Here is a 57,671-nt window from a genome sequence, read left to right as displayed (position 1 = left end):
TGGACGCGTTTCGTGTCGAGTTCGAGGGACGCGGCGAGGGCGCGTACGAGGAGTGTCTTGGCGACGCCGGGGACGCCTTCGAGGAGGACGTGGCCGCGGCAGAGGAGCGCCACGACGAGGCCCGTGACCGCGGGGTCCTGGCCGACGACGGCCTTGGCGATCTCCGCGCGCAGAGCCTCCAGAGACGCCCGTGAGCTGCGGGGATCTCCGGTGGGCCCGCCGTTGTCAGTGGTCGGGTCCATCATGAATGGCGTACCTCTCTTTCGAGGGCGTCGAGTTGGTCGGCGAGGGCGATCAGGGCCGCGTCGTCGGCCGGTGGCGGGCCGAAGAGGAGGGGGCGGGGGTCCTGGCCGGGGGTGCGGAGTGCGGCGGTCAGGGCGGGGAGCAGGGTCTCGGGCGAGTGGGCCTGGGACGGGGGGACGCCGATGAGGGGGGCGAGGCGGGTGCGGGTGGCGGTGCGCAGAGCTGAGGCGGCGCGGTCGCGGGCGTTTGCCTTGCGGTAGAGGCGGGCGCGGCCTTCGACGGCTTCGGAGGCGCGGATCGAGACGGGGAGGCGTTCGGGTACGAGGCGGCCGAGGCGGCGGCCGCGCCAGAACGCGGCGAGGACGGCCGCGACGAAGAGCTGCAGGGTGCCCCAGAGCCAGCCGGAGGGGAGCAGGTCGAAGAGGCCGCGGCGGTCGGAGCCGGTGGCCGCGGCGTCGTCGGAGAGCGAGGGGAGGTACCAGACCAAGTGGGGGCGGGAACCGAGGAGTTGCAGGGCCAGCGAGGCGTTGCCCTGCTGGTCGAGACGGTCGTTGAGGAAGATGTCGGGGGCGCCGATGAGGAGGGTGTCGCCGCCGTGTGCCTCCGGCAGGCGGAGCAGGGTGGGGAGGCTTTCGCTGCGGTAGCAGGCGTCCGCGTCCGGGGGGTACGTGGCGTAGCGGCGGCCGCCGGTCTCGGCGTCGCCGGCGCGGCGGGCGACGGGCAGGGAGCAGCCGGGCTGCGCGAGGGCGTCGAGGCTGGGGGCCGGGTCCGCGGTGACGTCGGGGGCGAGCGTGCTGAGGGCATGGGCGCCGGGGGCGATCAGGACGGTGCGGCCGCCGGAGTCGGCGGTGACGGAGCGCAGTTGGGTGCCCTGGTGGTCGGTGAGCAGGTCGGGGGACGCGACGAGGACGGTCGTGTCGGGGCCGGCTGCGGCGCGGGCCTCGGCGGTGGTGGTGACCACGCGAGTGGAGACGCCGCGGGCGGCCAGGAGCTGGGCGACGGCGCGGCTGCCGTTCGGGTCGGCGGAGCGCGGGTCGAGTCGGCCGTGGGCGGCGTCGGAGCGGACGAGCGCGATGGCGACGGCGGCGATCAGGAGGATCAGGGCGGAGATGAGCAGTCCCCGCGTGCGGGTCCAGAGCTGACGCGGGGTGCGGGCCGTGGACGTGGGCGTGGGCGGTGTGGGGGGCTGCTCGGTGGGGTGCGTCGTCGGGTTGGCGTCGGTGGTCGCCGGCTCGGGCTCGGTGGCGGCGGGGGCGGTGAGCCGCGGGTGTGGGGGCCGGCCGGTCACTCGGCGGCTCCTCGGGTGCTGCCGGTGAGGGTCGGGGTCGTGCGGCCCAGGTCGGTGTCGAGCGTGGTGAGGCGTTCGTACGTCTGTCGGGTGGCGGTGCGGCCGCCGTATGTGACGTCGTCGAAGTCGCGGGCGGCGGTGCGCAGTCCGTCGGTGTGGGCGGGCAGGGTGCGGCCGGCCTCGGTGGCCGCCTCGTCGGCGGTGCGGCCGGGGCGCGGGTCGAGGAGCGCGCGTTCCTCCAGGGAGCGGACGATGGCGCGCATCCGTTCCTGGACGGCCTGGGTCCAGTGGCCCTGGGCGGCGTGTGCCTCGGCGGCCGCGCGGTGTTCGGCGGCGCTGTGGGGGCGGTCGTCGAAGAGGGCGGCGGTGGAGTGGGGTGCGCGGTGCGGCGTGCCGAGGCGCCACCACAGGGCGACGGCCAGGGCGATCACCGCGAGCGCGATGACGAGCAGGCCGAATCCGCCGCCGGGGGTGGCCCCGGAGGCGGCGGAGAACAGTTTGTCGACCCATTCCCAGAAGCGGTCGAGGCCCCGGTGGAGGAGGCTCGGGTCGTCCTGGTGGTACGCGGGCTTGGACAGCTCGCGTCGGGCGGCCTCCCGCGCGGGGTCGCGCGGGATCGTCACCGGTGGTGTGTCGCCGCCGCGCGAGCGCGGCGCGGCGGCCCAGAGCACTCCCCCCGCCAGGCTCACTCCATCAGCTCCCCGGCGCGGGGCGGGCGGTGTCGCCGTATTCCTGGATGCCTGCGGCGCGGCCGAGTTCCAGGTCGAGGGCTTCGCGGCGGATGCGCTGGTCGATGTAGAGGAGCACGGTGACGCCCGCCGAGATCGGGAACGTGATCATGGAGCCGATCACCGCGCCGATGCCGGTGACGATGAGGAATGTCCAGCCGACGTCGCCGGTGCTGCCGTCGAGGTAGCTGTTGACGCCCTCGCCGCTCAGTGCGGCGGCGAGGAAGGTGAAGGGGATGGCGATGATCGCCGAGACGAGTGCAGCGATGATCCCGGCCAGCAGCTGGATGCCGAAGACCCGCCACCAGGAGCCGCGTACCAGCTTGGTGGAGCGGCTCATCGACTTCAGGATGCTCTGCTTCTCCAGCATCAGGGCCGGCGAGGCGAGCGAGAAGCGGATCATCAGCCAGATCGCCAGTACGGCGCCGGCGAGGGCGCCGAAGGCGATGAGCGGGTCGCTGGAGTCCGAGGAGCCTATGACGCCGACCAGGATGCCCGGCAGCATGCAGACGAGCAGGACGGCGGCGGCGATGAGCGGCAGGAGGATCGTCAGGCCGAACAGCCTCAGGAGCTGGGGCTTGGCGTCCTTCCAGGCCTCGGCGGTCGTCACGGACCTGCCGAGTACGGCGCGGCTGGTCACGGTCGTGAGCAGGGCCGTCGCGACGATGGTGCCGAGCAGGTAGACGATCTGGACGATGCCGGAGCCGAGCAGGGTGTCGCCGAGCGCGCGGGTCAGCTCGCCGGGTGTGGCGCTCGGGTCGCCGAGTGCGTCGGTGTTCGCCGTGTCGGTCAGGACGAGGCCCTGAAGGAGGACGACCCCGATCTCGATGAGGACCGCGACGGACAGGGAGATGCCGAGGACGGTGCGCCAGTGCGTACGCATGGTCGACACGGCGCCGTCGAGGATCTCGCCGACGCCGAGCGGGCGCAGAGGGATGACGCCGGGCTTGGCCGCCGCGGGCCTGCCCTGCCAGGAACCCCAGCCGCCGCCGTAGCCACCACCGGGGCCGCCGTAGCCACCACCGTCGCTGTAGCCCCCGCCGCCCTGGCCGCCGCCCCAGCCCTGGGCCGGAGGTGTCGGAGGGGGTGGGGCCTGGCCGGAGGCGGACGGGGCGGACCACTGCGCGGGCGGTGGCTGCTCCTTGGACCACTTCGGGTCGGGAGCGCCGCCCTTGCCGTCGCCGGCCGGGCCGTCGTGGCCGTCCTGCGCGGGCTGGTCGTCCTGGCCGTCGGAGGGGGCGGATCCGGGCGAGGCCCAGCCCGGAGTGTCGTTCATCGTCGCTCCTTCACGGTGCCCGTCCGCGGTCGCGGCGGCAGCTTGGCGCCCATCGTGCCACGGTGTGGCCCGGAGGTGACCGGGTGCCGTATGGGCTGCACGCCTTCAATTGTCTGCTGGGTAAGGGGCAGACTGGGCGGATGGCTGACCAGTACGCGCAAACCGGCGACGACAAGCGGCCCACCGACCTACCCGTTCTCCGCTGGGAGGAGCCGGCCGAGGGGCCCGTGCTCGTCCTGCTCGACCAGACCCGGCTGCCCCGGGAGGAGGTCGAGCTCGTGTGTACGGATGCGCGCGGGCTCGTCGACGCGATCAGGACCCTCGCGGTGCGGGGGGCGCCACTCCTGGGCATCGCGGGGGCGTACGGCGTCGCCCTGGCGGCGGCGCGGGGGTTCGACGTGGACGAGGCCGCCGACGCGCTGGCCGGCGCGCGGCCCACCGCGGTGAATCTGGCCCGGGGTGTGCGCCGCGCCCACGACGCGTACCGAGCCGGGCTCGGGCAGGAGGGCGACCTGGAGCGGGCCGCACGGGACGCGCTGGCCGCCGCGCGGGCGCTGCACCGGGAGGACGCCGAGGCCAGCGCCGCCATGGCTGGGCACGGCCTCGCGCTGCTCGACGAGCTGGTCCCGGGCGGCCGGTACCGGATCCTCACGCACTGCAACTCGGGGGCGTTGGTCTCCGGGGGCGAGGGCACGGCGTTCGCGGTCGCGCTCGCCGCGCACCGGGCGGGGCAGCTGCGCCGGCTGTGGGTGGGCGAGACGCGTCCGCTGCTCCAGGGCGCCCGGCTGACGGCGTACGAGGCGGCGCGGACGGGGATGGCGTACACGCTGCTCACGGATAATGCGGCAGGGTCGCTGTTCGCGGCCGGTGAGGTCGACGCGGTGCTGGTCGGGGCCGACCGGATCGTGGCGGACGGTTCGGTCGCCAACAAGGTGGGGACCTATCCGCTCGCGGTGCTCGCCAAGTACCACCACGTGCCGTTCATCGTGGTGGCGCCGGGGACGACGGTGGACCCGGACGCGCCCGACGGAGCGTCCGTCGAGGTGGAGCAGCGGGCCGGACAGGAAGTGACGGAGGCCATGGCGCCGCAGGGGACGGTGGCCGGGTTCGAGGCGGGGGGCGGGTATCCGGTGGCCCCCTTGGGAACGCAGGCGTACAACCCCGCGTTCGACGTGACGCCGCCCGAGTTGGTGACGGCGATCGTCACGGAGTGGGGAGTGGTTTCCCCTGTGACAGCAGAAGGACTGGGCGAGCTGTGTGCCAGGTCACGCCAGGTAACGATTAAGTAATGGGATGATGTGGCCTATGAAGGGACGAGTCCTTGTCGTCGACGACGACACCGCACTGGCCGAGATGCTCGGCATTGTGCTGCGTGGTGAAGGTTTTGAGCCGTCGTTCGTAGCTGACGGCGACAAGGCGCTGGCCGCTTTCCGTGAGTCCAAGCCGGATCTGGTGCTCCTGGACCTGATGCTTCCCGGGCGGGACGGTATCGAGGTGTGCCGCCTGATCAGGGCGGAGTCCGGGGTGCCGATCGTGATGCTGACGGCGAAGAGCGACACGGTGGACGTCGTGGTGGGCCTCGAGTCGGGGGCCGACGACTACATCGTGAAGCCGTTCAAGCCGAAGGAGCTCGTGGCCCGTATCCGGGCGCGGCTGCGGAGGTCGGAGGAGCCTGCGCCGGAGCAGCTGGCCATCGGTGACCTGGTCATCGACGTGGCGGGGCACTCCGTGAAGCGGGAGGGCCAGTCGATCGCGCTGACGCCGCTGGAGTTCGATCTCCTGGTGGCGCTCGCCCGCAAGCCCTGGCAGGTGTTCACGCGTGAGGTCCTGCTCGAGCAGGTATGGGGCTATCGGCACGCGGCCGACACCCGCCTGGTGAACGTGCATGTGCAGCGGCTGCGCTCGAAGGTCGAGAAGGACCCCGAGCGTCCGGAGATCGTCGTGACCGTCCGTGGCGTCGGTTACAAGGCCGGACCGAGCTGACGTGTCCCGGGACAGTGCCGCTCCGGCCCCCGGGAGGCCGGGAATCCGGTCGGGGCGGCCTGTGGGACCGCAGGCCCGGCGCGGCTCCGTGCTGCGCCGGTTCCTCGACGGCGGTCTGCTGCTCCAGGGCGGGGTGAAGGGCAGCCCCGTGCTGCGCCTGTTCGCGCGCTGGGTGCGGCGGCCGCTGCTGCCCGCCATGCGTCTGTGGCGGCGCAACATCCAGCTCAAGATCGTCGTGACGACGCTGCTGATGTCGCTCGGTGTCGTGCTGCTGCTCGGCATCGTCGTCATCGGTTCCGTGCGCAACGGCCTGCTCGACGCGAAGGTGAAGGCGTCGCAGAGCCAGGCCGAGGGCGGCTTCCGGGCCGCCAAGGACAAGGCCGACACGGCGGCGGCCGGGGCGCGCGACGGGGCGACGGCGGACAGCCGGGCCCCGCTGAACACGAACAACTGGATGAGTGAGCTGGTCACCCAGCTCTCGTCCGGCGGCCAGAGCGCCTTCGACGTCGTGACGCTCAGTCCGCCGGGGGCCGACAGCAGCGACAGCGTGCGCGGGCCGCGGGCCTCGGGCGGTGTCCTCGACCCGAGCGTGCCCGACGACCTGCGTGAGCGCGTCGACCAGATGACGGGCGCGTCCCAGGAGTACACGCGGATCGTCTACGAGGACGGCAAGGGTTCGCAGCCGGGCCTCGTCATCGGCAAGCAGCTGACCGACCCCAAGGGCAACGCCTACCAGCTGTACTACCTCTTCCCGCTCACGCAGGAGGAGAAGTCGCTCGGCCTGGTGAAGGGCACGCTGGCCACGGCGGGGCTGTTCGTCGTGGTGCTGCTCGGCGCCATCGCCTGGCTGGTCGTACGGCAGGTGGTCACGCCCGTGCGGATGGCGGCCGGGGTCGCCGAGCGGCTGTCCGCGGGGCGCCTCCAGGAACGTATGAAGGTCACCGGTGAGGACGACATCGCCCGGCTCGGTGAGGCCTTCAACAAGATGGCGCAGAACCTGCATACGAAGATCCAGCAGCTGGAGGATCTGTCGCGGATGCAGCGGCGGTTCGTGTCCGACGTGTCGCACGAGCTGCGGACGCCGCTGACGACGGTACGGATGGCCGCCGATGTCATCCATGACGCGCGCGTGGACTTCGATCCGGTGACGGCGAGGTCGGCGGAGCTGCTCGCCGACCAGTTGGACCGGTTCGAGTCGCTCCTCTCGGATCTTCTGGAGATCAGCCGCTTCGACGCGGGCGCGGCCGCCCTGGAGGCGGAGCCGATAGACCTGCGCGAGGTCGTACGGCGTGTGGTGGGCGGCGCCGCGCCGCTGGCCGAGCACAAGGGCACGCATGTGCGGATCATCGGGGACCAGCAGCCGGTGGTCGCCGAGGCGGACGCGCGGCGCGTGGAGCGCGTCCTGCGCAATCTCGTGGTCAACGCCGTGGAGCACGGTGAGGGCAAGGACGTCGTCGTGCGGCTCGCCGCGGCGGGCGGCGCGGTCGCCGTCGCCGTACGGGACTACGGCGTCGGGCTGAAGCCCGGCGAGGCCACGCGCGTGTTCAGCCGCTTCTGGCGCGCCGACCCGGCACGCGCGCGTACGACCGGTGGTACGGGCCTCGGCCTGTCCATCGCCCTGGAGGACGCGCGGCTGCACGGCGGCTGGCTGCAGGCGTGGGGCGAGCCCGGCGGCGGGTCGCAGTTCCGGCTCACGCTGCCACGTACGGCGGACGAGCCGCTGCGCGGGTCGCCGATACCGCTGGAGCCGGAGGACTCGCGGCGCAACCGTGGCCTGAGCGAGGCCGGGCTTCCGCTTGGCGGGGGCGCGGGCAAGCTGGCGACGGTCCCGGCGCAGACGGCGGGCACGTCGCGCGTGCCGTCGCCCGTACCGGCGAAGGAGCCGGCCGCGTCCCGGTACGCGGTCGATCCCGCGGCGCTGCCCGGGAGCGGCGCGCGGGTCGTGGCGCGGGGCGAGGCGGCGGCGTCGGCTGCGGCTTCGGCGGCACGCGGGGAGGACGCCGGGGCCATGGACGCCCCGGACGAGCGGTCCGGACCGGCCGACGCGGCCGGCGGGAGGGGCGAGGGAAGTGGTGGCGGGCGTGCGCGATGAGCGGGGGCGGCCTCCGTCGGCCGGACAGCGGCACGGGCGGGGCCAAGGACCAGGGCACGGACGAGGGCAAGGGCGAACGCGCGGACTGCGCGCGGGTGTGCTGCTCGGCTGCGGCACGCTGGTGCTCAGCGGCTGCGCGTCCATGCCGGACAACGGCGGTCTGCAGGCCGTCGAGGCGTCGCAGCGGCCCGACTCGCAGGTGCGTGTCTTCGCAATGCCGCCGCGCGAGCACGCCGGGCCCGTCAGCATCGTCGACGGCTTCCTCGAGGCGCTGACCAGCGACGACCCGCAGTACACGATGGCGCGCAAGTACCTCACGGACAGGGCGGCCAGGGACTGGCACCCGGAGGAGAGCACCACCGTTCTCACGGACGGGCCGAACACGGGCCCGGCGAGCAGGCCGAGCGCCGGTGACGAGGGACGCACGTTCCGGCTGAGCGGCCGTCAGGTCGCCCTGGTCGACCAGGAGCACGCGTACCGGCCCGAGGGCCGCGCGTACAGCACGACGCTGCACCTCGTCGAGGAGGACGGGCCCAAGGGCAAGCAGTGGCGCATCGACGGGCTGCCGCAGGGCGTCGTCCTCGGACAGTCCGACTTCCAGCGCATCTACCAGTCCGTCAACAAGTACTACTACGCGCTGGATGAGGAGTCGTCAGGCGGCGCGGGCACGAGCGGGGAGTCGGGCGCGGGTTCGGGTTCCGGCTCGAGTGACCGTCAGAAGCGGCTGGTCGCCGACCCCGTGTACGTACGTCAGTGGATCGACCCCCTCACGCAGACGGTACGGGCTCTGCTGGCCGGGCCCACGCGCTGGCTGGACCCCGTGGTGACCACGACGTTCCCCTCCGGGACGCGGCTGCGGAAGGACGTGATGACCCTCGCGCCGGACGACGACAACAACCTGAAGGTGCCGCTGAACGCGAAGGCCGACCATGTCGGGCAGGCTCACTGCAAGGAGATGGCCACTCAACTCCTGTTCTCCCTGCAGGATGTGACGTCGGCCAACGTGTCGCAGATCGAGCTCCAGCGGTCGAACGGTTCGCAGTTGTGCGTCCTGAACGAGAGTGGCGCCGAGGCGCTCGTGGCGCAGCGCACCTCCGGGCCCTCCGACGACCAGTACTTCCTGGACGCCAAGGGGCGGCTCGTACAGATGTCGGGCGCCTCTCGCACGACGAAGGAACCGGAGCGGGTGCCGGGGCCGCTCGGCGACGGTGAGCAGCGGATGCGTTCGGTCGCGGTCTCGCGCGACGAGACGCAGGCGGCCGCGGTGTCGAACAACGGGAGCGCGCTGTTCGTCGGCTCGTTCGTGTCCGGCGCCTCGCTCGGCGACCCGGTCGTACGGAGTCACGCGAAGTCCGAGAAGGACCGTCTGACGACGCCCAGTTGGGACGGGCTCGGCGGCCTGTGGGTGGCCGACCGGGACCCGGGGAAGCCGCGCCTGCTGATGTTCGGCCGGGGCCTTGCGGACGAGGTCCACGAGGTCGACGTGTCCGGTCTGGAGGGCGGGCGCATCGAAGCGGTGAAGGTGTCGGCCGACGGCGCCCGGATCGCGCTCCTCGTGCAGGCGAAGGGCCGCACCACGCTGCGGATCGGACGGGTCGAGCGTGACCTGGGGCCGGACGGGCGGCTGACGGTGTCGGTCGACGGACTGAGCGCCGCGGCACCGCAGATGGAGGAGGTCACGGCCATGTCGTGGGCCGGCCCGAGCCGGCTCGTCGTGGTCGGCCGCGAGTCCGGCGGTGTGCAGCAGCTGAGTTACGTGCAGTGCGACGGCTCGGTGCCGCCGGGGCAGGCGCTGCCCGGCCTGACGGGCGTGAAGGAGATCGCGGCGTCCGAGGACGACCGCCTCCCGCTCGTCGCCCACTCGGACGACGGCATCGTGAGACTGCCACCGGGCCTGCCCTGGCAGACGGTCCGCAAGGACGGGACGGCACCGGTCTATCCGGGGTAGGGCGGCGGGCTGTCCGGGGTAGGGCGGTGGCCTGTTCGGGGGAGGGCCGTGGTCTGTCCGGGGTAGGGCGGCTGTCAGAACCGGGGGCGTCGGGCTGTCCGGGGTAGGCGGCGGTCTGCCCGGGGTAGGGCGGCGGGCAGTACCGGGGACGTCGGTCTGTCCGGGGTAGGCGGCGGTCTGCCCGGGGTAGGGCGGCGGTCAGTACGGGGGGCGTCGGGCTGTCCTGGGGAGGATGCCGGTCAGTTCGGGGCTGGGGTGCTGGCTGTCCAGGGGAGGGCGCCGGTATGTCCGGGGTGGGACGTCGGTTGATCCGGGTGAGGATGCTGGTCTCTCCGGGCTGGGATGCCGGTTGATCCGGAGAGGATGCCGGTCCGTCCGGAGTGGGGCGGCGTCTGTCCGGGTGGGATGCCGGTCCGTCCGGGGTGGGCGGTTTTCCTCCAGGTGGTGCGGGTGGCGGCCGGTCACGGGCGGCGGAGTTGGGCCGTCCGATTGCAACGGAGTGTGTCCGTCCGGGAGTTGTCCACAGGCGGTTGTCCACAGGGGTGGCAGCGGGACGCGCACGTTGGCACAGTGGTGGGTATGCGGGGGTGGTGGCAGGGCCTCGGAGATCTGGTGCTGCCGGCCGAGTGCGGAGGTTGCGGCCGGCCGCGTACGGCGCTCTGCGCGCGATGCGGGGACGCCTTGTGCGGGGGCGTGCCGGGGAGGGTGCGGCCGAGTCCTGAGCCGGCCGGGCTTCCGGTGGTGCATGCGGCGGCGCCGTACCGGGACGCGGTGCGGGCCGTGCTGCTGGCCCACAAGGAGCGGGGGGCGTTGGGGCTCGCGGAGCCCTTGGGCGTGGCGCTCGCGGGGGCGGTGTGCGCGGGGATGGTGTACGCGGGGCTGGGCGGCGTCGCGGGCTTCACCGGCCCCACTGGTCCAGGCGGCGTCGCGGGCTTCACCGGCCCCGCCGGTCGGGGCAGCGTCGCGGGTCTCGCCGACCCCACCGGTCCGGGCGGCGTCGTGGGTCTCGCCGGCCCCATCGGCCCCACCGGCTCCACCGGGCTCGCCGGTATGGGTGGTCCCGCCCAGGCCCCCGCCCGAGCAGAAGCCCGTACACATCGGCGGCGTGCGCCTCTGTTGCTCGTGCCCGTGCCCTCCGCGCGGAAGGCCGTCCGGGCGCGAGGGCATGACCCGGCGCGACGGATCGCGTACGCCGCGGCGGCGGAGCTGCGCCGTGCAGGCGTCCCCACCAGGGTGCTCGCCGCGCTGCGCCAGCGGCGCCCCGTCGAGGACCAGGCCGGGCTCAACTCACGCAGGCGACTGGCCAATCTCGCCGGCGCCCTCGAGGTGCCTGCGGGAGCCCACCGGCTGCTGGCTCAAAATGGCCGGATCGTGCTGGTCGACGACCTCATGACGACGGGCGCCTCACTGGCGGAGGCGGCCCGCGCAATACGTGCCGCGAGACCCCGGACGGGGGAAGACGAGGGCGGTCGGAGCACACCGGGATGGATGGAAACTGCACGGGAATTGCCCCCGCGCAACTTGATCATCGCGGCCGTCGTCGCCGCCTCACCGGGTTCTTTCGAAATAAACCGGAACTGAGAGTAAACCTGCGTCGTTGCAGGTAGCGAGAGGGTCTATTCACCTGAATGGAGGTACGCGTCAGTAGAGGGTGACGACATCCGTCCGGGCGAGATATGTTCGGTTGTACGGAATGGCGGACGCCATCCCCCGCATATCCGAATGCTGTGTCGTGGGCGCCGCAGGTTTTTTCGGCAATCACCCGCGATGATGGGGTGTAGATCTTGTCCTTGGGGGAGGAGGAGGTGGAAGTCACCGAGTCAGAGGCTCCGGAAGTGGCCGGAGTCTGGTGCAAGAGGGAGATGCTCCGCTGACGGAGCGGAGCGATCCGGGAACGGAGTTCTGCGTGGACATCGTCGTCAAGGGCCGCAAGACCGAGGTGCCCGAGCGGTTCCGCAAGCACGTGGCCGAGAAGCTGAAGCTGGAGAAGATCCAGAAGCTGGACGGCAAGGTGATCAGCCTCGACGTGGAGGTGTCCAAGGAGCCCAACCCCCGACAGGCCGACCGCTGCGACCGCGTGGAGATCACGCTCCGCACGCGCGGCCCGGTCATCAGGGCGGAAGCCGCGGCCAACGACCCGTACGCGGCGCTCGACCTGGCAACGGACAAGCTCGAGGCGCGGCTGCGCAGGGAGCACAGCAAGCGCTCCACCCGCCGAGGGAACGGCAGGCTGACTGCCGCCGAGGTCCCCGAGGTCGTCAACACGGCGACACTGAACGGAGACGGTTCGCTCGCCGAGAGCGAGGAGTCCGGCGGCGTACCGACCACGAGGATGGGATCCCTCGAGGTCCAGGGCGAAGGGCCGCTCATCGTTCGCGAGAAGACGCACGTCGCTGCGCCCATGTCGCTCGACCAGGCGCTCTACGAGATGGAGCTGGTCGGGCACGACTTCTACCTCTTCGTCGACTCCGAGACCAAGGAGCCCAGCGTCGTCTACCGGCGCCACGCCTACGACTACGGCGTGATCCACCTCAACACCGACCCGATGGTCACCCAGGCGCAGTCGTCCGACGCGGGCGGCGCCCTCGGCGGCTGAGCGACAGCGCCGCCGAGCCAGCGGGAGACAGCCGAAGGGTGCCCCTGGGGAGCGTGTGCGCCCCCGGGGGCACCCTCGTGCGACCCCCCTGCACACCGCTCTGTCACCGCACCGACGTCAAGGCATGAAATCATGGCCGGGCCGGGTCAACCGGTGTGCCGCAGCCCTGGGTTGGCGTGGCACAGGAAGACGGGGCCATGGCCTTCAGGGGGAGGAACGATGGCGGACAGCTTCGGACCGATGCGGGACGACGTCGCCGGCGCGGCCGACGACGGAGTCCCGGGCATGGGCCCGGACGAGAGCTCGCCGCGCAAGGAACCGATCAGGGTTCTCGTGGTGGACGACCACGCGCTGTTCCGGCGCGGGCTCGAGATCGTCCTCGCGGCGGAGGAGGACATCCAGGTCGTCGGCGAGGCGGGTGACGGCGCCGAGGCAGTGGACAAGGCGGCCGACCTGCTGCCCGACATCATCCTGATGGATGTACGGATGCCCAAGCGCGGCGGGATCGAGGCGTGCACCTCCATCAAGGAGGTGGCCCCCAGCGCCAAGATCATCATGCTGACCATCAGCGACGAGGAAGCGGATCTCTACGACGCGATCAAGGCCGGCGCGACGGGATATCTGCTCAAGGAGATCTCCACGGACGAGGTGGCCACGGCCATTCGCGCCGTGGCCGACGGGCAGTCGCAGATCAGCCCCTCGATGGCCTCGAAGCTCCTCACCGAATTCAAGTCCATGATCCAGCGCACGGACGAGCGCCGCCTCGTGCCCGCGCCCCGGCTGACCGACCGGGAGCTGGAAGTCCTCAAGCTCGTCGCCACGGGGATGAACAACCGCGATATCGCGAAGGAACTGTTCATCTCCGAGAACACCGTGAAGAACCATGTGCGCAACATCCTGGAGAAGCTGCAGCTGCACTCCCGGATGGAGGCCGTGGTGTACGCGATGCGGGAGAAGATCCTCGAGATCAGGTGAGGGTGGCGGCCGGCACCCTCACACGAACCGAACCGAACCGAACCGAACCGAACCGGGCCAGATCCAGGTTCAGGCGACCGCGGCGACCAGGGCGGGTCTGAGCTCGGCCGCGTCGACGCGCTCGACCCGGACCGCGTCGCAGCCCACCCACTCCGCTGCCTCCCGAAGTGCCTGCGCCACGGCCGGGACCGCCTTCGGTCCGTCCAGGGACACCTGCTTGGCGACCAGCGTGCTCCCGTCGCGCGCGGGGTCGACCCGGCCCACCAGGTGCCCGCCCGCCAGGACCGGCATAGCGAAGTACCCGTGCACCCGCTTCGGCTTGGGGACGTACGCCTCCAGGCGGTGCGCGAAGCCGAAGATCCGCTCCGTGCGTGCCCGCTCCCAGACCAGGGAGTCGAAGGGCGAGAGCAGCGTCGTGCGGTGGCGGCCGCGCGGGGAGCTCTCCAGCGCCGCCGGGTCCGCCCAGGCCGGCTTCCCCCAGCCCTCGACGGTCACCGGGACCAGGCCCGCGTCCTCGACCACGGCGTCGAACTGCTCGCTCTTGAGGCGGTGGTAGTCCGCGATGTCGGAACGCGTGCCGACGCCCAGGGACTGGCCGGCGAGGCGGACCAGGCGGCGCACACACTCCCGGTCGTCCAGGTCGTCATGGAGCAGCTCCTGCGGCACGGCCCGCTCGGCGAGGTCGTACACGCGCTTCCAGCCGCGCCGCTGGGTGCACACGACCTCGCCGTACATCAGGGCGCGCTCCACGGCGACCTTCGCGTCGGACCAGTCCCACCACTCGCCCTTGTTCTTCGCGCCGCCCAACTCCGTGGCCGTGAGCGGGCCTTCGGCGCGCAGCTGCTTGACGACCTGCTCGTACGCGCCGTCGGGGAGGGGGTGTCCCCAGTGCGGCCGCGAGCGGTAGCCGCGGCGGCGGAACGCGAAGTGCGGCCACTCCTCGATGGGCAGGATGCACGCCGCGTGCGACCAGTACTCGAAGGCGTGGGGTGCCCCGCCCGCGCCCGGCGTCCAGTACGCGTCCTCGACCGTCCTGCGGCCGACCGCGCCCAGGCGCGCGTACGGGACGAGCTCGTGCGAGCGGGCGAGGACCGAGATCGTGTCGAGCTGGACCGCGCCGAGGTGGCGCAGGGCGCCGCGCACCCCGGCTCTGCGGTCCGGCGCGCCAAGGAACCCCTGGGCCCGCAGCGCGATGCGGCGGGCCTCGTCGGCGGAGAGTTCGGCGGCCGGGCGCGGCAAGGTCGTCATGTCACGAACGATAGGACGCGCCACTGACAGTCAGTCGGGGAACGGGAGATGACCCCTGCGGTCACGCCGGTGGCACTCACGCGGGGGACGGCAGATACGGCAGGGCCGGCGGGAGGCCGAGGTCCGGGGGGAGGAGCGCGCCGACCCAGCAGTCGCGCAGCACGCCCTTGTTCGGCAGCGCCGCCCGCAGGACGCCCTCCACGGTGAAGCCGGCCTTCTCGGCGACGGTCCGCGACCCGACGTTGCCCACTTCGGCCCGCCACTCCAGGCGCGTACATGCCAGGTCGGTGAAGGCCCAGTGGGCGAGCGCGAGGACCGCCTCTGTCATGTAGCCGCGGCCGCGGTGCTCCTTGGCCGTCCAGAAACCGACCTCCCAGGAGCCCGTGCGCGGGTGGTGCAGGCTCGCGGCGGCGATCACGGGGCCGTCCTCGCTCAGCCGTACGGCGAACGTGTACTCCGTGTCGGCCCGCCAGCCGTCCGGGACCATGCGGCCGACGAAGTGTTCGGCGTCCACGCGCGCGTAGGGCGACGGGATGGTGGTCCAGCGCTGGATGTCGGGATCCTGGACCGCGAGGAACACTTCGTCGGTGTCCTCCGGGGTGAACGTGCGCAGTCGCAGGCGGTCGGTGGTGAGTACGACGGGTTCCATCGGCCGATTCTGCTCGGCGGCCGGGCGGGGCGCCAGCAGATTTCACAGGGTGAGCGCGCTGTTACCTTTCGCAGTCGAGGTCCGCGGCTCCGTTGCGGCACCTTGAGAGGCCCTCGTCCGTTGTCCCTATGGCTGCGGTTATTGCAGACCTCCCGGCGCGCCGGGGTCCTCGCATACGATGGCCGTTGCTCTATACCGTCACACCCGACCGTGCCAGGCCCGACCGGCAAGGAGACCAACCCCCGTGTCCGTCCTTTCGAAGCTCATGCGTGCAGGCGAAGGCAAGATCCTGCGCAAGCTGCACCGCATCGCGGACCAGGTCAACTCCATCGAAGAGGACTTCGTCAGCCTCTCCGACGCCGAGCTGCGGGCCCTCACCGACGAGTACAAGGAGAGGTACGCCGGCGGCGAGAGCCTCGACGACCTGCTCCCCGAGGCGTTCGCCACGGTCCGTGAGGCCGCCAAGCGTGTCCTCGGCCAGCGTCACTACGACGTGCAGCTGATGGGCGGCGCCGCGCTGCACCTCGGCTATGTGGCCGAGATGAAGACCGGCGAGGGCAAGACCCTGGTCGGCACGCTCCCGACGTATCTGAACGCGCTGTCCGGCGAGGGCGTCCACCTGATCACGGTGAACGACTACCTGGCCGAGCGCGACTCCGAGATGATGGGCCGCGTCCACAAGTTCCTCGGCCTGAGCGTGGGCTGCATCCTGGCGAACATGACGCCGGCGCAGCGCCGCGAGCAGTACGCCTGCGACATCACGTACGGCACGAACAACGAGTTCGGTTTCGACTACCTCCGCGACAACATGGCGTGGTCCCAGGAGGAGCTCGTCCAGCGCGGCCACAACTTCGCGGTGGTCGACGAGGTCGACTCGATCCTCGTCGACGAGGCCCGTACGCCGCTGATCATCTCCGGCCCCGCCGACCAGGCCACCAAGTGGTACGGCGACTTCGCGAAGCTGGTCACCCGCCTGAAGAAGGGCGAGCCCGGCAACCCGCTGAAGGGCATCGAGGAGACCGGCGACTACGAGGTCGACGAGAAGAAGCGCACCGTCGCGATCCACGAGCCCGGCGTCTCCAAGGTCGAGGACTGGCTGGGCATCGACAACCTCTACGAGTCGGTGAACACCCCGCTCGTCGGCTATCTGAACAACGCCATCAAGGCGAAGGAACTGTTCAAGAAAGACAAGGACTACGTCGTCATGGACGGCGAAGTCATGATCGTCGACGAGCACACCGGCCGTATCCTCGCCGGCCGCCGTTACAACGAGGGCATGCACCAGGCGATCGAGGCGAAGGAAGGGGTGGACATCAAGGACGAGAACCAGACCCTCGCGACGATCACCCTGCAGAACTTCTTCCGTCTCTACGACAAGCTCTCCGGCATGACCGGTACGGCCATGACCGAGGCCGCCGAGTTCCACCAGATCTACAAGCTCGGCGTGGTCCCGATCCCGACCAACAAGCCGATGCAGCGCAAGGACCAGGCGGACCTGATCTACCGCACCGAGGTCGCCAAGTTCGACGCGGTCGTCGACGACATCGCCGAGAAGCACGAGCAGGGCCAGCCGATCCTCGTCGGTACGACGTCGGTCGAGAAGTCCGAGTACCTCTCGCAGCAGCTCTCCAAGCGCGGTGTCCAGCACGAGGTGCTCAACGCCAAGCAGCACGACCGCGAGGCCGTGATCGTCGCCCAGGCCGGCCGCAAGGGCGCCGTCACCGTCGCCACGAACATGGCCGGACGAGGCACCGACATCAAGCTCGGCGGCAACCCCGACGACCTCGCCGAGGCGGAGCTGCGCCAGCGCGGCCTCGACCCCGAGGAGCACATCGAGGAGTGGGCTGCCGCGCTGCCCGACGCCCTGGAGCGGGCCGAAAAGGCCGTGAAGGCCGAGTTCGAAGAGGTCAAGTCGCTCGGCGGGCTCTACGTCCTCGGTACGGAGCGCCACGAGTCGCGCCGTATCGACAACCAGCTGCGTGGTCGCTCCGGCCGTCAGGGTGACCCCGGCGAGTCCCGCTTCTACCTGTCGCTCGGTGACGACCTGATGCGCCTGTTCAAGGCCCAGATGGTCGAGCGCGTGATGTCCATGGCGAACGTCCCGGACGACGTGCCGATCGAGAACAAGATGGTCACGCGCGCGATCGCGTCGGCCCAGTCGCAGGTCGAGCAGCAGAACTTCGAGACCCGGAAGAACGTCCTCAAGTACGACGAGGTCCTCAACCGGCAGCGTGAGGTCATCTACGGAGAGCGGCGCCGCGTCCTGGAGGGCGAGGACCTGCACGAGCAGGTGCAGCACTTCATGGACGACACGATCGACGCGTACATCGCGGCGGAGACCGCCGAGGGCTTCGCCGAGGAGTGGGACCTCGACCGTCTGTGGGGCGCCTTCAAGCAGCTCTACCCGGTGAAGGTCACCGTCGAGGAGCTGGAGGACGCGGCGGGCGACCGTGCGGGTCTGACGGCCGAGTTCATCGGCGAGTCCGTCAAGGAGGACATCCACGCGCAGTACGCCGCGCGTGAGGAGCAGCTCGGCTCGGACATCATGCGTGAGCTGGAGCGCCGCGTGGTCCTGTCGGTCCTGGACCGCAAGTGGCGTGAGCACCTCTACGAGATGGACTACCTCCAGGAGGGCATCGGCCTGCGCGCCATGGCGCAGAAGGACCCGCTGGTCGAGTACCAGCGCGAGGGCTTCGACATGTTCACCGCCATGATGGAGGGCATCAAGGAGGAGTCCGTCGGCTACCTGTTCAACCTGGAGGTCCAGGTCGAGCAGCAGGTCGAAGAGGTCCCGGTGGAGGACGCGGCGCCGTCCCTGGAGAAGCAGGACGCCGTGCCCGCGGGTGTCGGCCGTCCCGAGATCCGCGCCAAGGGTCTCGACGCCCCGCAGCGCCCCGACCGCCTGCACTTCCAGGCGCCGAACGCCGAGGGCGGCGTGGACGAGATGGACTACATCTCCGAGGACGGCCCGACGCGCTCCGAGGCCGACGGCCTCACGCGCGCGGAGCGCCGCAAGCAGCAGAAGGGCGGCCGTCGCCGCAAGAAGTAGCGCGCCGCGCGCACTCTGATCGGTGCGTGCGCACGTTCTGACCGGGCGTGTGCGTACGTGACGGGAGGGGCCGGGCACCTGTGGGTGCCCGGCCCCTCCCGTCGTTCCTGCACCCCTCTCACCGCTCTCCTGCCGCCCTCTCCCTCTCCCGCGGTCGCTTCACGGAGCGAGGGCAGGGCGGCCGCCGCCCATCTCGACGGCCGTGCAGCGCCAGCGGCGGTCGTCGCCCAGGTGAAGCCGGAAGGCGAGGGCGTGCAGCCGGGGGCCGGCGCTGATCCGGGCGAAGACCTCGAAGACGCCGGGTTCGGGCTGGTAGTGGCCGATGCCGCGGACGACGGGCTGCCGCCCCTGGTCGTTCAGGGGCTGGTTCTCGGCGAGCCGGATCAGGACGTCGTAGAGGGATCCGCTGAAGTGGCGGGACGCCCAGTGGACGGGGCGCTGGCCGGTGAGGACGAGCAGGAGGCGCTCGGTGAAGAGTTCGGCGGGGTGCGGCGGGAGCTGGGGCGGGACGCGGGAGGGGCGCCCGCCGGGGCGCCGGGCGTCGTGCCGGCCGGGCGGGCGGCCGCCGGGAGGGCGGGTCCTGGGGCGGCGCCGCGGCTGGTCCATGACCTTGCGCAGTGGCGGTTCGTGAGCGGTGGGCTCGTGCATGTGCGGTTCCCCGTTCGCCTTGCGGACCGGTCGATACCGGCCGGTAACTTCGCTTGGGGATCTTGTACGCGGGTCGCGGTGCGGGTCACAAGGCCGCAGGGCCCCCGCGCGGGCGGCCGGAAGGATCACCTATCCGGGTGGCGCGCGGGCGGACGAGGCAGGCGCGGGCAGCGCGGGAGAGGGTGACGGAGGGCGTCCGCGTGGACGTGTGCACGGGCGGTGACCGGCACCCCGAAAGGGGACTCCCGCGCGTATCCTGAAGCCTCTCTCGCCGACGAAAGTGGCCAGCCATGCGCGTGTACGTTCCCCTGTCCCTGCCCCGTCTCGCCGAGGCGCACAAGGCGGGCGAACTGGGGCCCGGACCGCTCACCGCGTACGCCGTCACGCCCGCGCTGCGCGAGTGGTACGTCTCCGACGACATCGAGGAGCTGGAGTACGCGGCCCTCAACCGCGCGGCCCTCGCCTCCCTGCGGATGATCGCGGGAGAGCCGGACGCCCCGCGCAAGCGGGTCGTGGTCGCCCTCGACGTGCCGGACGGCGCCGCCGTCGCCGACCCCGACCGAGGGCTCGACCCGGGCGCGCTCGGCGAGGTGCGGATCGCGGACGCGGTCCGGCTCGCCAAGGCCGCCGCGGTGCACGTGGACGCCGGCGAGGCCGAGAAGGACGTGGCGATCGCCGCCGCGGCGCTCGGGGCGGCGGACCAGGGCGACGACGACGCGCAGTTCGTGGTCGACGGGGCCGAGGACCACGAGCTCCTCTGGTTTGCCGTGCAGGAGATCCCGAACCTCCTTGGCCAGGGCGACTGACCTGCGAGAACGTGGGATTGTCAGTCATCGCGGGTACGTTCTTGGCATGGGGAAGCACGCAGCCGGAGCACACATCGTCTGGGACTGGAACGGGACGTTGTTCCATGACAACGACGCGGTCGTCAGCGCGACCAACGCCGCCTTCGAGGAGATCGGCCTGGAGCCGATCACCCTGGAGCGGTACCGCGAGCTGTACTGCGTGCCGATACCCCGCTTCTACCAGCGGCTGATGGGACGGGTCCCCACCGAGGTCGAGTGGGAGCGCATGGACACCGCGTTCCAGCGGCACTACACACTCCACCGCACCGCCTGCGGGCTCGCCGACGGGGCGGAGCTGCTGCTCGCCGACTGGTCCTCCGAAGGGCGCAGCCAGTCGATCCTCAGCATGTACGGGCATGACGAACTGATCCCGCTCGTACGGGAGTTCGGCATCGAGTCGCACTTTCTGCGGGTCGACGGACGCACCGGCCCCTCCGGCGGGAGCAAGGCCGAGCACATGGTCCGCCACCTGGGTGCCCTGGCCGGCGCGGGCGTGGCACCGCGGCGCACGGTGGTCATCGGCGACGCGGCCGACGACGCGGTGGCGGCGCAGCACGCGGGCGCGCGGGCCGTGCTCTACACCGGCGGATCACACAGCAGAGCCAGCCTCGAAGGCGCGGGAGCACCCGTCGTGGACACCCTCGCCGAGGCGGTGGGGGTGGCGAAACGCCTGGCGGAGTAGGCGAATCCGCTCACGCTCCGCGGCAGGCTGCGTACGCTGTGGTGGGTTCGACGAACCGGAATGCAGACATCCGGCAGAGCGGGGCGGGGGCGCGGCAGCATGGGATTCGGCTTCGGGCAGCGGCGCGGGGGGCAACTCCCGGCCGATGTGACCACATTCGTCGGCAGAGCGGACGAACTCGCACAGGTGCGGGACGCGTTCGGGCAGGCGCGACTTGTCACGCTCGTGGGACCGGGCGGGGTCGGCAAGAGCCGTACCGCGCTGCGGGCCGCGGCCGGACTCGGGGAGCGGTTCCCCGACGGGATATGGCTGGTGGAGCTCTCGGCGCTGCGTGACCCCGAGCTGATCCCGGCGACGCTCGCGGCCGTACTCGAACTGCCCGAGCAGGCCGGGATGGAGCCGCTCGACGCGATCGTGGCGCACCTTCAGGGGCGCCGGCTGCTCATCGTGCTCGACACCTGCGAGCACCTCGTCGACGCGTGCGCCATGCTCGCTGACATCCTGCTGCGCGAGGCCGCGGGCGTCAGCGTGCTCGCCACCAGCCGGCAGCCGCTCGACGTGCCGGGTGAGCACTGCTGCCCGGTTGCGCCGCTGCCGCCGGACGACGCCGTGGAGCTGTTCGTGCAGCGGGCGGCGGCCGTGGTCCCCGGCTTCGCGGTCGACGCCGGCAACCGTGAGCAGGTGCGGGCGCTCGCCGCGCGGCTCGACGGGATCCCCCTCGCGCTCGAACTGGCGGCGGTGCGGCTGCGGGCCGTCCCCCTGGAGCAGCTCGTGGCACGGCTCAACCACCGCTTCGAGGTCCTCACCGGCGGCCGGCGCACCGCGCTCACCCGCCATCAGACGCTGCGTACGGCCATCGGCTGGTCGCACGAGCTGTGCACGCCCGAGGAGCGGCTGCTGTGGGCGCGGCTCTCCGTCTTCGCCGGGTCCTTCGAGCTGACCGCCGCCGAGCGGGTCGGCGCGGGGCCCGAGGCCGGCGGTGAGCTGCCGGCCGGCGCGGTCCTGGAGCAGCTGATCGGCCTCGTCGACAAGTCCGTCGTCCAGCGCATCGGGGAGAACGGGAGCCGTTACCGGCTCCTGGACACCATCCGCGAGTACGGCGCCGAGTGGCTGGCCGAGGCGGACGCCGAAGCGCCCGTGCGGGAGCGGCACTTCACGTACTACCGCGACCTAGGACAGCGTTTCTGGGACACCTTCCTCGGACCCGAGCAGCCGGGTATGCACCGCATGCTGCGCGCCGAGATGCCCGACCTGCGGGCCGCCCTGGAGTACGCGTACGCCACCGAGGGAGGAGCTGCCGAGGGGCTGTGGCTCGCCGCCCAGCTGGGGCCGTTCTGGCGGGCGTCGGGCGCGCTGTCGGAGGGCCGCTACTGGATCGAGAAGGGGCTCGCGCTGCTGCCGGGGGACGGAGAGGAGCAGTCCTGGGGGCAGTTCATGACCGGGCTCTTCTCCGTGTGGACGGGCGACCTGCCGACGGCGCTCGAACAGTTCCAGGTGGCGTCGGGCGTGGCGCGGCGCGCGGGGAACACGCGGGTCGCGCTCTTCTGTGACGCCTACCTCGGCGGGCTCACCGCGCTGTGCGGGGAGCCCGAAGGACTCGTCGCCATGGAGGAGGCCAGACAGCGCCTCCTGGAGACCGACGACGGACTCGGGATCGGCGTCATCCACTACGAGGGAGCCCTGCTGCGGGCCGTCCTCGGCGACCAGGAGGGCGCCCTGGAGCTGTGCGACCAGGGGCTCGCGTACCTCGAGGGCGCGGGCGAGCGGCAGCTGTACGGGTCGACGCTGATGGTGCAGGGCCTGATCCTCTGGCTGGCCGGGCGCCGCGAGGAAAGTGTCGGGCCGCTGTCCCGGGCCCTCGAGGCGGCGGGCGAGATCGACGAGGTCCTGGTCGCCGCGCTGTGCTGCCTGGGCCTGGCCTGGGTGGCGGCCCACGAGGGCCGCCATGTGCGGGCCGCCTGGCTGCTCGGCTACGCGGAGAACGCGCGGCAGCACCTGGGCGGCGGCGACCCCGTCGGCATGCTGCCCTCGCTGTTCGACGAGCAGGAGTCCGCCGTCAAGACGGTGCGGGCCGCGCTGGGTGGCACGCAGTACGAGCGGTGGCACGGGGTGGGGGCGCGGCTCTCGGGGCGACAGATACTCGCCGCGGTGCGCAGCGGGGCGGAGACCCCGGCCGCGGTGCCGGCTCCGCGCGGTGCGGGGGGCGCGGATGCGCTGACGCGGCGCGAGCGGGAGGTCGCTGCGCTGGTGGCGGAGGGGTTGTCCAACCGGGCTATCGCCGAGCGGCTCGTTATTTCGAAGCGGACGGCTGATGCGCATGTGGAGCACATCTTGGCCAAGTTGGGGGTTGCGTCCCGGACGGAGATTGCCGCGGTTGCGGGTACGTCGTGACGGTGCGGGTTCGGTGGGGGCTTGTCGCGCCCACGCGGCGGAGCCGCATATCGACACAGCCCCGCGCCCCTTACGGGGGCGCCCAGCCCACGTAGGTATACCGATCAAGGTCTCAGTGGCTAAATGCGTATACCTGTCCCCGGCGATACCGATGCCCTGGGCGGCCCGCAGCCGTCAGGGTGGAGCGTGTAGTGGAGCGCCGGGCAGCAGAAATGGTCAACTCTCCCGGCTGTCGTGGCAACGGGGCTCCGCCGTGGCGGCTGCCCTCGTCGGCGGGGCAGCCGCCCACTCTCAGCCGCTCAGATCACCGGCGCCTTCGCGCGCAGCACCGTGAGGAACTCGCGCATCCACGCCGGGTGGTCCGGCCAGGCGCGGGACGACACCAGCGTCCCGTCGACCACCACCTCCGTGTCGCGGAAGCTCGCGCCCGCCACCTGCATGTCGTACTCCAGAGCCGGGTAGGCCGTGACGCGGCGCCCGCGCAGGCCGTCGATCGCCGCCGTCAGGAGCGGGCCGTGGCAGATCTGGGCGACGGGCTTGTCGGCGTCGAAAAAGGACTTCAGGATCTTGCGCAGTTCGGGGTCGTTGCGCAGATACTCGGGGGCGCGGCCGCCCGGGATCACGATCGCGACGTAGTCCCCGGGATCGACCTCGGAGAACGCGAGGTCGGCCGGCCAGGTGTAGCCGGGCTTCTCCGTGTACGTGTCGAACCCCGGTTCGAAGTCATGGACGACGAAGCGCAGCTTCTTGCGCTCCGGGGCGGCGATGTGGACCTCGTAACCCTCCTCGCGCAGGCGCTGGTAGGGGTACAGGACTTCCAGTGACTCGGCGGCGTCGCCGGTCACCAGGAGGATCTTGGGTGCCATGACTGTGCGCTCCCCTCGGAGCCTCGGGCCGGGGTTCTCCCCCTCAACGTGGACCCGGCCGGGCCGTCTGGCAACCCCTCGAAGCATGCATGAAGCAGGCAAACGGGCGGATGTCCCTGTGCATAGTGTCAAAGTTCGACCGCTGTATTTGTACACATACGGCTCATGACGACTCCCGGGGGAGGGGAGATAGCCTTGACCCGTGATCAGCGCGATATCTCGCGGGGGCATCGTCGCCCCCTGCCCGCGCCGGGAGCACACGGAGATCTACATCCGTGCCCGGGGCTCCGCTGACCATTCCCTTTGGGGCGGAGCATGGATGCCGTCCTGGTTCCGGGCAGGAAATACGCCAAAAATGGCGGATAGTCGCCCGTTCATCTCTCATCCCGGCATAACGTCGACATCGACCGGAGACCCCGCGTCGTGGCGTTGTGCCGCATCTATTTCTTCAACGTCACGCAACGGCGCGCGACAGGAGCCAGAGGACAATGCAGACCAAGCTGGACGAAGCCAAGGCCGAGCTGCTCGAAAGGGCCGCCCGGGTAGCTGAGAACAGCCCGGCAGGGGGGCATCTACCGGCCGGGACGAAGGGCGAGGGCACTCCGGACCAGGAGTCGGTACTCGCGTTCCTCCAGCGCTACTACCTGCACACCGCACCCGAGGACCTGGCCGACCGTGACCCGGTCGACGTCTTCGGGGCAGCCGTCTCCCACTACCGCCTCGCCGAGGTCCGCCCGCAGGGCACCGCGAACGTCAGGGTCCACACGCCGACCGTCGAGGAGAACGGCTGGACCTGCAGCCACTCCGTCGTCGAGGTCGTCACCGACGACATGCCGTTCCTGGTCGACTCGGTCACGAACGAGCTGTCCCGCCAGGGCCGCGGCATCCACGTCGTGATCCACCCGCAGGTCACCGTCCGCCGTGACCTGACCGGCAAGCTCCAGGAGGTCCTGCCCGCGGGCACGGCCGCCGACGGCCACGACACGCTCACCGAGTCGTGGATCCACGTGGAGATGGACCGCGAGACCGACCGCGCCGACCTGAAGCAGATCACCAGCGACCTCCTCCGGGTCCTGTCCGACGTCCGCGAGGCCGTCGAGGACTGGGAGAAGATGCGGGACTCGGCGCTGCGCATCGCCGACGAGCTGCCCAGCGAGCCCACCGCCGACGACCTGCGCGACCAGGAGATCGACGAGGCCCGCGAGCTGCTGCGCTGGCTGTCCGACGACCACTTCACGTTCCTCGGCTACCGCGAGTACGCGCTGCGTGAGGACGACTCGCTGTCCGCCGTTCCCGGCACCGGACTCGGCATCCTGCGCTCCGACCCCCAGCACGGCGGCGACGACCACCACCCGGTCAGCCCGTCCTTCAGCCGGCTTCCGGCCGATGCGCGCGCCAAGGCCCGCGAGCACAAGCTCCTCGTGCTGACCAAGGCCAACAGCCGCGCCACCGTGCACCGCCCGTCGTACCTGGACTACGTCGGCGTGAAGAAGTTCGACGCCGAGGGCAACGTCGTCGGCGAGCGCCGCTTCCTGGGCCTCTTCTCCAGCGCCGCGTACACGGAGAGCGTCCGGCGCGTCCCGGTCGTGCGCCGCAAGGTCGAGGAGGTCCTGAAGGGCGCGGGCTTCTCGCCCAACAGCCACGACGGCCGCGACCTGCTCCAGATCCTGGAGACGTACCCGCGTGACGAGCTGTTCCAGACGCCCGCCGACGAGCTGCGCGCCATCGTCACCAGCGTCCTGTACCTCCAGGAGCGCCGCCGGCTGCGGCTCTACCTGCGCCAGGACGAGTACGGCCGCTACTACTCGGCCCTCGTCTACCTGCCCCGCGACCGCTACACCACCGGTGTCCGGCTGCGGATCATCGACATCCTCAAGGAAGAGCTGAACGGCACCAGCGTCGACTTCACGGCCTGGAACACCGAGTCGATCCTGTCCCGCCTGCACTTCGTCATCCGCGTCCAGCCGGGCACCGAGCTGCCCGCGCTCACCGAGGCCGACACCGACCGCATCGAGGCGCGGCTCGTGGACGCCGCCCGCTCCTGGGCCGACGGCTTCACCGAGGCGCTGAACGCGGAGTGCGGCGAGGAGCGCGCGGCCGAGCTGGCCCGCCGCTACTCCGGCTCCTTCCCCGAGGGCTACAAGGCCGACCACTCGCCGCGCGCCGCGGTCGCCGACCTGGTCCACCTCGAAGCGCTCAAGCGCGGCGAGAAGGACTTCGCGCTGTCGCTGTACGAGCCCGTGGGCGCGGCCCCCGGCGAGCGCCGCTTCAAGATCTACCGCACCGGCGCGCCGGTCTCCCTCTCGTCCGTCCTGCCGGTCCTCAACCGGCTCGGCGTCGAGGTCATCGACGAGCGCCCCTACGAGCTGCGCTGCTCGGACCGGACCACCGCGTGGATCTACGACTTCGGCCTGCGCATGCCGAAGGTGGGCAACGGCAACGGCGACTACCTCGGTGACGACGCCCGCGAGCGTGTTCAGGACGCCTTCTCGGCGACCTGGACCGGTGCCGCCGAGAACGACGGCTTCAACGCCCTGGTCCTGAGCGCCGGTCTGAACTGGCGGCAGGCGATGGTGCTGCGCGCCTACGCGAAGTACCTGCGTCAGGCCGGCTCCACGTTCAGCCAGGACTACATGGAGGACACCCTCCGTAACAACGTCCACACCACCCGTCTGCTGGTGAGCCTCTTCGAGGCGCGGATGTCGCCGGAGCGCCAGCGCGCCGGCACCGAGCTGATCGACGGGCTCCTGGAGGAGCTGGACGGCGCGCTCGACCAGGTCGCGAGCCTGGACGAGGACCGCATCCTGCGGTCCTTCCTCACCGTCATCAAGGCGACCCTGCGGACGAACTTCTTCCAGAAGCGGGACGACGGCACGCCGCACCCGTACGTGTCGATGAAGTTCGACCCGCAGGCCATCCCCGACCTGCCCGCGCCGCGCCCCGCCTTCGAGATCTGGGTGTACTCGCCGCGGGTCGAGGGCGTGCACCTGCGCTTCGGCAAGGTCGCGCGTGGTGGTCTGCGCTGGTCCGACCGCCGTGAGGACTTCCGTACCGAGGTCCTCGGCCTGGTCAAGGCGCAGATGGTGAAGAACACCGTCATCGTGCCGGTCGGCGCCAAGGGCGGCTTCGTCGCCAAGAACCTGCCGGACCCGAGCGTCGACCGTGACGCGTGGCTGGCCGAGGGCGTGGCGTCGTACAAGACCTTCATCTCGGCGCTGCTCGACATCACGGACAACCTGGTGGCCGGCGAGGTCGTGCCCCCGGCGGACGTCGTGCGCCACGACGAGGACGACACGTACCTCGTGGTCGCGGCCGACAAGGGCACGGCGACGTTCTCCGACATCGCCAACGCGGTCGCGGAGTCGTACAACTTCTGGCTCGGTGACGCCTTCGCCTCCGGCGGCTCGGCGGGCTACGACCACAAGGGCATGGGCATCACCGCCCGCGGCGCCTGGGAGTCCGTGAAGCGGCACTTCCGGGAGCTGGGCACCGACACGCAGACCGAGGACTTCACGGTCGTCGGTGTGGGTGACATGAGTGGTGACGTGTTCGGTAACGGAATGCTGCTCTCCGAGCACATCCGCCTGGTCGCCGCCTTCGACCACCGGCACATCTTCATCGACCCGCGGCCCGACGCGGCCACCTCGTACGCCGAGCGCCGCCGGCTGTTCGACCTGCCGCGCTCCTCGTGGGCCGACTACAACAAGGAGCTGATCTCGGCGGGCGGCGGCATCTTCCCGCGCTCCGCCAAGTCGATCCAGCTCAACGCGCACATCCGCGAGGCACTCGGCATCGAGTCGGGCGCCGCGAAGATGACGCCGGCCGACCTGATGAAGACGATCCTGCACGCGCCGGTCGACCTGCTGTGGAACGGCGGCATCGGCACGTACGTGAAGTCGTCCGCCGAGTCGAACGCGGACGTCGGCGACAAGGCCAACGACGCGATCCGCGTGGACGGCCAGGACGTGCGGGCCAAGGTGATCGGCGAGGGCGGCAACCTGGGCGCGACCCAGCTCGGCCGCATCGAGTTCGCCCGCAAGGGCGGCAAGGTCAACACCGACGCCATCGACAACAGTGCGGGCGTGGACACCTCCGACCACGAGGTGAACATCAAGATCCTGCTGAACGCCCTGGTGGCGGACGGCGACATGACCGTCAAGCAGCGCAACAAGCTGCTCGCCGAGATGACCGACGAGGTCGGCGCCCTGGTGCTGCGCAACAACTACGCGCAGAACACCACGCTGGCCAACGCGGTCGCCCAGGCGCCGGGCCTGCTCCACGCCCACCAGCGCTTCATGCGCAAGCTGGTGCGTGACGGCAACCTCGACCGGGCCCTGGAGTTCCTGCCGGCCGACCGCCAGGTCAAGGAGCTGCTGAACTCCGGGCGCGGGCTCAGCCAGCCCGAGCTGGCCGTCCTGCTCGCCTACACGAAGATCACGGCCGCGCACGAGCTGATCCAGACGTCGCTGCCGGACGACCCGTACCTGCGCAGGCTGCTGCACGCCTACTTCCCGCAGGCGCTGCGCGAGCGGTTCTCCGACGCGATCGACGGGCACGCGCTGCGCCGCGAGATCGTCACCACGGTGCTGGTCAACGACACCGTGAACACGGGCGGCTCGACGTTCCTGCACCGTCTGCGTGAGGAGACCGGGGCGTCCCTCGAGGAGATCGTGCGGGCGCAGCTCGCCGCGCGCGAGATCTTCGGCCTCGGCGAGGTCTGGGACGCGGTCGAGGCGCTCGACAATGTCGTCGCCGCGGACGTCCAGACCCGGATCAGGCTGCACTCGCGCCGTCTGGTCGAGCGCGGCACGCGCTGGCTGCTCAACAACCGGCCGCAGCCGCTCCAGCTCGCCGAGACGATCGAGTTCTTCAGCGAGGGCGTCGCCGAGGTGTGGTCGGCCATGCCGAAGATGCTGCGCGGCGCGGACGCCGAGTGGTACCAGTCGATCCTCGACGAGCTGACCGGCGCGGGTGTGCCGGAGGAGCTGGCCCAGCGGGTCGCCGGGTTCTCCTCGGCCTTCCCGACGCTCGACATCGTGGCGATCGCCGACCGCATCGGCAAGGACCCGCTGGCCGTCGCCGAGGTGTACTACGACCTCGCGGACCGGCTCTCCATCACGCAGCTGATGGACCGCATCATCGAGCTGCCGCGGGCCGACCGCTGGCAGTCGATGGCCCGCGCCTCGATCCGAGAGGACCTGTACGCGGCGCACGCGGCCCTCACGTCCGACGTGCTGTCCGTCGGGAACGGCGTGTCGACGCCGGAGCAGCGGTTCGACGCCTGGCAGGAGAAGAACGCGCCGATCCTGGGCCGCGCGCGGACGACCCTGGAGGAGATCCAGAGCTCGGACGCGTTCGACCTGGCGAACCTGTCGGTCGCGATGCGCACGATGAGGACGCTGCTGCGCACGCATTCATAAGGTCCGCTTCGTAGGGCCCGCTTCATCGGGCCGCTTCGTAAGGTCCGCGTAAGGCGAACGGGGGCGCCCCGCACCGGAGTTCCGGTGCGGGGCGCCCCCGTTTTCGCCCCAGTTTTCGCTCCTGCATTCGCCCCCCGTTTCCGCTCCCGGTTTCATATACGGGACTCTTGCCGTTCTCTTCCCTTTCTCCGGCCGGTCTCTTGACCGGGTCTGGCCTGATGGGCTGCGCGCCCGTCCGGTTGCTCCTGGGGCGCGGCCGGGCCCATGAGGTTCGACATATGCCATCAAATCGGGTGTTCCGTCTAAGGTGGACCCGATTGTCAGATGGACGGCACGGAGCGGAGAGGTGAGGGAGGGTCCATGACGGAAGCGATTCTGCTGGTCGGCGGGCAGGGCACGCGACTGAGGCCGGTCACGGTCAACACGCCCAAGCCCATGGTGCCGGCGGCGGGAGTTCCCTTCCTGGCCCACCAGATCGCCCGGCTCGCCGCCGCGGGCGTGGACCACGTCGTCCTCGCCACCTGCTATCTCGCCGACGTCTTCGAGCCGTACTTCGGCGACGGATCGGCGTTCGGCGTCCACCTCGAGTACGCCGTCGAGGACGAGCCCCTGGGCACCGGCGGCGCCATCCGCAACGCCGCCCGGCACCTGCTCGCCGGCCCCGACGACCCCGTCCTCGTCTGCAACGGCGACATCCTCACCGGCCTCGGCATCCGCGGCCTCGTCGACCGGCACACCGAGCGCGACGCCGACGTCACCCTGCACCTCACCCGCGTCGAGGACCCCCGTGCCTTCGGGCTCGTGCCCACCGACGCCGAGGGCTGCGTGCTCGCCTTCACGGAGAAGCCGCAGACGCCCGAGGAGATCATCACGGACCAGATCAACGCGGGCTCGTACGTGTTCCGCAGGTCCGTCATCGACGGCATCCCCGCCGGGCGGCCCGTGTCCGTCGAGCGTGAGACCTTCCCCGGGCTGCTCTCCGCGGGCGCCTACCTGCACGGAAAGGTCGAGACCGCCTACTGGCTCGACCTCGGCAAGCCCGAAGCGTTCGTCCAGGCCTCCGCCGACCTCGTCCGCGGGATCATCGACTCGCCCGCCGTGCCCGGCACGCGCGGCGAAGCCCTCGTCCTTCCCGGCGCCAAGGTCGCCGCCGACGCCTGGCTCGCCGACGGGACCGTCGTCGGGGCGGGCGCCCGAGTGGGTCCGGGGGCCGTCGTGCACGGCAGCGTCCTGCACGACGGCGCGGTCGTGGGCGCCGGGGCCTACATCAGGAAGAGTCTGGTCGGCGCCGGTGCGCGGATCGGGCGGCGCTCCGTCCTGCACGGCAGCGTCATCGGTGACGGCGCCCGCGTCGGCGCCCACAATGAACTGCGGAACGGAACCCGCGTGTGGTGCGAGGCCGTACTGCCCGACCGGGCCGTCCGCTTCTCCTCCCTCGCCGGAGAAGGGCTGACCGAACTGTGAACACGAACTCCCCCCACAGCGGGGGCACCCCCGCCGCCGCGTCCGCCGCGACGCCGCTGCCCGACGACTGGGCGCGCACCCCGCTCACCGTCGTCATGCCGACGTACAACGAGGCGGGCAACCTGCCCGGCATGGCCGACGCCCTCATGGCGCTGCCGCTGCCGGGCCTGCGCCTCCTCGTCGTCGACGACTCCAGCCCCGACGGCACCGGCGACATCGCCGAGCAGTACGCCGAGCGGCACGGCCGGGACCGGATGAGCGTCCTGCACCGCGCCGGGAAGGAGGGCCTCGGCCGGGCCTACGCGGCCGGCATGGCACGCGCCGTCGCCGACGGTGCGCGGTACGTGCTCCAGATGGACGCCGACGGCAGCCACCCCGTCGCCAAGGTCCCCGCGCTGCTCGGTACCGCCCTCGCCACCGGCGCGGGCGTCACCATCGGCAGCCGCTACGTCCAGGGCGGCACCCTCTCCGAGTCCTGGGGCGTCCACCGCAAGCTCCTGTCCCGCTGGGCCAACACCTACGCGGGCACCATCCTCGGCACCCGCGTCCGCGACATCACCGGCGGCTTCAACCTGTGGCGCGAGGACACCCTGCGCGCCATCGACCTGGCCTCCGTGGACAGCGCGGGCTACAGCTTCCAGGTCGAGATGAAGTACCGGGCGGTGCGCCGCGGCTGCGGCGTCATGGAGGTGCCCATCCACTTCGAGGACCGCACCGTCGGCGAGTCCAAGATGAACCTGATGGTGCAGCTCGAATCGGTCGCGATGCCGTGGAAGCTGCGCGCGAGGGCGCGCCGATGACCGTCCAGACCGAGGTCCGCCCCGCGCCGCCCGCGCCGCCCGCCCCTCCCGTCCTGGTCCGGGTGCGCCGGCTGTCCATGGAGGTCGCCAAGTTCGGCGTCGTCGGCGGCAGCGGCGTGGCCGTCAACTTCCTCGTGTTCAACCTGCTGCTGAGCGGCCTGAACTGGGCCCCGATGGCAGCGACGGTCATGGCCAGCTGCGTCGCCATGGCCACCAACTACCTCGGCTTCCGCTTCTTCGCCTACCGGGACCGCGCCTCGCGCACCCGCCGCCAGATCGCGCTGTTCTTCGGCTTCAGCGCACTGGGGGTCGTGATGGAGAGCGTCCTGTTCTACGCCGGGTACCACGGCGCCGGCATGACGGGACCGATCGCCTCGAACCTCGCCAAGGCGCTCTCCATCGTCCTGGCCTCGGCGTTCCGCTTCCTCGTCTACCGGACCTGGGTCTTCCAGCACGATGCGCGCCGCGAGTAGCGGGGCCGTCCGGGCCGCCGCGCTGCTGGTCCTCGTCCTGCTCGTGGCGGTCGCGCTCCGGCTGCCCTGGCAGGGCGACCTCGGCATCCACGCGGCGACGGTCGAACGCCTGCGCCACCACCTCACCGACCCGGGCAATCCGCTGGTCGACGCGAACACGCCGAGCCCGTACTACTCGCCGTGGACGGTGTTCCTCGCCGTCCTCGCCGACGCCACGGGCGTGGGCACGTTCGTCGTCCTGAAGATCGCCGCGCTGATCTCGCTGACGCTGCTGGTGACGGGCGTGTGGCGGTTCGTCGGCACGTTCGCCGACCCGTCCGACGAGGGGGCCGCGGGGCGCGCCCGGCGCGGCGCGGTGACCGCGCTCGTCCTGCTCTGCCTGCTGTTCCTGTGGGGCACGAGCCTGTTCAAGTGGAGCGGGTTCCTCGGCCTCAACTCCCTCGCGCTGACCGTCGCCTACCCCAGCACCTTCGCGCTCGGCGCGTCCTTCCACCTCTGGGCGCTGCTGCGCCGGGCGCTCGCGCGCGGCGCCGGGCTGCCCGCCTTCCTCAGCCTCGGCCTGCTGTGGTCCGTGATCCTGCTGAGCCATCAGTTCACCGGCGTCGTCGCGTCGTTCGGCGTCGCCGCGATGGTGGCCGGGGCGCGGCCCTGGCCGGCGCGCGCGGTGTGGGGACGGCTCGTGGCGGCGCTCGCCGTCGGCATAGTGGTGCTCACCGTGTGGCCGTACTACTCGTTCTTCTCGCTGTTCGACGCGACCGGCCTGGAGGAGATCCACCGCCCGCTGTACTGGAACCTGCCCGGCCGGTACTGGCTGCTGCTGCTCGGCGTGTTCGCCCTCGCCCTGCGGTGGCGCAGGGACCGGCGGGACCCGCTCGTGGTGTTCTTCGCGCTCGGGGCGGTGATGTTCGCGGCGGGCGGGGTGAGTGGCCACTACTCGTGGGGCCGGGTCCTGCCGGCCGCGCTGATCCCGGCGCAGGTCGCCGCGGGTCTCGAGGTGTTCGGGGCGGGGCGCAGGGCGCTGCGGACCGCGTTCGCCGGTGTCCTCGGCGCGGCGCTCCTCGTGGGCGCGTGGACCCAGGCGGGGACGCTCGGCTACGTCGTCCCGCACGGCGACCTGCCCCGCCCGCTCGCCGACCGCTACAAGGCGCCGTGGCGCGGCTACGACTGGCTGACGCCCTGGGTGACGTACGGGGACGTGGTCCTCGCCAAGACGAACCCGGCCCGCCAGATCCCCGCGTACGGGCCCTACACCGTCGCCCCCGGCTACCCGGACTTCTTCCTGCCCGACGAGGCGGCCCGGAACGGCGCCGTCGCCGCCTACTTCGCGCCGGGCACCGGGCGGGCCGCGCGCCTCGCGGTGCTGCGCCGCTACGACGTCAAGTGGATCGTCGGGTACCGCAGCGACGGCGGCCTCGCCGCCGGGGACCCGGCCCTGCACAAGGTGACGACGGGACCGCGCGGCCAGATCCTGTACAAGGTCGTGAGCGGGAGGGGTTAGGGCGTGTCCTAGCGCAGCGCGCTCTTCACCAGCCGTACCGCGTTCCGTACGCGCCCGTCCGACGCCGTGGCCAGCCTGCGCGCCACCGGGTGCGTCACGCGTGCCGTGAGCCCGACGGGCTCCCAGCGGATCTGCAGGCGCCCGGCGCCGCGGCCCTCGGGCTCCAGCGTCACCCGGTGCGGGGCGGCGCCCGAGTGGTGGCTGACGCGGGCGGTGAGCCGGGGGAAGCGCAGCGGCGCGAGCAGGACCCCGGTGTTGCGCAGGCCCTGTTCCTGGAGCTGGAGCATCGGGTGGCGCATCCCGTCGAAGCCGTGCAACGGGAGCGGGGCCGTCGCCAGATCGAGCCGCACCCGGCCCTCGAAGACGCCGGGCCGCACCGGGTCGAGCCGCATCCGGGTCGTCATGCGGCGCCGCCCCGGCGCCACGACGAGGGTGGCGACGTGCGGGCCGACCGCGAGGCGCAGACCCGGGTCGTAGGTGCGGACCGACAGGTCGACGCACGCGCCGGGTCCCGGTTCGATCCGGGTGATCTCGTGCCGGAACTGCGCGCCGGGGAAGGGACGGGAGTACAACTCCTGGTCGGTCAGGTCGAGTTCACGGCGCGCCGCCCCCGACTCCGGGACGACGGAGCCCCAGAGGACGGCTCCCGTGTCGTCCGTCACCGTCTCGCGCGGGGTCACCGCGTGACCGAGCCCGCGCGCGGCGAGCCGGGCGTCCGCGAAGCGGCCGTCGCGCACCAGCTGGAGCACGACCCGCTCGGAGCGCGGCAGCCTGGCGTACGCGCGGGGGGACAACGTCGCCAGATACGGGTTCACGATCTCCGCGAACCCGGCCAGCCACGCGTCGTCCCGGTACGGCAGGTCGCCCGCGTACATCCGGAAGTCGTGCTTGAGGAACTTGTAGTCCTTGTCCTCGCGCATCCCGGTGTGGCCGCCCGACGCCAGGAACTCGTCGATGAGCACCTGGACGTGCACGCGGTCGCGGACATTGCTCAGCTTGTGCCGCTGGTTGGAGATCGACGCGGAATCCTCGGCGGCGAACGGCGCGATGTACCAGCGGTAGACCGCCTCGGGGATGACGGTGAAGGACTTCGCGAGGCAGTACGCCTGCGCCGAGAACAGCTGGTCCTCGTAGTGGATGCCCTCGGGGAAGCGGAGGCCGACCCGGTCGAGGAAGTCCCGCCGGTACATCTTGCTCGTCGACAGGTGCTCGAAGAACAGGCCGGGTTCGGCGTCGATGCCCTCGACCGTGCGGCGCTCGGCGACCAGCTGCGGCATCCACGTCGAGATGCGGCCGGTGTCGACGCGGATCCGCTCGACCGCGCCCATCGCGAAGTCGATGTCCCGCTCCCGGTGCGCCGCGAGCAGCAACTCCACGGAATCGGGCGGGAGTTCGTCGTCGCTGTCGAGGAACATCAGGTAGGGGGCGCGGGCGATCTCCAGGGCGCGGTTGCGGGGCGCGCTGCAGCCGCCGCTGTTCTCCGGGAGGCGCAGATAGCGCACGCGCGGGTCCGCGGCGGCGAGGCGGCGCGCGACCCAGGGGGTGGCGTCCGTCGAGTGGTCGTCGCTGATGACGACCTCGATGTTCGCGTGGGTCTGGGCCAGGACGGAGGCGACGGCGCGCGGCAGCCGCTCGGCGTCGTTGTAGACGATGACGGTGACCGTGACATCAGGGGTGCTGGTGGTGGTCATCGGCCTGCGGCCTCCTCGGGGGTGGGCGCGGGGACGCGCTCGTCGACGGGGACGACGGGCGGCAGCGAGGAATCGCTCTCGCCGAGGAAGACGCGGCGTACGACCCGCTCGGCGGCCCGGCCGTCGTCGAACTCGCAGAACCGGCGCCGGAACGCCGCCCGCGCCTTCCCCGACGCCTCGTCACGCCAGGCGCCGGAGGTGAGGATGCCGGTCAACTCGGCCTGGGAGCGGGCGACATGACCCGGCGCCTGCGCCATCAGGTCGAAGTAGACCCCGCGCGTCTTCGCGTACATCTCCCAGTCGTCCGCGTAGATCACGATGGGGCGGTCCAGGTTGGCGTAGTCGAACATGATCGACGAGTAGTCCGTGACGAGTGCGTCGGCGGCCAGGGCCAGTTCCTCGACCGGGTCGTACGTGGACACGTCGATGACCCGGCCGGTCCTGCGCAGACCTGCGAGCGGCGAGGCGGCGCCGCCGTAGAAGTAGTGGCCGCGCACGAGGAGCACGGTGTCGTCGCCGAGCCGTTCGGCGAGCGCGGCGAGGTCGAGGCGGGGTGTCCACGAGGCCTCGTAGTCGCGGTGCGTCGGCGCGTACAGGACGGCCCGCCGGCCCGGGGCGATACCGAGGCGGTCGCGGACGGCCCGGATGTCGGCGGCGGTGGCGCGGTAGTAGACGTCGTTGCGGGGATAGCCGTACTCCAGCGGGACGTAGTGGGAGGGGTAGGCGTGCTCCCACATGCGGGTGGAGTGGCTGTTCGACGTGACGCTGTAGTCCCACTTGTCGACGCGGGACAGGAGCTGGCGGAAGTCGAGGCCCTTGGACGCGGTCGGGTACTCGATCTGGTCGAGGCCCATGCGCTTGAGGGGGGTGCCGTGGTGGGTCTGGACGTGGATCGCGTCGGGCCGTTTGACCACGGAGTTCGGGAAGTTGACGTTGTTGACGAGGTACTTGGCGCGGGCCATGACCTCCCAGTAGCGGCGGCTGCCGGGCACGACGTGGTCCGTGCCGGGCGGCAGCAGGGGCACGCCCGCCGGCGTGACCACCCACACCGGGCGGATCCCCGGGGCGAGTTCGGCGAGCTTCGCGGCGATCGCGCCCGGGTTGCAGGCGATGCCGCGGTCCCAGTACGCGGAGAACACGGCGAGCGAGGGGTCCACGGGCCGCCGCAGGTCCCGCCGGTAGCGCAGGTCGCGGACCTTCGCGCCGACCTGCCGCTTGCGCCCCCTGACCGCGGACTGCAGGTCGCGCCGCCTGTGGTTGACGCTCTGGAAGGCGCGGTACCGGGAGTACGCGTCCTCTTCGAGGAGCCGGCGCCGGACGCCTTCAGGTCCGGCGGGCCTGCGGTAGCCCTCGGGGCGCCAGGCGACGGCTGCGCGGGAGGCCCGGTGGAAGAACTCGCGGGCCACCGGCTCCGGCATCTCGGCGCGGGCCACGATCCGCATGCAGTCGGTGGCCATCACGTCGTAGAGCACCGTGCGGGGGCCGGCGGGCGTGCCCCGGTCGGCCATCAGGCGCTGGAGGTCGTCGTACTGGCCGACGGCCGCGTAGTGCTGCTCAGGGGTGAGCGGCGGCAGGCTCGCGGCGCGCAGCCTGCGCTCGTCGAGCACCACCTCCTGCAGCGCCGTGACGCGGTCGGCGAGTACGAGGGCGGCGCGGGCCGCGAACCTCTCGTCGGTGGCGGCCAGCCGGTCGCGGTGCGCGCGCCAGAACGTGGCGCGCAGGGCCCGGTTGCCGAGCAGCGGGGTGACGCGCAGGAGGTCCGGGCACTCCGCGAGGGTCAGGTCGCGGGGGCCCGCCTCGGCCAGCTGGCGGGCGTCGGGACCCGGGACGCCGGAGGTGTGCCAGGTCGACCGGACGTGGTCGGCGAGGACGACATCCACGCGGCCCGCGCGGCCGGCGTCGTCGGGGAGTTCCGCGACCCGGTCGCGCAGCGTGCGCAGGGCGCCGGCGGGCACCCGGTCCTTGGCGTGCACGAAGAACAGCCAAGCGCCGCAGGCCCGCTCGCCGCCGGCCGCGCGGGCGTCCTCGTCGGAGGTGGCGTCGGGCAGGGCCAGTACGGTGACGCGGCCCGGCACGTCGGCGGTCGGCGCCGGGTCGCCCACGGCGGCGACGATCACCTCGGCCCCGTCGGGTATCTGCCCGGTCACGCTGTCCAGGCAGTCGGCCAGGTGCCCCTGGACGTCCCGGCCGTACACGATGACGCTGAGTTCCCGCACCGTCCCCGTCCCTTCGTCTCCTGGCGCACCATAGTGTCACTATTCGGATGAAAGGGATAAGGGGAGTGCGTCCCCCCGGGTGGGCCCCCGGGCCGGCCTCAGGCGGGCACGGAGACCTTGGTCTGCTTCTTCGGTTCGGCCTTGCCCGCCTTCGGGTTGGTGAAGGCCTCGTACGCCTCCAGGACCTCGTCGGTCGGGCCGTCCATGCGCAGCTCGCCGCGCTCCAGCCACAGGACCCGGTCGCAGGTGTCGCGGATCGACTTGTTGTTGTGGCTGACCAGGAAGACCGTGCCGGCCTCCTTGCGCAGTTCGCGGATGCGGTCCTCGGAGCGCTTCTGGAAGGACCGGTCGCCGGTGGCGAGCGCCTCGTCGATGAGCAGGACGTCGTGGTCCTTGGCGGCGGCGATGGAGAACCGCAGCCGGGCCGCCATGCCGGAGGAGTACGTCCGCATGGGCAGCGTGATGAAGTCGCCCTTCTCGTTGATGCCGGAGAAGCCGACGATGTCGTCGTAGCGCTCGCGGACCTCTTCGCGGCTCATGCCCATGGCGAGGCCGCCGAGGTGGACGTTGCGCTCGCCGGTGAGGTCGTTCATCAGGGCCGCGTTCACGCCGAGCAGGGAGGGCTGGCCGTGGGTGAAGATCCGGCCGTTCTCGGTGGGCAGCAGTCCGGCGACCGCCTTGAGCAGCGTCGACTTGCCCGACCCGTTCGTGCCGATGAGGCCGATGGCCTCGCCCTTGTAGGCGGTGAACGAGACCTTCCTGACGGCGTGCACCGTGCGGACGCCCGCCCGCGCCTCGGCCTTGCGGCGGCCGCCGAGGATGCGGTTCAGCGCCGCGGTCGCGGTGCCGCGGCCGGCTCCGGTGCCGTTCACGCGGTAGACGATGTCGACGTCGTCGACGATGACGGTGGGGATGCGCTCTGCGGTGATCTCGGCGGTCTCAGCGTTCTCAGCCACGTCCGTACGTCTCCTCTGCCTTCCAGAAGTAGATGAACCCGCCGACGCCCGACAGCAGCGCCCAGCCCGTCGCCCACAGCCACACGTGGGGCGGGAGCTGGCTCGCGTGGAAGCTGTCGATCAGGGCGAAGCGCATCAGGTCGATGTAGATGGCCGCGGGGTTGGCCTGGAGCAGCACGAGCACGATGTGCGGCAGGTCCTTGCCGCTGAGCATCTTGTCGATGCTCCACATCACGCCGGACACGTACATCCAGGTGCGCAGCAGGAACGGCATGAGCTGCGCGATGTCGGGGGTCTTGGCGCCCATGCGCGCCATGACGAGGGCGAGTCCCGTGTTGAACGTGAACTGCAGCGTCAGGGCCGGGATCACCAGGACCCAGGACAGGGCCGGCGGCACCCCGAAGCAGAGCAGGATCACGAACAGCGCGCACATCGAGAACAGCAGCTGCTGGAGCTGCTGGAGGCAGTACGAGATCGGCAGCGAGGCGCGTGGGAAGTGCAGGGCCCGCACGAGGCCCAGGCTGCCGGAGATCGCGCGGGTGCCCGCCATCACCGAGCTCTGCGTGAACGTCCACACGAAGACGCCGGTGACCAGGAACGGGACGTAGTCGGGCACGTTCCGCTTGGTGCCCATCAGGACGCCGAAGATGAAGTAGTAGACCGCCGCGTTCAGCAGGGGCGTCGCCACCTGCCAGACCTGGCCGAGCTTCGCCTGGCTGTACTGCGAGGTGAGCTTGGCGGTCGCGAACGCGGTGATGAAGTGGCGCCGCTGCCAGAGCTGACCCACGTAGGCGGGGAGCGTCGGCCGGGCGCCGCTGACCGTGAGGCCGTACCGGGCGGCGAGGACCGCCGGGTCTTCCGCCGGCGCGGAGGGGGCCGCGGGCGGGGAAGGTGTGTCGAGTGCCTGACTCACGCGTCCGCTGCTTTCGCTCGGGGGCTCTGAAGACGGGTGGACGTCGGAACGGGTCCGTATCGTCGTGACGCGAGCGTAGGGCGTCTTGACGTCGGAACGCAACCGTATCGTCGTAACGCCTTATGCTGTTCACCATGACGACGACCAACGCGGACACGCCCACGCCGCGTCGCAGAGCCCCCGCAGGCGCCGCCGTGCTGCGTGAGGACGTGACCGACGCCATCCGGGCAGCCGTCTTCGAAGAGCTCGCCGCCGTGGGCTACGCCCGGATGTCGATCGAGGGGATCGCACGCCGCGCGGGCGTCGGCAAGACGGCCGTCTACCGGCGCTGGCGCTCCAAGCTGCACCTGGTCCTCGACCTGGTCTCCGCGATAGCGGTCCAGGGACTCCCGGCCCCCGACACCGGCTCGCTCGAAGGGGACCTGCGGCTGCTGTACGAGGTGACGTCCCGGGCCCTGAGGCATCCGGTGGCCGGCCAGATCATCCCCGACCTGCAGGCCGAGGCGGCCCGCAACCCGGAGATCGCCGAGGCCATGCAGAAGGCGCTGCGCGAGGGACAGCACGGGGTGGCGAGCGGGATCGTGCGGAGCGCCGCCGAGCGGGGGGAGGTCAGGGACGGCCTCGACGAGGACCTCGCCCTCGACCTGATCTCGGGCCCGCTGTACTGGCGCGCGGTGGTCGTCCGGACGCCGCTGCCCAAGGGCTACCTGGGCCGGCTCGCGTCGGCCACGGCGGCGGGGCTCAAGGCGCTCTGAGCGTACGGGGGGCGGACACCCGGCCGGACCGGCCCGGGTGTCCCGGCTCGCGGTGCTTCACCGCATCACCACGGTGTGTGTCTCGTAGATCCTCGGCTTGGCTTCCTTGACGCCGAGCTCCTTCAGGATCGGCATGATCGTCTCGCCGAACTTCCGGAACGCCTCTTCGGACTCCCAGACGTCGACCACGAGCCAGCCCTCGGGGGTGGCGGCCGAGGTGTGCGAGATGAGTCCGGGGACCGGCCAGTCGGAGGGGTTCTTGACCGGACCGGGCCGCCCGGCCACCTTCTCGGCACTCGCCTCGTACTGCTCCTGGGTCATCCCCGGTATGTCGAAGACCGCGACGATGGGCATGCTGCGCTTCCTTTCAGGGAGGTACAGAGTCCCTTCCAGTCGACCACCGGGCCGTGCCCACCGCGCGTCGGCCCGAGCCGAACGGGGACCAGGGCATGTCCGGCGGATCATGGCCGGGCTCGCGACTCCCCCAGCTACCGCTGGGAGGTGCCCCCATGCGCACGGCACCTCGCCGCGTTGCCGAAACGCTCGGACAGCGCCGCTGTCAGGACGCTCCGGCGCCTTGCGATACACCGCGCCGGACGCCGTGACCTGTCCGACCCTGATCCGCCGGACACGCCCTACCGTGCGACCGCCCTCGGGTGGACCCGGGCCCACCCCTCCCATGCCGACTCGACCATGTCGCGTACGTCGCGCTTCGCCGTCCAGCCGAGTTCCGTCGCCACGCGGTCCGCGGAGGCGACGACGCGGGCCGGGTCGCCGGGGCGGCGCGGGGTGACGACCGGGGCGGTGCCATGGCCCGTCGTCTCGTTGATCAGCTCGACCATCTCCAGGACCGAAACCCCTTCGCCGCGGCCGATGTTGAGGGTGAGGTCCGTGCCGGGGGCCGCGCCCGCGAGGCGGCGGGCGGCGGCCACATGGGCCTCGGCGAGGTCGGCGACGTGGATGTAGTCGCGTACGCACGTCCCGTCCGGCGTCGGGTAGTCCGCGCCGAAGATCCGCGGCGCCTCGCCGTCCGTGAGCTTCTCGAAGACCATCGGGACGAGGTTGAACACGCCCGTGTCGGCGAGCTCGGGGGAGGCCGCGCCCGCCACGTTGAAGTACCGCAGCGACGCCGTCGCCAGGCCGTACGCCTGTCCCGTCGCGCGGACCAGCCACTCGCCGGCGAGCTTCGTCTCGCCGTACGGGCTCATCGGCACGCACGGGGTGTCCTCCGTGACCAGGTCGACGTCCGGCATGCCGTACACCGCCGCCGAGGACGAGAAGACGAAGGACGGGACCCCGGCCGCCGTCACCGCCTCCAGGAGGACGCGCAGGCCCTCGACGTTCTCGCGGTAGTAGCGCAGGGGCTGCTCCACGGACTCGCCGACCTGCTTCTTCGCGGCGAGGTGGACCACTCCGGTGATGCCGTGCTCGGCGACGGTGCGCGCGACGGCCTCCGCGTCGAGCGTCGAGGCGACCACGAGGGGTACGCCCTCGGGGACGCGCGCGGCGACGCCCGTGGACAGGTCGTCGTAGACCACGGTCGCCTCGCCCGCCTCGCGCATGGCGCGGACGACGTGCGCTCCGATGTATCCGGCACCGCCGGTGATCAGCCAGGTCATGTCGGTAGGGGATCCCCTCGTGTCGTATGGGTTCGGTGTCGTACGGGTGGCCGGTCGTCTCTCAGTGAACCAGGCGGTTCAGGCGCCCTCGCAACACCGCGAGAGCTCCGCGCACCCCGGGTGCGAGACGCACGGCGAGAGCGCCGGACTGGGTCGCGTACGGGTGCGCGAGGAGCACGCCCTGGCGCAGGCTCGGCAGGGCGGTACGGCGCAGCAGGCCGGGGCCCTCGACGGCGTGGGCGCTCGCGTCGCGGTGCGTGCCGTCCGCGAAGTTGAGGCGGAGGCGGATGTCCCAGGTGCCGGCGGTGAGCGCCGAGAGGTCGAGGGCCGTGTCGGCCACCCAGGTGCCGGGGTCGGTCCCGGGCGTGAAGGCGACCGTGCGGCGCCTGGCCGGGCGGTCGCGCAGGCGTTCGGCGACCTCGATGTCGACGGTGTCGGGGCCCGCCGCGGCGACGCGCCCGTACAGGTCGTACAGGCGCAGCCGGAGACGGGCACCACGCGCGCGTGGCCGCAGTTCCGCGTCGACCGCGACGGGGAGCAGGCTCATGGGGCGCACGAGCAGGTGCTCCAGGGTCACCTGGGGGAGGGTGTCGGACCAGATCGGTGTGCCGTCCGCGGCCCGCGCGTAGGGCGGGCAAAGGCGGGCCGGGCGCGCCGCGACCTCCTTGAGGCGGGGCAGGTCGCGCGGCCCTTCGGAGGCGAGGACGACACGGGCGACGACGCGGCCGGGCGCGGGCGCCGCGTCGATGTCGGCCGTGTCGAACGTGGCGAGGTAGGCGCGGGTGACGGCCCACCACTCGGCGCGGTACTCGGGGCTGCGCAGGTCGAGCTCGCGGGCGTACATGCGCAGGCTGTGGTCGAGGAAGCGGGTGCGGGCCGCGCGCGCCAGGCGCTTGTGCGCGCCGGTCAGCAGGATGTCGACGGACTGGCGGTGTGCCTCGATCCTGGCCGTCCAGTTGTCGAGGCCCGCGCGGTCGAGGGAGAGCGAGAGGCGCTCGGCGTCGCGGCGGACGTGCCAGACGTAGACCGTGTCGGGGACGAGCGCCATGCGCGGTTGCGCGGCGAGCACGCGCGCGGTGAACACGAAGTCCTCGTAGACGAAGCGTCCGTCGGGGAAGCGGATCCCGTGCTCGCGCAGGAAGTCCGCGCGGTAGAGCTTGTTGACGCAGAGCGTGTCGTGGACGAGGCGGGGGCGGCGCTCGGGGTCGGGGACCACGGTGGCCCTGGCGTACAGCTCCGGCTGCCATGGGATGTCGCGGCCCGAGGGCAGCTCGCGGCGCACGCACAGGCCGGCCGCGACCTCCGTGCCGTGGGCAAGGGCCGCGCCGAGCAGCGCGTCGACGGCGCCCGGCGGCAGCACGTCGTCGCTGTCCAGGAACATGACGTACGGCGCCGAGGCCGCGTCGATCCCGTCGTTGCGCGGGGTGCCGCAGCCGCCGCTGTTCGTGGCGCGGCGCACCACCTTGAGGCGTGGCTCGCTGTCGGCCATACGCTGGAGCAGTTCGCCGCTGCCGTCCGTCGAGCAGTCGTCGACGGCGATCACCTCATGGACCGCGGCTCCTTGGGCGAGGGCGGAGCGCACGGCGTCGGTGACGCGCTCGGCGTCGTTGTAGCCGATGACGACGACCGTGACCGCCGGGGTCTCCGCCCGCCGCCGCGCCGGCTGGTGCGGCGGCGACGGCCGGGGGTTGGGCTGCATGGCTTCCACAGAAGGAAATCCTAGGCCTTTACGGTAATTGTCCGGTAAGTAAAGCTCTTACTCCTTTGTTCCCTTCCAGAGGGAACCGAACGACACGACGGCCCCTCCGAGGAGCAGGCCGTTGCGCGCGAGCATCAGCAGACAGCCCGTCCAGGTCCCCGCCTCGACATCGGCGTAGAGGACCGGGTACGCGAGCGCGCTCAGGCCGGCCGCCGCCACGACGAGCACCGCGACCGGGCGCTGCGTGGTGTGCCGGGACGTGAGGCAGACCGCGGCGAGCCCGACCAGCCAGATCAGGTACTGGGGGCTGATCACGCGGCTCGTGACGGTGAACAGCAGGACGGCGCAGAGCGCCGCGTCGAACGGTGTCGCGGGCGTCCAGTACCGCGCCTCCACCCGCCACAGCAGGAGCAGCGCGGCCGCGCCCGCCGTGAGCACCAGGGAGGCCGCGGCCACCATGCCCACGTGGGGCCCGACGTACTCCATCGCCCCGAACCGGTAGCGCACCTGCCCCGGCCAGCCCGCCCGCCGCGCCAGGGTCAGGGCCGTGCCGCCGAGCGACTCGATCTGCACACCCCGCCCGCCCTGCTCGCGCAGGAACGCGAACGGGGAGCGGAACGCCACCGCGAGGACCAGCAGGATCGCGGCGCCCGACGCGAGCGCCGCCGTCCACGCCTCCCGGCTCGACCGCCCCCGCGGGGTGCCGAGCAGCGTGAGCGCGGGCCACACCTTGACCAGGGCGCCGCACGCCGCGAGCACACCGCCCGTACGGGGGAACCGCGCCATGACGAGCAGCGCGCACACGGCGAAGGCGGTGACCTCGATGTCGTAGCGGGCCAGCGGGATGTGCAGCAGGAGCGGCAGCGCGGCGGTCCACAGCCAGGCGCCGGCCGCGCTGCGCCCCGTGCGTGTGCCGGCCCGGGCTAGGGCCAGCGTGACCAGGGCGTCCGTGACGAGGGTGAGGGCGACGAAGGCCTGGAAGTAGGTGAGGCCCGGGACGAGGCCGGGCGCCAGGAGGACGGGCCCCGCGCCGGGCGGGTACTGCCACATGGGGTCGCCCGCGGGGAAGGTTCCGTGGGCGAGGGTGGTGGACCAGCGGGCGTACAGGGCGAACACCTCGTGCGCGATGCCGCCGGCGCCGAGCGGGGCGCGGCCGTCGAGGGCGAGCAGGACGAGCATCCCGGCGCGCGTGACCAGCCAGGTCAGAGGGAGGGCCGCGCGGGCGAGGGGTCCGGGGTGGACCCAGGTCGCGTGGACGGGGGATGAGGCGGTGGGCGGCGGCTGAGTCTCGAGCGTCACCTGGGCGAGCGTACGAGCGCGTGCCGCGTATGCGGTGATAATCAGCCGAATGCGGCTTTTCGTGTCGAGGGGGAGGTGCGGGGGAGGTGCCTCGCCGGTGGCCGCGGGAGGTGCCTGTCCACGTACTGAGAGGCCCCGGTCACGTGCCGGACGCGACATGTCCGTCATTCGGTCGGCGCCGCGTCCAATGGGTGACCGCGCGGGCGCCCGCTCGTCGCCGGCTACCGCTACCGCTACCGCTACGCGTCGAGCGCCGCCCCGTCCAGCGCCGACGTCAGGCGGTCGAGGCGGGCGCGCAGGTCCTCGATCTCCGCCAGGTCGAACCCGGTCGCGGCCGCGATCCGGCGCGGTACGAGCGCCGCCCGCGTCCGCAGCTCCGTGCCCGCGTCCGTCGGCCGGACGTTCACGGAGCGCTCGTCGCGCGCGCTGCGCTCCCGCTGCACGAGACCGGCCGCCTCGAGCCGCTTGAGCAGCGGCGAGAGCGTGCCCGAGTCGAGCCGCAGCCGCTCGCCGAGCCGCTTCACGGGCAGCTCGCCGTCCTCCCAGAGCACCAGCATGACCAGGTACTGGGGGTACGTCAGGCCCAGGTCCTTGAGGAGCGTGCGGTAGACGCCGCCGAACGCGCGCGACGCGGCGTTCAGGGAGAAGCAGATCTGCCGGTCGAGCCGCAGGAATTCCTCGTCGGGGGGCGTCGTCGTGGGCGTCGTGGTCATGGCTCCAGGGTAACGGGGGCCCGGATGGCGCGTCATTCAATTGCGCACAACTGAATTGCGTGCTCTACTTCTCTCTGTCAGCAGCTACTTCTCTCCGAGGGATGGTTTTCATGGACGCGATCTACACCGCCGTCGCCACCGCGACCCACGGCCGCGACGGCCGCGCCGTCAGCTCCGACGGCCGCCTCGACCTTCAGCTGGCCATCCCCGCGGAGATGGGCGGCAACGGCCAGGGCACCAACCCCGAGCAGCTGTTCGCCGCCGGGTACTCCGCGTGTTTCGCCAGCGCCCTCGGCCTCGTCGGCCGCGCCGCGAAGGTCGACGTCAGTGACGCCGCCGTGACCGCCGAGGTCGGCATCGGCAAGCAGGGCGAGAGCTTCGGGCTCGCGGTGACGCTGCGCGTGGAGCTGCCCGAGTCGGTCGACGCCGAGACCGGCCGCAAGCTCGTCGAGCAGGCCCACCAGGTCTGCCCCTACTCGAACGCGACGCGCGGCAACATCGAGGTCGACCTCGTCGTCGAGTAACGGCCACCTCCTTGCGTGGGGGCGTCAACCGGCCCTGGGTGGGCCCCCGTTGACCCGCGCGAGCGGGTCGACGCCGGGGATGGACGGGGGCCGCACCTGGGCAGGGTTCGAGGCGATCGACTCCAGGCGCCCACCCGGGTGGGTCCTCGGCGTCGTAGATCGGTGCGAGGGCGCCGAGGTGAGCTCGTCGATGCATTCATCCCATTTGCCCGATTGTGCCGATATCTTCTCCTCTGGCCACCCGATCGGGTGACGCGAGGTCTTCGACAGGGAGGCGCCGCCTGGCTACGGTCAGGCGTTATGCCCCGTTCCTCCGTTGTCGTCCCCGCCTGTCGCGCCCAGGGCCACCTGCGGGACCGGGTGCGCGTCGTCCGGCTGCCCGTCGCGCCCGCCCACTCCGCGTCCCTCGCCTGACATGCCGGTAGGTCTGCGCGACAGAAGCGGCCGATCCGGACCGGACCGGCGGGAAGCGATCCCCGCCCTCCGGCCGCGCCGCCGGACACCCGTCACTCTGCCGACCCCGGCACCCGCCGTGACCTCGGTCGTCGTGCCCGGCGTCGTGATGCTGGCAATCGGCCTGTGGGGGCTCGACCGCGGCACGATATGGCGGGACGAGGCCGCCACGATGCTGGTCGCCACCCGCTCCCTGCCCGAGATCCGCCACGTTCTCGGCAACATCGACGCCGTCCACGGCCTCTACTACGTACTGATCCACTTCGTGCTCGGCGGACAGCCCGACGCCTTCCTCATGCGGCTGCCGTCCGTCCTCGGCGCGAGCGCGGCGGCCTGCCTCGTCGCCGCGCTCGGCACCCGGCTCGCCCGGCCCCGCGTCGGCCTGTGGGCCGGACTCCTCTACGCAGCCTCGCCGTTGACCGCGTACTACGCCCAGGAGGGCCGCTCCTACGCGCTCGTCGCCGCCGGGGCCGCGGCGGCGACGCTGATGTTCGTGCGCTGCCTGCGGCGGCCCTCGGTGCGGGCGTGGGCCGGGTACGCCGCGCTCGTCACGGTGACCGCGTGGCTCCACGAGTTCGCCGTCCTCGTCCTCGCCGCGCACGCCGTCACCCTGCTCGTCTCGCGCGCGGCCCCTGCCCTGTGGCGCGGCTGGGCGGCCGCCGCGGGCGCCACCGTCCTGCTGCTCCTGCCACTCGTCCGGGTGACGCGGGCGCAGAGCTTCCAGGTGGCGTGGATCCGCAGGCCCGGCTGGCCGGAGGCGGAGGGGCTGCTGCGGCTCGCCGCGGGGAACGAGGGTGCCGTCTTCGACACGACGCTCACGCTGGTCGCGGCGGCGGCGCTCGTTCCGGTGATCCGCCGGGGGGTGCGCGGCGTTCGCGGGGGAGTACGCGGCATTCGCGGGGGTGCGCCCGCGCCGGTCGTCCGCCGAGGGTCGGGGGCGGTCCGGACGGCCGGGCTCGCCCCGGTCGTCCGCCGAGGGGCTCCCGCCCTTCCGGCGGTCGCGCTGCCGCTGGCCCTGGTGCCGCCCGTCGTGCTGTTCACCGTCTCGCAGTGGCAGCCGCTGTACGCCCCGCGCTACGCGTTCTTCGCATTCGCCGGACTGCCCCTGCTCGCGGCGGCCGGGGCGGACACGGTCCTGCGGTGGCTGCCCGCGCGGACGCGGCCCGCGTCCTGCTTCCAGGCCGCCGCCGGGGTCGCGCTGGTCGCGCTGGCGTTCTGGGCGCAGTTCCCGGCGCAGCTGAGCGAGCGCTCGCCCGAGGGTCGCAGGGACGACTTCGGGGCGGTGGCCCGGATGGTGGGGCAGGTGCTGCGGCCCGGCGACGCACTTCTCTACCTGCCGAAGACCGGCCGACGCCTCACCGAGACGTACCCGCGATCCGTCGCGGGCGTGCGGGACGTGGCACTGAAGGAGACGGGCGCGCGTTCGGGAACCCTGTACGGCGTGGACGCGAGCCCTGCCGAACTGCGCGCGCGCATGGCGTGCCTGAGCCGCGTCTGGGTTCTCTTCGACGCGGAGGCGGGCCACCCGGGCTGGCACACCGCCAGCCCCACCGAACTCACCAAACTCGCCGTCCTGGCAACGGACTTCACCCCCCTCACCGAGACGAGCCGCCATAGCGGCCTCCTCCGCCTGTACGCCCGCGACGGCGGTCCCGCCCCCGCTTGCGCTCCGACGTCCCGCGAACGCACGGCCACCCCTCGGTCGGAGACCCGATGAGCGCCACCGTCCTCACCCCTTTCCACGGCCAACGCCCGTGCGGGGCGGGCCTGTACGCCCGCGACGGCGGCCCCGCCCCCACGCCCGCCTGCGCTCCGACGCCCCGTGATCTCACCGCCACCCCCCAGCTGGAGAACTGATGAACGTCACGCTCCTCGCCCTCCTCGACAACCGGCGGTCCGGTGGGGCGCGGCCGGTCGCGTCGGCGCGGGCCTCGCCCTCGTACCGGGTGCGGCGGTGGGCCGATCCCGCCGCCGTTCTCGCGGCCACCGCGCTGATCGCCGTCAGGGCCTCGTGGCTCGGGCGGTGGATCGTCGACGACGCCGCCGTCACCTTCGCCTACGCCCGCAGCGTCGACCAGGGCCTCGGCCCGGTCCAGCTCCCCGGCGCGCCACCCGTCGAGGGCTACTCCAACCCGTCCTGGCTCGCCCTGCTGGTCCTCGGGCGCAGGCTCGGCCTCTTCGACCACGGCGCGTTCCTCGGCGTCAGCGACCTCGTGCTCTACCCGAAGGCACTCGCCCTGCTGTGCACGGCCGGCACCCTCGCCTGCGTCGCGTGGGCCGCCCGCGCCGTGGTCCCGGGACGCGCCTGGGCGGTGACCCTCCTCGCGGGCGGCGCCCTCGCCGCGAACCTGTCCTTCGTCGCCTGGTCCTTCTCCGGCCTGGAGAACCCGCTCTACGCCCTGACGGCCGCCGCGACGGCGGCGGTGCTGGTGCGGGGGGTGACGGGAGGCGGACTCGCGGGTCCGCGTACCGCCGTGGCCGCCGGCGCGATCGCGCTGCTCGCCGCGCTGACCCGCCCCGACGGAGCCGTGCTCGCCGCCGCGTACCCGCTCGTCGTCGTCCTCTTCGTGCGGCGCCGTGACCTGGTCCGCGCGGTCCGCGCGGTGGCCCTGCACGTGGGTGTTGTCGCCGTGCCCTACGGTGCGTTCCTGCTGTGGCGGCACGCCGTGTTCGGCCTCTGGGTGCCGAACACGGCCGTCGCCAAGGCGCAACAGGCCCCCGAACTCGCCCAACTCGCCCAGAGCAGCGACCTGTTGACGTACGCCGGCTGGGCCCTCGCGCTGATCGGCGCGCTGTGCGCGGGCGCCGTGCTCGCCCGGCCCGGCAGGGCGCGCCGGGCCCTGGCGGCGCTGCTCGTGCCGCTGCTTCTCTCGCTGCTCGCGTACGGGGTGCTCGGCCGGGACTGGATGGCTCTGTACCGGTTCGCGACCCCGGTCTGGGTCCTCGCGACCGCCGCCGTCGCGCTGTCGGCCGTGGCGCTGTGGGAGGCGGAGCGCGCCCGGGCCCGTGCGGTCCTCGTCGCGGCGCTGGCCGGCGCGCTCGTGCTCTCGCAGGCCGGACAGGCCGACCAGGAGGCGTCGTTCGCGTCCCACCCGACGCTCTCCATGTGCTTCGTCGCCGAACGCTACGGCCGGTTCTTCAACACGTACGCCGAGCGCCTCGGCCTGCGCCACGCCACCGTCGCCCTGCCCGACCTCGGCGGCACCCTGCTCACCACGCGCCTGCGCGTCCTGGACCTCGCGGGCCTGACGGACCGGCCCGTCGCGGACGCGTACGCCGCCGGCGACATGCGGGCCCTGCGCGACCACGTCCTGCGCGCCGAGCGCCCCGAACTCCTGCACGTCCACGCGGCCTGGGTGACCAAGCCGGGCCTGACCGCCGCCCGCCTGGCGGACGCGGGCTACGTCCCGCTGTACCGGCAGCAGAACGGCGGTGACTTCGTCCGAGCCGACGCCGTCCACGACCCGTCCCGCCTCGCCTCCGTACGCGCCTGGGCGAAACCGCGCCTGGATCGGCTGATCGCGGGCCAGAACACTCCGACCCACCGCAAGGGCGGCTGCGGTGCCACGCTGACGCCGGGGCAGGAGGTGTCCCGGTGACGACGGCCACCCGCCTCCCCGTACGCGTATCGGCCCCGTCCCGCCTCGCCTCTGTACGCCTGGGCGAAGCCGCGCCTGGATCGGCTGATCGCGGGCCAGAACACTCCGATCCACCGCAAGGGCGGCTGCGGTGCCACGCTGACGCCGGGGCAGGAGGTGTCCCGGTGACGACGGCCACCCGCCTCCCTGTACACGTATCGGCCCCGTCCCGCCTCGCCTCCGTCCGCGCCTGGGTGAAGCCGCGCCTGGATCGGCTGATCGCAGGCCAGAACACCCCGGCCCACCGCAAGGGCGGCTGCGGCGCCACCCTCACGCCGGGGCAGGAGGTGTCCCGGTGACGACGGCCACCCGCCTCCCTGTACATGTATCCGGCCGCCCCGCCCGCCCCGCCGCCGAAGGCAGCCCGCCGCGGCTCGACTCGCTTACCGGGATGCGGTTCGTCGCGGCGCTCGCCGTGTTCGTCCACCACACCACCGGTCTCGCGCGGAGCACCGGCTTCGCCCACGCCCCCGTGCTCTTCCCGTACTCGACGATGGGCGTGAACGGCGTCGGGTTCTTCTTTGTGCTCTCCGGGTTCCTGCTGGCCTGGGGGCACCGGCCCGGCACGCCCCGCGGGCTCTTCTACTGGCGGCGCGCGGGCCGCATCTGGCCCGCGCACCTCGTCGCCACGATCCCGTGCGTGTGGGTGTTCTACGTGTGGGGCGGGGTGCCCACGGACACGTTCAGCTTCGTCACGTCGCTGCTGCTCGTGCAGACCTGGTTCCCCGGCGTCGTACCGATGCTCCCCGGGAACGGCGTCGCCTGGACGCTCAGTGTCGAGGTTTTCTTCTACTTCCTGTTCCCCTGGGTCATCGGGCCCGCCCTGCGCCTGCGCACCCGCACCCTCGCCCTCCTCGCGGCGGCCGGACTCGCCGCCATGTGGGCCGTCAACTGGTGGGCCGCCGAGCACCTCTCGCCCTTCGCCCGTGAGTGGGTCATGCGCCACCCGGTGACGCGGCTGCCCGAGTTCGCGGTGGGCCTCGTGTGCGCGATCGCCCTGCGCCGCGGCCACCGGATCACCCTGCGCCCCGCCGCGCTGCTCGCCTGCTTCGCCGCCTACACGGCCGTGTACGTCCACCGCGCGGCCTGGCTCGCCCCGGTCCTCGTGCGTCAACTGGAGTGGACCGTACGGCCGTTCGTCGCCGTCTTCTCGGCGCTCCTGATCCTCGCGTACGCCCGGCGCGAGCTGGCCGGGCGCCGCGGTGCGCTGTGTTCGCGCCCCATGGTGCTGCTCGGCGCCTGGTCGTACGCGTTCTATCTGCTGCACCAGACGCTGAACCGGTTCGTGGGGGACACCTGGGGGCGGTTCCGGCCCGACGACTCCGCCCTGTTCGTGCTGACCGGGCTCGCCGTCGCGGTGACGGCGCTGTCCTGGGCGCTGTTCACGTACGTCGAGGAGCCGGCCAGAAAGTGGTGGACCCGGCACACCCCGCGCCGCCTCGCACGGTGACCGGACGGGGTCATGCGCGTTGAAAAGCCGTCAAGTCAGCGCGAACCCCCTTGATGGAGGCCGGCATGCACACGTCCGCGTACGAACAGATGGAACTCTGCGTGCGGAGTTACCTGCCGCGCGGGCGCCGGTTGCGGGTGGTCGACCTCGGCGCACGCGTCTCCGACGGACAGGTACGCACCCACAAGTCGCTCCTCGAGGGGTACGACATCGAGTACGTCGGCGTCGACGTCCTCGACGGGCGCAACGTGGACGCGGTCATGACGAAGCCGTACCGCATCCCGGTCCGCTCGAACAGCGCCGACTTCCTCATCTCCGGGCAGGCCTTCGAGCACATCCCGTTCTTCTGGGCGTCCATGCTGGAGATCGCGCGGGTACTGAAGCCGGAGGGCACCGCGTTCATCACGGCACCGTCGCGCGGCCATGTGCACGACGCGCAGGACTGCTGGCGCTACTACCCCGACGGCATGCGCGCCCTGGCCGCCTACACGCGGCTCGAACTGCGCGAGGCGTACACCGACTTCCCGCCGATGAAGGGCATCCGGCACGCCTACGGCAGCATCGACGCCAAGCACGCCTACTGGGGCGACACCGTCGGCGTCTTCCGCAAGCCGGCCAAGTACCCGCGTCTGACCATGGCGTTCGTGCGGTCCACCACCCGCTGGTGGGCCAACCGGGTCGGCGGCGTCGACGGCGTCCCGCTGCCCGCACCGCTCGCGGGGCGGGACCTGTGCGGCCGGCCGGTGCCCGTGCCGCAGCCCGCGGACGTATCGGCAGACGTATCAAAGGGTTAGAAACACCTGCTGGTTGACGAAAAGTGACATGAGGAATATCGCGGACGTATGGTGCCGCGCATGGCATGGCGAAGCGCAGTGAACGGCGTCATCAAGCAGCTCACCGGATACCAGCTGACCCGCGTACCGGTGCCCGCCCCCCGGCAGGCGGCCGCGGCGCCCGGCTCCACGCCACCGGCTCCGGGGGCCAAGCCCAAGCCGACGCCGAAACCCAAGGGCCTGGTCTTCCCCGAGGACTACGACGACGAGGCGAAGGACGTCATCCGCGCGGTCAAGCCGTACACGATGACCTCCCCGGAGCGGCTCAACGCCTTCATCCTCGCCACCCGCCACATCGTCCGGCACGACATCCCCGGCGACATCGTCGAGTGCGGTGTGTGGCGCGGCGGTTCGATGCAGGCCTGTGCCAGGACCCTGATCTCCCAGGGCGACACCGGGCGCGACCTCTACCTCTTCGACACCTACGAGGGCATGACGCCGCCCACCGAGGAGGACCTGCGGCGCGACGGCAAGTCCGCCGAGGAGCTGCTCGCCGCGCAGGGAAGGGACCGCCCGATCTGGGCCGTCGCCACCCTGGACGACGTCAAGTCCGGCTTCCGGAAGGTGCCTTACCCCGCCGACCGCGTCCACTTCGTCCAGGGCAAGGTCGAGGACACGGTCCCCGCCGAGGCACCCGAGCGCATCTCGATCCTGCGCCTCGACACCGACTGGTACGCCTCCACCAAGCACGAACTCGACCACCTCTACGACCGGTTGGTGCCCGGCGGCGTCCTCCTCATCGACGACTACGGCTACTGGCAGGGCTCCCGGCAGGCCGTCGACGAGTTCCTGGAGAAGACCGGGGAGCGCCTGCTCCTCCTGCGCATGGACGAGGGCCGCATCGCCGTCAAGCCCTGACCCCGAGCCTGCCCGCCTCCCCCGTCTCCCGGCCCCCCGATCCCCCCGATCCCGCGCAGCCCGGCACCCCGCCGGCCCGCTGTGCGGGATCGCTGTGTGATCACCCGAATGGCTCAGGCGTGGTGACCCGGATCCACAGCGCGGGTTGTTACCCAGTAGGTCCCTCGCGGGTCCCCCGGCGCAGCCGTGCCCGTCAGTACTACGGAAGGAATGTGCGCAGCGCATGACACCACGACTCACCGTCGTCGTCCCCATCCACAACGTCGAGGCCTACCTCGACGCCTGCCTGGAGTCGCTGGCCGCGCAGACCATGACCGACCTCGAAGTCGTGATGGTCGACGACGGCTCCACCGACGGGAGTCCCGCCATCGCCCGTGCCATGGCGGACCGCGACGGGCGCTTCCGGTACACCCGGCAGGACAACGCGGGCCTGGGAGCGGCCCGCAACGAGGGCGCGGCACGGGCCACGGGCACGCACCTCGCCTTCGTGGACAGCGACGACGTGGTGCCGCACGACGCGTACGAGCGCATGCTCGGCGCGCTGGCCGAGTCAGGCTCCGACTTCGCCACCGGCAACGTGCACCGGCTGCGCGTCGACGGGACCACCGAGCAGTCCGCGATGTTCCGCAAGGTGATGGGCACGGACCGGTCCGCCACCCACGTCACCCGGCACTGGGACCTGCTCGGGGACCGCATCGCCTGCAACAAGGTGTTCCGCAGGGACTTCTGGGACCGCCACGCCTTCGCGTTCCCCGTGGGCGTGCTGTTCGAGGACACTCCGGTCATGGTGCCCGCGCACTTCCTCGCGGGCAGCGTCGACGTCCTGTCCGGGCCCGTCTATCTGTGGCGCGACCGCGACGGCTCCATCACCAACCGGCGGACCCGGCCGCGCGCCGTCGCCGACCGCACGGCCGCCGTCCTGTCGGCCAGCGGGTTCCTCGGGGACAAGGCGCGCGAGACGGCCGGCACCCCGGACGCCGAGGGCTGGCGGGAGGGCAAGCGGCGCTACGACGCCACGGTCCTCGCCGGCGACCTCTGGCTCTTCATGGACGCGCTGCCGCTCGGCGACGCCGCGTACCACGAGGCGTTCCTCGACCACGCGAACTCCTTCGCGGACACCGTCGAACCGGCCGTCCTGACCGGCCTGCCGCTCGCCCTGCGCGTCAAATGGCAGCTCATCCGCGAGCGCCGCCTGACCGAACTGCTCGCGTTCATGGCGTACGAGAAGAGCAATGGTTCGACGTTCCTCGCGCGCGGGACGGTCCGGCGCCGCGCCCAGTTCTCGGCCGTCACCGGGGCTCTGCCGCGCGCCGTGACCGCCCTCGGGCGCGCCGACCTGCCCCTGAAGTCGCAGGTCACCGAGGCGTCCTGGGACGAGGACGGGCGGCTGCGGCTCAAGGGGTTCGCCTACGTGCGCAACCTGCCGGCGGGCCGGGTCGGGGCGCGCGCCAAGTTCGCCTGGCTGCGGGCGGGCCGGCGCCGCGCCGTCCCCCTGAAGGTTCGCACCGTCCGCTCCCGCGAGGCGACCTACCGCTCCAAGCAGGGGCTGCACAGCTACGACCGGTCCGGGTTCGAGACCGTCGTCGACCCGGCCCGGCTCGTCACCAAGCGGACGACCACCACCTGGAACGTCGAGATGGCCGTCTACGGAGGCGGCCTGCTGCGCACGGGCCCGGTGCGCATGGGCGGGCTCTCCGAGCTGCCCGTGCGCTACCTCGACGACTTCCTGCGGATCACGCCCAAGCTCAGCGCGGGCCGCCTGCGGCTGCGCACCGAGCGCGTACAGGCCCGCCTCGCGCGGCACGAGGAGTCCGGCGGCACCCTGATGCTGGAGGGCGAGCTCGCCCCCGGAGCGCCGGCCGGCATCAAGGCGCTGCGCGTCGAGAACTGGCACACCAAGGAGGCGTACGACCTTCCGGTCGTCTGCTCGGGGCGCACTTTCACGGCCGAGCTGCGCCTGGAACACCTCGCGGGCACCGGGACCGACGGCTCCGGCGCCCCCCGCAAGGCCGACCCGTGGGGCGTCGGCCTCGTGCGCGAGGGCGACGAGGGCGACGAGTGGTCGGCCCTCGCCGTGCGCCCCGACATCCCGGCCGGCCGCCACCCGCTCGGCGCCGGGCGCGAACTGCTCGTCCTCGCCAACGCGTCCGGCAACGTCGAGCTGCGCAACCAGACCGTGCGCCCGCTCGTCGACGAACTGACCTGGCAGGACGACGGGCGGCTCACCGTCCGCGGCAGCTTCCCCGACGAGTCCGCCGCGCGGTGGGAACTGGTGCTCCAGCACAGCGGCCACGACGAGGAGGCCGTCCTTCCGGTCGAGACGGACGGCAGCCGCTTCAGCGCGGCCCTGTGCCCGGACGCGGTCGACGGCCCCGCCGGGGTCCTGCCGCTCGCCGAGGGCCGCTGGTACCTCGCCCTGCGCGAGCCCGGCGAGAGCGACCCCGACCTGTACCGCCAGGTCCATGTCGCGCCCGCCCGGCACGAGAGCCTGCCCCTCGTACGGGCCCTGGGCGGCCGTGACTTCACCGTCGGGCGCCGCCACTACGACCGCCTCGTCATCGAGTCGGGATCCGCCCTCGCCGTCACGGAGCGGGGCGGCGCCCAGCAGGGCGCCCTGCGCACCCGCTACGCGTCCCTGCGCGTCGAGCCCCGCACCGACACCGTCCTCTACTCCAGCTTCGACGGCCGGCAGTACTCGGACTCGCCGCGCGCCGTGCACGAGGAACTCGTCGCCCGCGGCGCCCCCCTCGAACACCTGTGGGTCGTCCGCGACCAGCAGGTCACGGTGCCCGCCACCTGCCGGCTCGTGGCCCTGTGGAGCACCGAGTGGTACGAGGCCCTGGCCCGCAGCCGCTACGTCGTCACCAACACCCAGCTGCCCGACTGGTTCGAGCGCGCCGAGGACCAGTACGTCGTACAGACCTGGCACGGCACCCCGCTCAAGCGCATCGGCCGGGACCTCGCGGACAGCCCGTCCGGCGACCCGCGCTACATCGCCTCGCTGCCCGACCGGGCCGCCCAGTGGAACCTGCTCGTCTCCCCCAACCGCTTCTCCACCCCCGTCCTGCGCGGCGCCTTCGGCTACCAGGGCGAGGTACTGGAGTCCGGCTACCCGCGCAACGACCTGCTCCACGCGGCCGACCGCGCCAAGGTCGCCGCCGCGGTCCGCGAACGCCTCGGCATCCCCGAGGACCGCAAAGTCGTCCTCTACGCCCCCACATGGCGCGAGAACCAGCCCCGCAAGGGCGGCCGTTACGGACTCGACCTGCGCCTCGACCTGGCGGCCGCCGAACGCGCCCTCGGCGACGACCACGTCCTCCTCGTGCGCCGCCACTACCTGGTCGGCGGCACCGTCCCCGGCACCACGTCCGGCTTCGTGCGCGACGTCACCCGCCACCCGGACGTCGGCGAACTCCTCCTGATCAGCGACGTGCTGGTCACCGACTACTCGTCGCTGATGTTCGACTTCGCCCACACCGGGCGGCCGATGCTCTTCCACACCTACGACCTCGACCACTACCGGGACACCCTCAGAGGCTTCTACTTCGACTTCGCCGCCCAGGCGCCCGGGCCCCTGCTCACCACCGGCGAGGAGGTCGTGGCCGCGCTGCGCGACCCGGCCGCCGCCACCGCCGGGCACGAGGACGCCTACCGCCGGTTCCGCGAGGTGTTCTGCGACCTGGACGACGGGCGTGCCGCCGCCCACGTCGCCGACGCCATGCTCCCGGGAGGCCGCCGATGAGCACCCCCGAAGTGCGCGACATGAGCTGCGTCATCGTCTGCGGGGACGACGCCGAGGCCCTGCGTGCCACCGTCGGCTCCGTCCTCGGCCAGACCCTGGCCGGCACCGAGGCCGTCCTCGTCGCCACGGGCGCGAACGAGACGGCTGCCTCGCTCGCGGCCGGTGACCCGCAGCGGATCCGCCTGGTCCACGCCGGGACCGGCAGCCATGGGGACCTTCTGCGCGACCTGGGCCTCGCCGCCGCCCGCGGCCGGTACGTCATGGTCGCCGCGCCGGGGGAACGCCTCGAACGGCACGCCTGCCGCAACCTCTTGGAGGCGGCCCTCCGTACGGACGCCGACCTGGTCGCGGGGCGCTGGGAGAAGGGCCCCGGCCGGTACAAGGACCTGTACGCGAGGTCCCGGGTGACCGAGGACCTGGCCGACGCGCCGGAACTCGTCGCCAGCGACGCCCTGGCCGCCGGGTTCTGCGTGCGGCGCGCCGCGCTCGGGACGCTGTCCGACACGGGGGAGGCCCTGTTCGGCGTACGGGCCGCGCTCGCCGCCCGGCGTATCGCGCTCGTCCCGAACCTGATCGTCACCGGGCGTGCCCCGGCCGCGCCGGTCAGGGATCTGCCGCGCGCGGCACGCGTCCAGCGCGCCACCGTGGAACTCCTGCGCCACGACGACACCCTGCGCGCGGCCCGCGAGAAGACCTTCCTCACCGACCACGTCGTGCCCTGCGTCCGCGCGTTCCTGCCGCTCGGCCCCGACGGCCGGCGCGAGGCGGCGGCCACCCTCGCCGAGAGCCTGCGCGGCCTCGTCACCCCCGAGGCGCTGCGCACGCTGCCGCCCGTCGAGCGGGTCGGCGTGCGGCTCCTCGCGGACGGCGACGCGGACGGCGTACGGGCCGCGGCCTACGCCCTCGCCAGGCCCGGCACCGTCGTCTCCCCGCTCGTCAGGACGGGCGACGGACGGGTGCGCTGGAGCGCGGAGCACGCAGGCGACGACACCTTCGACGTCACCGAACTCGGCCACCAGTACGGGCAGTTCACCGACCTGAAGCTCCTGAACCAGGTCACCCACTGCCTCCGCGAGGGCGCGGTGCTCGCCGTCGGGGGCCGGGTCGTCGTACCGCTCGGCCTCCTCGACCACGGGCCCGTCCTCGCCGC

The 57,671-nt window shown here is 72.3% G+C and carries 44 protein-coding genes (2 of these 44 cut by a window edge); 27 read left to right on the top strand and 17 right to left on the bottom strand.

Features of this window, described 5'->3' with window-relative positions:
- The 4 genes in view from EOT10_RS16295 to EOT10_RS16280 are tightly spaced (at most 4 nt apart) and all read right to left on the bottom strand, a layout consistent with a single transcriptional unit that may run on beyond the window.
- Positions 1-242 carry the 5' portion of an AAA family ATPase gene (locus EOT10_RS16295; protein ID WP_127828910.1) on the bottom strand. Its footprint begins 748 nt before the window's first position, so 242 of the gene's 990 nt are visible here — the first part of the coding sequence; its start codon is at positions 240-242; the stop codon falls past the left edge of the window.
- On the bottom strand, positions 242-1,531 hold the full coding sequence (locus EOT10_RS16290; protein WP_127828909.1) for a DUF4350 domain-containing protein: 1,290 nt from the start codon (positions 1,529-1,531) through the stop codon (positions 242-244). The genes EOT10_RS16295 and EOT10_RS16290 overlap by 1 nt, the downstream gene beginning before the upstream one ends.
- Entirely contained in the window at positions 1,528-2,220 is a 693-nt protein-coding gene (locus EOT10_RS16285) for a DUF4129 domain-containing protein (protein ID WP_127828908.1), read from the bottom strand. The genes EOT10_RS16290 and EOT10_RS16285 overlap by 4 nt, the downstream gene beginning before the upstream one ends.
- 4 nt (positions 2,221-2,224) lie before the next feature.
- Entirely contained in the window at positions 2,225-3,535 is a 1,311-nt protein-coding gene (locus EOT10_RS16280; RefSeq protein ID WP_127828907.1) for a DUF7847 domain-containing protein, read from the bottom strand.
- Positions 3,536-3,675: 140 nt separating this feature from the next.
- Between EOT10_RS16280 and mtnA the strand changes: the two genes are divergently transcribed.
- From mtnA to EOT10_RS16245, 7 genes are all read left to right on the top strand, one after another.
- A complete protein-coding gene (gene mtnA / locus EOT10_RS16275) occupies positions 3,676-4,824 on the top strand; it encodes an S-methyl-5-thioribose-1-phosphate isomerase (protein WP_127828906.1) in 1,149 nt (382 codons plus the stop codon).
- Positions 4,825-4,828: 4 nt separating this feature from the next.
- Positions 4,829-5,518 carry a two-component system response regulator MtrA gene (gene mtrA / locus EOT10_RS16270; protein WP_189491636.1) on the top strand — a complete coding sequence of 230 codons (690 nt, stop codon included), beginning with the start codon at positions 4,829-4,831 and terminating at the stop codon, positions 5,516-5,518.
- 1 nt (position 5,519) lies between these two features.
- On the top strand, positions 5,520-7,610 hold the full coding sequence (mtrB, locus tag EOT10_RS16265) for an MtrAB system histidine kinase MtrB (protein ID WP_127828905.1): 2,091 nt from the start codon (positions 5,520-5,522) through the stop codon (positions 7,608-7,610).
- Positions 7,611-7,752: 142 nt separating this feature from the next.
- Positions 7,753-9,558, top strand: a complete 1,806-nt coding sequence (locus tag EOT10_RS16260; protein WP_127828946.1) for an LpqB family beta-propeller domain-containing protein — start codon at positions 7,753-7,755, stop codon at positions 9,556-9,558.
- Positions 9,559-10,137: 579 nt separating this feature from the next.
- Entirely contained in the window at positions 10,138-11,139 is a 1,002-nt protein-coding gene (locus EOT10_RS16255) for a ComF family protein (RefSeq protein WP_127828904.1), read from the top strand.
- Between the two features lie 325 nt (positions 11,140-11,464).
- Positions 11,465-12,154 (top strand): ribosome hibernation-promoting factor, HPF/YfiA family, encoded by a 690-nt coding sequence (gene hpf, locus EOT10_RS16250; protein WP_223280996.1) that lies wholly within the window; start codon positions 11,465-11,467, stop codon positions 12,152-12,154.
- A 219-nt stretch (positions 12,155-12,373) separates the two neighbouring features.
- Positions 12,374-13,129 carry a response regulator gene (locus EOT10_RS16245; RefSeq protein WP_127828903.1) on the top strand — a complete coding sequence of 252 codons (756 nt, stop codon included), beginning with the start codon at positions 12,374-12,376 and terminating at the stop codon, positions 13,127-13,129.
- 69 nt (positions 13,130-13,198) lie between these two features.
- On the opposite strand, the gene EOT10_RS16240 is transcribed toward EOT10_RS16245, so the two are convergent.
- Together EOT10_RS16240 and EOT10_RS16235 are read right to left on the bottom strand one after the other, a co-directional pair.
- Positions 13,199-14,377 (bottom strand): winged helix-turn-helix domain-containing protein, encoded by a 1,179-nt coding sequence (locus EOT10_RS16240; protein ID WP_127828902.1) that lies wholly within the window; start codon positions 14,375-14,377, stop codon positions 13,199-13,201.
- A gap of 76 nt (positions 14,378-14,453) precedes the next feature.
- Positions 14,454-15,026, bottom strand: coding sequence for a GNAT family N-acetyltransferase (locus EOT10_RS16235; RefSeq protein WP_127828901.1), 573 nt, complete (start codon positions 15,024-15,026; stop codon positions 14,454-14,456).
- 244 nt (positions 15,027-15,270) lie between these two features.
- Between EOT10_RS16235 and secA the strand changes: the two genes are divergently transcribed.
- Positions 15,271-18,075: a preprotein translocase subunit SecA gene (gene secA, locus EOT10_RS16230; RefSeq protein ID WP_127828900.1), complete on the top strand. Its 2,805-nt coding sequence runs from the start codon at positions 15,271-15,273 to the stop codon at positions 18,073-18,075.
- A gap of 159 nt (positions 18,076-18,234) precedes the next feature.
- Here secA and EOT10_RS16225 read toward each other — a convergent pair whose 3' ends face one another.
- Positions 18,235-18,723, bottom strand: coding sequence for an Rv3235 family protein (locus EOT10_RS16225; RefSeq protein ID WP_223280995.1), 489 nt, complete (start codon positions 18,721-18,723; stop codon positions 18,235-18,237).
- A 290-nt stretch (positions 18,724-19,013) separates the two neighbouring features.
- On the opposite strand from EOT10_RS16225, the gene EOT10_RS16220 reads away from it, so the two are divergent.
- The 3 genes from EOT10_RS16220 to EOT10_RS16210 all read left to right on the top strand — a co-directional run bounded on the left by EOT10_RS16220 (position 19,014) and on the right by EOT10_RS16210 (position 22,641).
- Positions 19,014-19,529, top strand: a complete 516-nt coding sequence (locus EOT10_RS16220) for a DUF6912 family protein (RefSeq protein WP_127828899.1) — start codon at positions 19,014-19,016, stop codon at positions 19,527-19,529.
- Between the two features lie 46 nt (positions 19,530-19,575).
- Positions 19,576-20,250, top strand: a complete 675-nt coding sequence (locus tag EOT10_RS16215; RefSeq protein WP_127828898.1) for an HAD family hydrolase — start codon at positions 19,576-19,578, stop codon at positions 20,248-20,250.
- Positions 20,251-20,349: 99 nt separating this feature from the next.
- Positions 20,350-22,641, top strand: coding sequence for an ATP-binding protein (locus EOT10_RS16210; RefSeq protein WP_127828897.1), 2,292 nt, complete (start codon positions 20,350-20,352; stop codon positions 22,639-22,641).
- A 299-nt stretch (positions 22,642-22,940) separates the two neighbouring features.
- On the opposite strand, the gene EOT10_RS16205 is transcribed toward EOT10_RS16210, so the two are convergent.
- On the bottom strand, positions 22,941-23,507 hold the full coding sequence (locus EOT10_RS16205; protein WP_127828896.1) for a DJ-1/PfpI family protein: 567 nt from the start codon (positions 23,505-23,507) through the stop codon (positions 22,941-22,943).
- Between the two features lie 488 nt (positions 23,508-23,995).
- On the opposite strand from EOT10_RS16205, the gene EOT10_RS16200 reads away from it, so the two are divergent.
- From EOT10_RS16200 to EOT10_RS16180, 5 genes are all read left to right on the top strand, one after another.
- Positions 23,996-28,927 carry an NAD-glutamate dehydrogenase gene (locus EOT10_RS16200; RefSeq protein ID WP_127828895.1) on the top strand — a complete coding sequence of 1,644 codons (4,932 nt, stop codon included), beginning with the start codon at positions 23,996-23,998 and terminating at the stop codon, positions 28,925-28,927.
- A gap of 360 nt (positions 28,928-29,287) precedes the next feature.
- Positions 29,288-30,391 (top strand): mannose-1-phosphate guanylyltransferase, encoded by a 1,104-nt coding sequence (gene manB, locus EOT10_RS16195; protein WP_127828894.1) that lies wholly within the window; start codon positions 29,288-29,290, stop codon positions 30,389-30,391.
- Between the two features lie 95 nt (positions 30,392-30,486).
- The gene (locus tag EOT10_RS16190; RefSeq protein ID WP_127828943.1) at positions 30,487-31,191 is read left to right on the top strand and encodes a polyprenol monophosphomannose synthase; all 705 of its coding nucleotides are present in this window, start codon (positions 30,487-30,489) and stop codon (positions 31,189-31,191) included.
- Positions 31,188-31,664 carry a GtrA family protein gene (locus EOT10_RS16185; protein WP_127828893.1) on the top strand — a complete coding sequence of 159 codons (477 nt, stop codon included), beginning with the start codon at positions 31,188-31,190 and terminating at the stop codon, positions 31,662-31,664. Before EOT10_RS16190 ends, EOT10_RS16185 begins: the two co-directional genes overlap by 4 nt.
- Positions 31,648-33,162, top strand: coding sequence for a hypothetical protein (locus EOT10_RS16180; protein ID WP_127828892.1), 1,515 nt, complete (start codon positions 31,648-31,650; stop codon positions 33,160-33,162). Before EOT10_RS16185 ends, EOT10_RS16180 begins: the two co-directional genes overlap by 17 nt.
- An 8-nt stretch (positions 33,163-33,170) precedes the next feature.
- Here the strand turns inward: EOT10_RS16180 and EOT10_RS16175 are convergent, their stop codons facing one another.
- From EOT10_RS16175 to EOT10_RS16160, 4 genes are all read right to left on the bottom strand, one after another.
- Positions 33,171-34,853, bottom strand: coding sequence for a glycosyltransferase family 2 protein (locus tag EOT10_RS16175; protein ID WP_127828891.1), 1,683 nt, complete (start codon positions 34,851-34,853; stop codon positions 33,171-33,173).
- A complete protein-coding gene (locus EOT10_RS16170) occupies positions 34,850-37,069 on the bottom strand; it encodes a bifunctional glycosyltransferase/CDP-glycerol:glycerophosphate glycerophosphotransferase (protein ID WP_127828890.1) in 2,220 nt (739 codons plus the stop codon). The genes EOT10_RS16175 and EOT10_RS16170 overlap by 4 nt, the downstream gene beginning before the upstream one ends.
- Positions 37,070-37,167: 98 nt before the next feature.
- On the bottom strand, positions 37,168-38,025 hold the full coding sequence (locus EOT10_RS16165; RefSeq protein WP_127828889.1) for an ABC transporter ATP-binding protein: 858 nt from the start codon (positions 38,023-38,025) through the stop codon (positions 37,168-37,170).
- Complete coding sequence (locus tag EOT10_RS16160; RefSeq protein ID WP_127828888.1) at positions 38,018-38,938, bottom strand: ABC transporter permease; 921 nt, start codon at positions 38,936-38,938, stop codon at positions 38,018-38,020. The genes EOT10_RS16165 and EOT10_RS16160 overlap by 8 nt, the downstream gene beginning before the upstream one ends.
- Before the next feature lie 134 nt (positions 38,939-39,072).
- Between EOT10_RS16160 and EOT10_RS16155 the strand changes: the two genes are divergently transcribed.
- Entirely contained in the window at positions 39,073-39,693 is a 621-nt protein-coding gene (locus EOT10_RS16155) for a TetR/AcrR family transcriptional regulator (RefSeq protein WP_127828887.1), read from the top strand.
- Positions 39,694-39,750: 57 nt separating this feature from the next.
- On the opposite strand, the gene EOT10_RS16150 is transcribed toward EOT10_RS16155, so the two are convergent.
- The 5 genes from EOT10_RS16150 to EOT10_RS16130 all read right to left on the bottom strand — a co-directional run bounded on the left by EOT10_RS16150 (position 39,751) and on the right by EOT10_RS16130 (position 45,023).
- Positions 39,751-40,047, bottom strand: coding sequence for an antibiotic biosynthesis monooxygenase family protein (locus EOT10_RS16150; RefSeq protein WP_127828886.1), 297 nt, complete (start codon positions 40,045-40,047; stop codon positions 39,751-39,753).
- Positions 40,048-40,328: 281 nt separating this feature from the next.
- Positions 40,329-41,312: a UDP-glucose 4-epimerase GalE gene (gene galE / locus EOT10_RS16145; protein WP_127828885.1), complete on the bottom strand. Its 984-nt coding sequence runs from the start codon at positions 41,310-41,312 to the stop codon at positions 40,329-40,331.
- A 61-nt stretch (positions 41,313-41,373) separates the two neighbouring features.
- Positions 41,374-43,011, bottom strand: coding sequence for a glycosyltransferase family 2 protein (locus tag EOT10_RS16140; RefSeq protein WP_127828884.1), 1,638 nt, complete (start codon positions 43,009-43,011; stop codon positions 41,374-41,376).
- A gap of 57 nt (positions 43,012-43,068) precedes the next feature.
- Positions 43,069-44,310, bottom strand: a complete 1,242-nt coding sequence (locus EOT10_RS16135) for a glycosyltransferase family 87 protein (protein ID WP_223280994.1) — start codon at positions 44,308-44,310, stop codon at positions 43,069-43,071.
- Positions 44,311-44,549: 239 nt separating this feature from the next.
- Entirely contained in the window at positions 44,550-45,023 is a 474-nt protein-coding gene (locus tag EOT10_RS16130) for a MarR family winged helix-turn-helix transcriptional regulator (RefSeq protein ID WP_127828882.1), read from the bottom strand.
- 110 nt (positions 45,024-45,133) lie between these two features.
- Here EOT10_RS16130 and EOT10_RS16125 point away from each other — a divergent pair, with 110 nt between their 5' ends.
- The 10 genes from EOT10_RS16125 to EOT10_RS42585 form a co-directional block, all read left to right on the top strand.
- Complete coding sequence (locus EOT10_RS16125; RefSeq protein WP_127828881.1) at positions 45,134-45,547, top strand: organic hydroperoxide resistance protein; 414 nt, start codon at positions 45,134-45,136, stop codon at positions 45,545-45,547.
- Positions 45,548-46,079: 532 nt separating this feature from the next.
- On the top strand, positions 46,080-47,717 hold the full coding sequence (locus EOT10_RS16120) for a glycosyltransferase family 39 protein (RefSeq protein ID WP_189491615.1): 1,638 nt from the start codon (positions 46,080-46,082) through the stop codon (positions 47,715-47,717).
- Entirely contained in the window at positions 47,714-47,857 is a 144-nt protein-coding gene (locus tag EOT10_RS41310; RefSeq protein ID WP_189491612.1) for a hypothetical protein, read from the top strand. Before EOT10_RS16120 ends, EOT10_RS41310 begins: the two co-directional genes overlap by 4 nt.
- Positions 47,857-49,599 carry a hypothetical protein gene (locus tag EOT10_RS16115; RefSeq protein WP_127828879.1) on the top strand — a complete coding sequence of 581 codons (1,743 nt, stop codon included), beginning with the start codon at positions 47,857-47,859 and terminating at the stop codon, positions 49,597-49,599. The genes EOT10_RS41310 and EOT10_RS16115 overlap by 1 nt, the downstream gene beginning before the upstream one ends.
- A gap of 164 nt (positions 49,600-49,763) precedes the next feature.
- Entirely contained in the window at positions 49,764-49,937 is a 174-nt protein-coding gene (locus EOT10_RS41305; RefSeq protein WP_189491609.1) for a hypothetical protein, read from the top strand.
- Entirely contained in the window at positions 49,934-51,088 is a 1,155-nt protein-coding gene (locus tag EOT10_RS16110; protein ID WP_223280993.1) for an acyltransferase family protein, read from the top strand. Before EOT10_RS41305 ends, EOT10_RS16110 begins: the two co-directional genes overlap by 4 nt.
- Before the next feature lie 65 nt (positions 51,089-51,153).
- Positions 51,154-51,882 carry a methyltransferase domain-containing protein gene (locus EOT10_RS16105; RefSeq protein WP_127828878.1) on the top strand — a complete coding sequence of 243 codons (729 nt, stop codon included), beginning with the start codon at positions 51,154-51,156 and terminating at the stop codon, positions 51,880-51,882.
- Positions 51,883-51,942: 60 nt separating this feature from the next.
- The gene (locus tag EOT10_RS16100; RefSeq protein WP_127828877.1) at positions 51,943-52,779 is read left to right on the top strand and encodes a TylF/MycF/NovP-related O-methyltransferase; all 837 of its coding nucleotides are present in this window, start codon (positions 51,943-51,945) and stop codon (positions 52,777-52,779) included.
- Positions 52,780-53,002: 223 nt separating this feature from the next.
- Positions 53,003-56,521, top strand: coding sequence for a bifunctional glycosyltransferase/CDP-glycerol:glycerophosphate glycerophosphotransferase (locus EOT10_RS16095; RefSeq protein WP_127828876.1), 3,519 nt, complete (start codon positions 53,003-53,005; stop codon positions 56,519-56,521).
- On the top strand, positions 56,518-57,671 hold the beginning of the coding sequence (locus EOT10_RS42585; RefSeq protein WP_127828875.1) for a bifunctional glycosyltransferase/CDP-glycerol:glycerophosphate glycerophosphotransferase. It continues 1,612 nt past the right edge of the window; only the first 1,154 of its 2,766 coding nucleotides appear in the window; its start codon is at positions 56,518-56,520; its stop codon lies off the right edge, out of view. Before EOT10_RS16095 ends, EOT10_RS42585 begins: the two co-directional genes overlap by 4 nt.

The organism is Streptomyces antnestii, from assembly GCF_004005495.1.
GTDB lineage: Bacteria > Actinomycetota > Actinomycetes > Streptomycetales > Streptomycetaceae > Streptomyces > Streptomyces antnestii.
This window is presented reverse-complemented; position numbering and strand designations above follow the sequence as displayed.

Excerpts from the sequence above, each read along its gene's own strand:
- manB (WP_127828894.1), top strand. The coding sequence starts at position 29,288 with ATGACGGAAGCGATTCTGCTGGTCGGCGGGCAGGGCACGCGACTGAGG.
- EOT10_RS16140 (WP_127828884.1), bottom strand. The coding sequence starts at position 43,011 with ATGCAGCCCAACCCCCGGCCGTCGCCGCCGCACCAGCCGGCGCGGCGG.
- EOT10_RS16255 (WP_127828904.1), top strand. The coding sequence starts at position 10,138 with ATGCGGGGGTGGTGGCAGGGCCTCGGAGATCTGGTGCTGCCGGCCGAG.
- EOT10_RS16130 (WP_127828882.1), bottom strand. The coding sequence starts at position 45,023 with ATGACCACGACGCCCACGACGACGCCCCCCGACGAGGAATTCCTGCGG.
- EOT10_RS16185 (WP_127828893.1), top strand. The coding sequence starts at position 31,188 with ATGACCGTCCAGACCGAGGTCCGCCCCGCGCCGCCCGCGCCGCCCGCC.
- mtnA (WP_127828906.1), top strand. The coding sequence starts at position 3,676 with ATGGCTGACCAGTACGCGCAAACCGGCGACGACAAGCGGCCCACCGAC.
- EOT10_RS16155 (WP_127828887.1), top strand. The coding sequence starts at position 39,073 with ATGACGACGACCAACGCGGACACGCCCACGCCGCGTCGCAGAGCCCCC.
- EOT10_RS41310 (WP_189491612.1), top strand. The coding sequence starts at position 47,714 with ATGAGCGCCACCGTCCTCACCCCTTTCCACGGCCAACGCCCGTGCGGG.
- EOT10_RS16150 (WP_127828886.1), bottom strand. The coding sequence starts at position 40,047 with ATGCCCATCGTCGCGGTCTTCGACATACCGGGGATGACCCAGGAGCAG.
- EOT10_RS16210 (WP_127828897.1), top strand. The coding sequence starts at position 20,350 with ATGGGATTCGGCTTCGGGCAGCGGCGCGGGGGGCAACTCCCGGCCGAT.
- EOT10_RS16215 (WP_127828898.1), top strand. The coding sequence starts at position 19,576 with ATGGGGAAGCACGCAGCCGGAGCACACATCGTCTGGGACTGGAACGGG.
- EOT10_RS16115 (WP_127828879.1), top strand. The coding sequence starts at position 47,857 with ATGAACGTCACGCTCCTCGCCCTCCTCGACAACCGGCGGTCCGGTGGG.
- EOT10_RS16200 (WP_127828895.1), top strand. The coding sequence starts at position 23,996 with ATGCAGACCAAGCTGGACGAAGCCAAGGCCGAGCTGCTCGAAAGGGCC.
- EOT10_RS16095 (WP_127828876.1), top strand. The coding sequence starts at position 53,003 with ATGACACCACGACTCACCGTCGTCGTCCCCATCCACAACGTCGAGGCC.
- EOT10_RS16260 (WP_127828946.1), top strand. The coding sequence starts at position 7,753 with ATGCCGGACAACGGCGGTCTGCAGGCCGTCGAGGCGTCGCAGCGGCCC.
- EOT10_RS16235 (WP_127828901.1), bottom strand. The coding sequence starts at position 15,026 with ATGGAACCCGTCGTACTCACCACCGACCGCCTGCGACTGCGCACGTTC.
- EOT10_RS16100 (WP_127828877.1), top strand. The coding sequence starts at position 51,943 with ATGGCATGGCGAAGCGCAGTGAACGGCGTCATCAAGCAGCTCACCGGA.
- EOT10_RS16190 (WP_127828943.1), top strand. The coding sequence starts at position 30,487 with ATGCCGACGTACAACGAGGCGGGCAACCTGCCCGGCATGGCCGACGCC.
- EOT10_RS16220 (WP_127828899.1), top strand. The coding sequence starts at position 19,014 with ATGCGCGTGTACGTTCCCCTGTCCCTGCCCCGTCTCGCCGAGGCGCAC.
- EOT10_RS16175 (WP_127828891.1), bottom strand. The coding sequence starts at position 34,853 with ATGACCACCACCAGCACCCCTGATGTCACGGTCACCGTCATCGTCTAC.
- EOT10_RS16280 (WP_127828907.1), bottom strand. The coding sequence starts at position 3,535 with ATGAACGACACTCCGGGCTGGGCCTCGCCCGGATCCGCCCCCTCCGAC.
- EOT10_RS16205 (WP_127828896.1), bottom strand. The coding sequence starts at position 23,507 with ATGGCACCCAAGATCCTCCTGGTGACCGGCGACGCCGCCGAGTCACTG.
- EOT10_RS16125 (WP_127828881.1), top strand. The coding sequence starts at position 45,134 with ATGGACGCGATCTACACCGCCGTCGCCACCGCGACCCACGGCCGCGAC.
- EOT10_RS16240 (WP_127828902.1), bottom strand. The coding sequence starts at position 14,377 with ATGACGACCTTGCCGCGCCCGGCCGCCGAACTCTCCGCCGACGAGGCC.
- EOT10_RS16245 (WP_127828903.1), top strand. The coding sequence starts at position 12,374 with ATGGCGGACAGCTTCGGACCGATGCGGGACGACGTCGCCGGCGCGGCC.
- EOT10_RS16225 (WP_223280995.1), bottom strand. The coding sequence starts at position 18,723 with ATGCACGAGCCCACCGCTCACGAACCGCCACTGCGCAAGGTCATGGAC.
- mtrA (WP_189491636.1), top strand. The coding sequence starts at position 4,829 with ATGATGTGGCCTATGAAGGGACGAGTCCTTGTCGTCGACGACGACACC.
- galE (WP_127828885.1), bottom strand. The coding sequence starts at position 41,312 with ATGACCTGGCTGATCACCGGCGGTGCCGGATACATCGGAGCGCACGTC.
- EOT10_RS16180 (WP_127828892.1), top strand. The coding sequence starts at position 31,648 with ATGCGCGCCGCGAGTAGCGGGGCCGTCCGGGCCGCCGCGCTGCTGGTC.
- EOT10_RS16105 (WP_127828878.1), top strand. The coding sequence starts at position 51,154 with ATGCACACGTCCGCGTACGAACAGATGGAACTCTGCGTGCGGAGTTAC.